This is a genomic window from Brachybacterium muris (genome assembly GCF_016907455.1).
Taxonomy (GTDB): Bacteria; Actinomycetota; Actinomycetes; order Actinomycetales; family Dermabacteraceae; genus Brachybacterium; species Brachybacterium muris.
Genome location: NZ_JAFBCB010000001.1, coordinates 1,545,716 through 1,599,634 on the forward strand (window position 1 = coordinate 1,545,716; position 53,919 = coordinate 1,599,634).

Consider the following 53,919-nt stretch of genomic DNA (forward strand, 5'->3'; position numbering starts at 1 on the left):
GACATCGGCGTGAACCTCGAGGACCTGCGGCTGGAGCACACCCTCGGCCAGAAGGTGGGCCTGGCCCACATCGCCGTGATGGCCACCCGTGAGGACCTGCTCACCCGGGAGCTCGCCGAGCGCGGCTGGACGGTGGCCGAGGGCTGAGCGCCCCGTATCCTGGACGGATGCAGACGAGCACTTCTTCCGGCGTGACCATCGCCATCGACGGCCCGGCCGGATCCGGCAAGTCCACGGTGTCGCGGCGCGTGGCCGAGGCCCTCGAGGGCGGCATCCTGGACACCGGCGCGATGTACCGGGCCGTCGCCTGGAGCTGCCTGGAGACCGGCGTGGACCTCGAGGACCGGGAAGCGGTGGCCGCTGTCGCCGAGGAGCTGGACCTCGACCTGGGCACCGACCCCGAGGGCGCCACCGTGGTGGTGGCGGGCACCGACATCACCGGCGAGATCCGCACCGAGCGAATCTCCACGCAGGTCAGCGCGGTCGCCACCAACACCCTGGTACGGGCGATCCTGCAGCGCCGCCAGCGCGAGGTGCTGTTCGCGACCGCCGCCGAGCGCGGCAGCTGCGTAGCCGAGGGCCGGGACATCACCACCGTGGTGGCCCCCGACGCCGATGTGCGGGTGCTGCTCACCGCCAGTGAGGACGAGCGGATGCGCCGCCGCGCCGCGGAGCTTGACCTCGAGCAGACCGAGGAGACCCGCCGGCGCATGGCCGACCAAGTGCTGCGCCGCGACCGCGACGACGCCACCGTCTCGGAGTTCTTCACCGCTGCCGACGGCGTCACCACCATCGACACCACCGGCCTGGGCATCGACGACGTGGTGGTGCGGATCCTGGCCCTGGTGGACCGGGTCGAGGCCGAGCAGTCCGAGCGTGCCGCTGCGGCCTCCGTCTCCGCGGCCGACCACCGTCCGGCCTCCGAGCAGGGTGTGGACGCCCAGCGCGGTGACCGCGCCGGGGCTGTCCGGGGTGAGGGGCCCTCCGACGAGGACGTGGCCACGGCCCTGCGTGCGGGCCTCGCAGACTTCGACCTGGACGACGAGGACCTGGCGCTGCTGGAGGGGGAAGACGACGAGCTGCCCACCGGCTCGCCCAGCCCCAACCTGCCGGTGGTGGCCGTGGTCGGCCGCCCGAACGTCGGCAAGTCCACGCTGGTCAACCGCATCCTGGGCCGCCGCGAGGCCGTGGTGGAGGACGTGCCCGGCGTGACCCGCGACCGCGTGTTCTACGAGGCCGAGTGGGCCGGGCGCGACTTCTGGCTGGTGGACACCGGCGGCTGGGAGGAGAAGGTGGAGGGCATCGCCTACTCCGTCGCCCAGCAGGCCGAGGTCGCCGTGGAACTGGCGGACGTGGTCATGTTCGTGGTCGACGCCAACGTGGGCATCACCACCACCGACGAGCAGATGCTGAAGGTGCTGCGCCGCACCGACCACCCCGTGGTGCTGGTGGCCAACAAGGTGGACGATGCGCGCGGTGAGCTCGAGGCGGCCGCCCTGTGGAACCTGGGCATGGGGGAGCCGTACCCCGTCTCGGCACTGCACGGCCGCGGCTCCGGCGACCTGCTGGACGCGGTGCTGAGGGTGCTTCCGAAGGAGGGACGCGGCCAGCCCGTGGACCACGGCCCGCGCCGTGTGGCCCTGGTGGGCCGCCCCAACGTGGGCAAGTCCTCCCTGCTGAACCGCCTGGCAGGGGAGACCCGCGTGGTGGTCGACGACCTGGCCGGCACCACCCGCGACCCGGTTGACGAGAAGATCGTGCTGGGCGGGCGCGAGTGGACCTTCGTGGACACCGCCGGGATCCGCCGCCGCGTCCTGCAGTCCCAGGGCGCTGACTACTACGCCTCCCTGCGCACCCGGGCCGCCCTGGACCGCGCCGAGGTGGCGGTGGTGCTGCTGGAGGCCAACGAGCCGATCTCCACCCAGGACCTCAAGATCATCGACATGGTGCTGGAGTCCGGGCGTGCCCTGGTCCTCGCCTTCAACAAGTGGGACCTGTTGGACGAGGAGCGCCGCAAGCAGCTGGAGCGGGAGATCGAGAAGGACCTCCACCACGTGGCCTGGGCGCCGCGGGTGAACCTCTCGGCCCGCACCGGTCGCCACGCGGACCGCCTGGTCCCGGCGCTGGAGACGGCACTGGAGTCGTGGGACACGCGTATCCCCACCGGTCGCCTCAACGCGTTCCTGGGCACCCTGGTGGCGGCCCACCCGCACCCTCTGCGCGGCGGCAAGCAGTCCAGGATCCTGTTCGCTACGCAGGCCCGTTCCAGGCCGCCACGGTTTGTCATCTTCGCCTCCGGGTTCCTGGAGCACGGCTACCGTCGCTTCATCGAGCGCCGCCTGCGGGAGGACTTCGAGTTCACCGGTTCACCGATCGTGATCGGCGTGCGGATCCGTGAAAAGCGCAAGCGCTGAGCTCAGGCGCGTCCACCCGCGTCCTGTTCGGCACGCACAGTAGGCTGGGAGCATGAGCCGCCCTTCCGACAACGGTTCGTGGAACCAGCCCTCCGATGATCCCTACGGTCCGTCCTCGTCGTCGGACCCGTACTCCTCGCCGTCCGCCTCCGATCCCTACGGCCAGCCCGCGCAGGGGCAGTCCTCCGCTTCGGAGCCGTGGGGCCCGCCTCAGCAGGCCGCAGGCGGCGGCTACCAGCAGCCATACGGTGCTCCCGGCGCTGCTCCCGGCGGGGCACCTGTGCCTGCCGGCGCTGCTCCCGGCGGGGCACCTGTGCCTGCCGGCGCCCCGGCCGGGCAGAGCCGCCTGGTGGTGGGCCTGCTGGGGATCTTCCTGGGCGGCTGGGGTGTGCACCGCTTCCTCATGGGCTACACCACTATCGGCATCATCCAGATCGCGGTCACCCTGGTCACCTGCGGCATCGGCTCGATCTGGGGACTGATCGAAGGCATCATGGTGCTCGCCAAGGCAGGGTCCTTCACCCACGACGCCCACGGTCGCCCGCTGACCGACTGACCGTCCGGCGCACAGTCCCACACCCCATGGCCACCCCGCAGTTCGTCCTGAACCTCCGCCGCCACATCGGCCACGCACTGCTGTGGATGAGCGGGGTGACAGCCGTCGTCCTGGACCGTTCGCACACCCACGTGCTGCTGGTGCGCCGCGCCGACAACGGGGCCTGGACCCACATCACCGGGATCATCGACCCGGGTGAGCAGCCCGCCGTGGCCGCCGCGCGCGAAGTCCGCGAGGAAGCCGGCATCGAGACCCGCATGGTGCGCCTGATCGACGTGTGCACCCTGCCGGAGATGACCTACGACAACGGCGATCGTGCCCAGTACCTGGACCTGTGCTTCCTCGCCGAGCACCTGAGCGGGGAGCCGCACCCCGCCGACGGCGAGAACACCGAGGCCCGCTGGTTCGCCCTCGACGAGCTGCCTCAGCTCAGCGAGCGCTTCGCCGAGCAGCTGCAGATCGCCCTGTCGGGACGCCTCCAGGCCGGGTTCAGGCAGTGACCGGGAGGAACCTGGCCGGAAGCTCGAACGCCGGGCCGGCGCCGGGCACCACCGTCGCGCTGCCTCTGGACCCCCAGGGCGATGACCTCGAGGACCTGGCACTGGTGCGGCTGCTGGCCGTGCCCCGCCGGGACCTGACCCGGGCCGGGGCCCTTGCCGCACACCTGTTGCCCTTCGCCGATGCCCTGCTGGTGGAGGTGTCCGTGGCAGGGAGGGTGGTGATCCCCGGCGCCTGGGTCGAACCGTCGATACTGCAGCAGGGCCGGCCAGCGCCACGCACTCAAGTGGTGCCCGACGACCTCCGGCTGCCCGCCGTGGTGGCGGGGGAGGGCTCCGCGGCCCAGCTGCACTGGGGGGAGACGGTGTGGACGCTGCCCTTCGACGATACCGTCGCCATCCCCACCGTGTGCCGGGCGAGCATCCACTCCACCGCACGGCTGCGCAGGTTGGCGCTGGTGGCCGCCGGTCGCCGGCAGGACGTGGCCCTCACCCTGTGGCGCGATCCCGGCTTCGAGGTGCCGTGGCACGACGTGCGCCTCGTGCCGCATGCCCGTTGGTGGTTCGAGATGGCCGATGTACCGCCCACCGCGACCTACCGCGACGCGCTGCGCCTGCACGGGATCGGGTGAGACGCCCACCACATTTTGCGTGTACCCTGGGCCGCCCCGCCGTTGGCTCCGCGTGAGCCCGGCGGATCACGTCAACGTCGACCTGAGGAGGAGCCCGTGCCTGCCACGCAGCCCCCACCATCACCGGGGACCGATCGCCGCACGTTCCTGCGGTACACCGCCGGGGTGGCCGCCGTGCTCCCCCTGGCCGCCCTCGCAGGATGCGGAGGCACCAACCGCGACCCCAACCTGATCCGCATCGCCTTCCAGCAGTTCGGCTCCGGCACCATCAAGGAGTGGTGGATCACCACCGCCGCACAGGAGTTCTCCGCCGAGAACCCCGACCTGGTGGTCGAACTGGTGCCGATCGTCGCCTCGGAGAACGACTACTTCACCAAGAACGAGCTGTTGATGAGCTCGCCCCGCACCAGCCCCGACCTGGTGTACGAGGACTCCTTCATCCTGCTGTCGGACGTGGGTGCCGGCTACCTGCAGCCCATCACCGATCTGGTGGAGGGCTTCGAGAACTGGGACGACATCGCCGATGCTTCCAAGGAAGCCGTCACCGGCGAGGACGGTGAGATCTACGGCGTCCCCATCACCACCGACACCCGCGCCCTGTGGTTCCACAAGGAGGTGTTCGCCGAGGCCGGCCTGCCGGAGGACTGGCAGCCCACCAGCTGGGAGGAGATCCTCGAGGCCGCCCGCACCATCCGCGACTCCGGCAGCGAGGCCACCCCGTTCTTCATGTTCGCCGGCACCCCCCAGGGGGAGAAGGCCTCCATGCAGGGCTTCGAGATGCTGCTGTACGGCACCGGGGACGGCACGGGCCTGTACGACAAGGACACCGAGAAGTGGATCCTGGGCAGCCCGGGCTTCGTGGACACCCTCACCTTCCTGCGCACGATCTTCGACGAGGAGCTCACCCTCTCCCTCAGCCAGCACCTGGACCCGAACATCGGCGAGTCGATCTACACCTCCCTGCTGCCGGACAAGAAGCTGGGGATCCTCATCGACGGCTCCTGGATCTCCCAGAACTGGACCGAGACCGGCACCCGGCCCTGGCCGGAGTGGCCCGATCAGATCGGCCTGGCGGACATGCCCACCCAGGACGGCGGCGGAACCGGCACCGTCACCCTGGCCGGCGGATGGGGCCTGTCGATCCCGCAGCACGTCACCGACCGCGACGTGGCCTTCGAGTTCCTCAAGAAGCTGGTCTCCACCGAGACGCTGGTCGACTACGCGATCCGCGACAACCACATCACGGTGCGGGCAGACGTCGCCGAGAGTGAGGAGTACCGCACGTACTCCCCGGCGGTCGAGTACTTCACGAACCTGCTGGAGACGGCCTACTACCGGCCCGCACTGCCGTCCTATCCGGAGGTGTCCTCGGCCATCCAGGAGGCCATGGAAGCGGTGATGACCGACACCAGCCCGGAGGACGCCGCCGCCGAGTACGACCGGACCGTCACCGAGATCGTGGGTGCGGAGAACGTGCAGGAGGCCAACGCATGAGCACCGCCACCACCGACCGCACCGAGGCGCAGCCCGCGCCGCAGAAGCGCAAGAGTCACGCCAGCCTGGGGGATCGCCTGACCTTCCCCCGCGCGGTGCCCATGCTGCCGGCGGGCCTGCTGCTGATCGGCTTCATGCTGGGCCCGATCCTGTACTCGCTGTACCTCGCCTTCACGGACAACGCGATCCGAGGCCGAGGCGCGGAGGAGACCTCGTTCGTCGGCTTCGACAACTTCGTCAAGGCCTTCACTGACGGCGACTTCTGGAACTCGGTGGCCCTGACCCTGGTGTTCACCATCATCTCCGCGGTGATCGGGCAGAACCTGCTGGGCCTCGCGCTCGCGCTGCTGATGGAGCGCGCGAACCGGATCATCACCTTCGCCGTCACCTCGGTGGTGATCGCTGCCTGGATCCTGCCCGAGGTGGTGGCCGGCTACCTGCTGTACACCTTCTTTGCCAATGAGGGCAGCCTGAACGCGATCATCACCGCGATCGGACTGCCCCCGCAGGACCTGCTGTTCAGCCTGCCGATCATCGCGGTGGCCTTCGCCAACGTGTGGCGCGGCACCGCGTTCTCGATGCTCGTGTACTCGGCGGCGCTCAGCTCCGTGCCCAGTGACATCTACGAGTCCGCCGCGATCGACGGTGCCGGGCCCGTGCGGCGCTTCTGGTCGGTGACGGTGCCGATGCTCCGACCGGCGATCGCCACCAACCTGATGCTGATCACCCTGCAGACCCTCTCGGTGTTCGGCCTGATCTTCATCATGACCGGCGGTGGCCCGGCCCGTCAGAGCCAGACCCTGCCGCTGTACATGTACGAGCAGGCCTTCTCCTACGGCCAGCTCGGCTACGGCACGGCAGTGGCCCTCCTGCTGCTGCTGATCGGTGCCGCCGCCTCCCTGGTGTACCTGCGTCTGCTCCCCGAGGAGGACAAGCGATGAGTGCCCCGAACACCGCCACCGCCGTCGAGGATCGTTCTGGCAACGACGAGGCCGGCTCGCCCTCCCCGGTCCGCTCCAGCACCGGCACCCGCTCCCGCGGCGCCTCGATCGCCAGCAGCATCGCGATGCTGGTGATCGGCCTGTCCTTCCTGGTGCCCCTGCTGTGGGTGGTCCTGGCCTCCTTCGACACCGAGGCGAGCCTCGCCGTGAAGTGGCCCTCGAGGTGGAGCCTGGACAACTACGGGGCCATCTGGAACACGGAGACCACCTTCCGGCCGCTGTGGAACTCGCTGCTGCTGTGCGGCGGTGCCACCTTGGTGACGATGACCGCTGCGGTCCTGTGCGCCTACCCCATGAGCCGGTTCCGGTTCCGCGCCAAGCGGCCGCTGCTGCTGACGATCATCTTCTCCACCGGTCTGCCGATCACCGCGATCATGATCCCGGTGTACTCGCTGTTCGTGCAGGTGAACCTGATCGACTCGATGTTCGGGGCGATCCTGTTCCTGGGTGCCAGTTCCCTGCCGTACGCCATCTTCCTGACCAAGGGGTTCATGGACGGCGTGCCGGTGGAGATCGAGGAGAGCGCCTGGACGGAGGGCGCCGGGGTGTACCGGGCGCTGTGGTCGGTGGTGATGCCGCTGATGAAGTCCGGCCTGGCCGTGGCCACGATCTTCACCTTCGTGTCCATGTGGGGCAACTTCTTCGTGCCGTTCATGCTGCTGCTGAGCCCGGAGAACCTGCCGGCGGCGGTCACCCTGTACACCTTCTCCTCCCAGTACGGGCAGGTGGCGTACGGGCAGCTGGCGGCGTTCTCGATCTTCTACTCCATCCCGGTGGTGGTGCTGTACCTGTTCCTGGGCCGCACCCTGGGTCAGGGCTTCGCCGCCGCAGGCGGTGTGAAGGGCTGAGCCGACCACTCGTTCGATCCTCATCCGTGCCCTCGGGCCCGGGCCTTACTAGCGTCGGTGTCGTACCGCCCTCGACGAAGGAGCAGCCATGAACCAGGACGAGAACCAGAAGAGCAGCACCCAGATCGCCGCGGACCCGGCGCGCTCCACCCTGCAGCCGCAGGTGGCAGAGCACGCCCTCGGGCTCGGCACCAAGGACGGGGAGCCCCACTTCCCGTCCCAGGACCAGCAGCCCCCGGGGCTCACCGCCCCGATGCAGCCGGTGCCCGATCACGGTGAGGAGTCCTACGTGGGACACGGCCGCCTGGAGGGCCTCGCCGCGCTGATCACCGGCGGTGACTCCGGCATCGGCCGCGCCGTCGCGATCGCTTACGCCCGCGAGGGCGCCGACGTCGCGATCTCCTACCTGCCCGAGGAGCAGGAGGACGCCGAGGAGACCGGTCGCTGGATCGAGAAGGCCGGCCGGCGTGCCCTGCTGCTGCCCGGTGACATCCAGGACGAACAGCTGGCCCGCTCCCTGGTCACCGACACCGTGGAGGGGTTCGGCCGGCTGGACGTGCTGGTCAACAACGCCGCCTTCCAGTGGGGCCGGGCCGAGCCCAAGGGCATCGAGGGCATGGACTCCGCGCGCCTGCACCGCACGCTGACCACGAACCTCGAGGCACTGTTCTGGATCACGCAGGAGGCCGCGAAGCACCTTAAGCCCGGCGGCTCGGTCATCAACTGCACCTCGATCCAGTCCTACGACCCCTCGGTGCCGCTGATGGACTACGCCGCCACCAAGGCCGCGATCAACAACGTCACCGTGAACCTCGCTGCGGACCTCGGCGAGAAGGGAGTGCGCGTGAACGCGGTCGCTCCCGGACCGATCTGGACCCCGCTGAACGTCGCCACCCGCACCCCGGACGACTACACCGAGTTCGGCGGCAACACCCCACTGGGCCGTGCCGGTCAGCCCTCCGAGGTGGCCGGGGCATTCGTGTTCCTCGCGAGCCCCGCCGAGGCCAGCTACGTCTCCGGCACCGTCCTCGGTGTCACCGGCGGCCGGCCCGTCTTCTGATCAGCGGAAGATGACGGTGCGGGCACCGTCCAGCAGCACGCGGGACTGGGCGTACCAGCCGACGGCCTGGCGCAGGGTGCGGCACTCGGTGTCCTGCCCTATGGCCATCAGCTCGGCGGGGGAGCGGGTGTGGTCCACCCGGGTCACGTTCTGCTCGATGATCGGGCCCTCGTCCAGGTCGCTGGTGACGAAGTGGGCGGTGGCACCGATCTGCTTCACGCCGCGGGCGTGGGCCTGCCGGTAGGGGTTGGCGCCCTTGAAGCCCGGCAGGAACGAGTGGTGGATGTTGATGCAGCGCCCGGCGAGCGCATCGCACAGCTCGGGGGAGAGGATCTGCATGTAGCGCGCCAGCACCACCAGCTCCACGTCGTGCTCATCGACGGCCTGCAGCACCCGGGCTTCGAAGGCTGCCTTCTGCTCGGGCCCCTTGACGGGCAGGTGCTCGAACGGCACCTCGTAGAACCCGGCCAGAGGGGCCAGCGTGTCGTGGTTGGCGAGGATCAGCGGCACCTCGAGCGGGAGGTTCCCGGCGTCCGTCTGGAACAGCAGATCGTTGACGCAGTGCTTCGCGGTGGAGGCCAGGATCAGGGTGCGCAGCGGCCTGCCTGCGACGTCGAGGGTGTGCTCGATGTCGTAACGATCGATGACAGGCTGCAGCTCCTGCTCGAACTGCTCCTGGGCGGCCGGGGTGTCCACCTGGATCCGCATGTAGAAGCGGTCGGTGGAGGCGCTGGCGAACTGCTGGGACTCGGTGATGTTGCCGCCGGTGGCGACCACCGCGCCGGTGACGGCGTGGACGATGCCGGGGCGGTCCTCGCACACGAGGGTCAGCACGAGATGATGGTTCTGGGTGGTCATCCGGGCAGTGTAGGTATCCACCAATGCGGATGCCGGAGTGTCCGCACTGAGGACGGGCACTGCACTAGGCGCCTGGCGTACACCGGGCGCCCCTGGCTCAGAAGAGGATCTCGCGGGTGGCCGGCTCGCCCCGGGCGATCACGCGGCCGTCACGGTAGGAGGCGATGAGTCCCGCGTTCCAGGCCAGGGCCTCCTGCCAGCTCGAGGCATCCAGGATCACGAAGCTCGCGGCCTTGCCCACCTCGATGCCGTAGTCATCGCCCAGGTGCAGGGTGCGGGCGGCGTTGTGGGTGATGAAGCGGTAGGACTGCTGGATCTGCTCGCGGCCCATCATCTGGGTGACGTACAGGCCGTTGAGCACGACGTCGCGCAGGTTCCCGGTGCCCAGCGGGTTCCAGGGGTCCACGATGTCGTCCTGCCCGAAGCTGACGTTGATGCCGGCCTCGGTGAGCTCCTTGACCCGGGTGACGCCGCGGCGCTTGGGGTAGGTGTCGGTGCGGCCCTGCAGGTGGGTGTTCACCAGGGGGTTGGAGACGAAGTTGATCCCGCTCATGGTGAGCAGGCGCATCAGGCGCACCACGTAGGCGTTGTTGTAGGAGTGCATGGCAGTGGTGTGGCTGGCCGTGACCCGGTCCCGGAGCCCCAGCTCCAGTGCGCGGGTGGCGAGGGTCTCCAGGCCCCGGGAGGCCTCGTCGTCGATCTCGTCGCAGTGCACGTCCACCAGCAGGTCGAACTCGGCAGCGAGTTCGCACACCAGGTTCAACGAGTCCACGGCGTACTCGCGGGTGAACTCGAAGTGGGGGATCGCCCCGAGCGCGTCGACGCCCATCTCGGCGGCCTTGCGCATGAGGGCGGGGCCGTCGGGGAAGGACAGGATGCCCTCCTGGGGGAACGCGACCAGCTGGAGGGTGATGGTGTCCTTCAGCTCCTCACGCAGTTCCAGCAGGGCCCGCAGTGCGGTCAGCTCGGGATCGGTGACGTCCACGTGGCTGCGCACGTACTGGATGCCGAAGCCGGCCTGCTGGCGGATCGCCCGGCCGGCGCGGTCCTTGACGTCCTCGACGGTGAGGTCGCGCTTGCGCTCGCTCCATACCTCGATGCCCTCGAAGAGGGTGCCGGACTCGTTGTACCGGGGCTGGCCGGCGGTGAGTGCCGAGTCCAGGTGGACGTGGGACTCGATGATCGGCGGCAGCGCGAGCCGTCCGTGGCCCTCCACGATCTCCTCGCCCTCCAGCGGATCGAGGCTCGGGGCGATCGCGGTGATTCGGCCGTCCTGGATGCGCAGGTCGCTGGGCTGTTCTGCGTCCTCGATGCGGAGTGAACGGATCAGGGTGCTGGAGGCGCTCATGAGGCCAGTCTCTCAGGGGCACGACGGTCCAGCAGCAGATCGCCCAGCAGGTAGCAGACCACCGCGACCACCATCGCGTTGATCGAGGCGATGCCCACGGGCACGGTCCAGCCCACCAGGCCGCCGGCGACCACACCGAGTACGGATCCCCAGGCCACCACCGAGTGGGGAGCCTGGCCGTCGGCATAGTCGCGGCGCTTGCGCAGGAAGTCGGCGATGAGGATCGCACCGATCGGGGGGAGGGTGGCGTTCAAGACGTTCAGCCACAGGATGAAGTTGTCGTAGAGCCACAGGGCGCCCAGGGTGCCGAGCACACCGGCCACCAGCACCAGGGGCCGCTTGTCGATCTTGGTCACGTTCGCGAAGCCGAGGCCCGTGGTGTACAGGGCGTTGTTGTTGGTGGTCCAGATGTTCGCGCCCAGCACGATCAGTGCGGGGATCGCCAGTCCCTGGGCGATCATCACGTAGAAGATGTCCTGCTGGCCGGTGAAGGCGCCGCCGACGGCTCCGAAGCTGAACATCAGGGCGTTGCCCAGCAGGAACGCGACCACGGTGGTGATCACGGCGATGCGGGGGCTGGAGGCGAAGCGGGTGAAGTTGGGGGTGGCGGTGCCGCCGGAGACGAAGGAGCCCACCACCAGACCGATGCCCACCACCAGCGGCATCCCGGAGGACTGAGCGAACACCTGGGCAAGGCCCCCTCCCTCGGCGGTGGCGGTGATCATCGAATAGGTGCCGAGCACGGCGATCAGCGGCACGGAGATGAAGCTGACGATCTCGATGGCGCGGATGCCGTAGTACGCCGAGGCGGTCATCAGAGCCCCGGCGATCAGCACGATGGGCCAGGGGCCGATGCCCAGCAGTTCCCCGGTGGGAAGGGCGAACATCGCCACGCCCACCCCGAACCAGCCCATCTGGGTCAGGGAGATCAGGGCCGAGGGCAGGTAGGAGCCGGCCCTGCCGAAGGCGCGCTGTGCCAGCAGGTCCATGCTCATGCCGGTGCGGGCGCCGATGTAGCCCAGGGCCCCGGTGTAGGCGGCGAGGATCAGGCCGCCGATGATGATCGCGGCGAGGAAACCGGTGAGGTCCAGGCCGTTGCCGAGGCGGGCGCCCACGCTCATGGAGGCCGAGAAGAAGGTGAAGCCCAGCATCACGAAGCCCACCGACCAGAAGCCGCGCCGTGCGCCGAGCGGCACCGGCTCCAGCGAGTAGTCGTGGTCCCCGCGGGGCGGGGTGTCGGTGCTGGGGGCGGTGGTAGCGCTCTTCGTCACGGTGGCACTGTACGACTCGCGAGGACCTTCCGGTACGACGTTCCGGGATGGGAGCGAGAGGATGACCATTCGGACTCCCGTGATCTCACCTCATCGATGCGGCGCATCGTCGCGATCGTGGCCGCGCTGAACCTGATCGCCTGCGTGGTGGAGGGGGTGATCGCCTGGCGGATCGGCTCGGTGGCACTGTTCGCCGACGCGGCCGACTTCCTCGAGGACTTCCTGATCAACACCTTGGTACTGGTGGCGGCGGGCTGGCCGCTGGCCTCGCGTCGAAAGGCCTCGTACGCGCTGGCCGGGCTGATCCTGCTGCCGGCGTTCGCGGCCCTGTGGACGGCGATCCATCGGATCCTGGAGGGCGGCACCCCGCAGCCGCTGGTGCTCGGCGCCACCGGGGCCGGTGCCCTGGTGGTCAATCTGGTGTGCGCGGTGCTGCTGATGCGGCTTCGGTCCGGCCACGGCTCGTTGGGGCGCGGCGCGTGGCTGGCCGCCCGCAACGACGCGCTGGCCAATGTGCTGATCATCGCGGCAGGTGCCGTGATGCTGGTCTGGGCGTCACCTGTGCCGGACATCGTGGTGGGTCTGGTGATCGCGGCGGTCAACGCCGGGGCCCCGGTGGAGGTGTTCCGGGAAACCCGCGAGGAGCATCCCGAGCTGGAGCTCGACGACGACTGAGAGCGATTCGGACGGTCCCGTGACGATGCGGGGCGGTGCTCACCCTGCCCTGAGGACCCTGAGGACCCTGAGGACCCTGAGGTGCTCGTCCAGCACCCCTGCCGCACCGGGATTCGCCCGGCAGGTGGACATCGGCACCTGACCGAACTCGCGGCGGGGGAGCGGTTGCCTGCAGAGGTGGGCGGTGAGGTCCTCGTCCCAGGCGATCTGGACGTACCACCGGTCGGCTTCCCGGGTGATGCGGCGCACCGAGCCCGTAGCGCACAGCTCCTGCCGCCGGGACAGGTAGGCCCAGATCCTGTCCCCCTCCCGCATGATGCGGAATCCGCTGCGCAGGCACCAGCGGTCGATCCTCTGCGACCGGGCGATCGCCTCCCACACGGAGGTGGCGTCCGGCCGGGTGGCCCAGTCGTGCGGTTGGTGCTCGGCGTGGGCCGCGGGGTCGATGGGCAGCAGCCAGTGCGTCATCGACCCAGACTAGGCGGGCGGGGGATGGCCCCTCGGGGACGACAGGAGCCGGAGCGGTCCCGCGGGAACGCCCCGGCTCCTGTCGTGCGGAGATGAAGGGTCAGCGCAGCTTCACGATCGACCAGCCCAGCACGGACCCGTCGGCCGCATGCACCGCGAAGGTGTCGGCCCCACCGCGGGTGTCCGGCAGGGAGACGGTGATCGTGCCCTGGTCATCCGCCAGCTGCCAGTCACCCAGCTGGGTGCCGTCGAAGGTGACGCCGTAGGTCTCCGCACGAAGCCTGCAGCGCCGGCTCGCCCAGAGCGGGACGGACTTCGGGACCATCCGCGATGCCACCGTGAACGCCATTGCCGTCGAGCTGCTCCAGCAGACGGACAGATCGATCGCCTCCATCGTCCGCACGCTCGGCTACGCCGATCCAGCGGCCTTCTCAATCGCTTTCAAGAGATGGAACGGAGTACCGCCCTCGGCCTTTCGTGCGGCAAGTCCGTCCGCGGACCTCGGGTGCAGGGAGGGTCAGGACGTCCAGCTTCGCCGATAGCATGTGCAGAGGGCCAGGAGAGGACATCATGGAGAAGTTCCAGGTGGATGAGCGAGCACGCGTCACGCGGGCCAAGGATTTTGCGCAGAAGTGGGCTGGCCGTGGTTACGAGAAGGGCGACACCCACTCGTTCTGGCTCGAACTGCTGCGGGACGTGGTCGGCATGGAGGATGTCACGACCAATGTCCGCTTCGAGCGCTCCACCTCTGAACGCGGGTACATCGACGTCGTGATCCCCGGTGCGAAGACCGTCATCGAGCAGAAGTCCCTCGGTATCGACCTTGATAGGCCGGAAATGCGCCAGGGAATGTCAGTGACTCCGTTCGCCCAGGCCAAGCGCTACGCCGACTCGCTCCCGAACTCACAGCGGCCCGACACGATCATCGTGTCGGACTTCGACCACTTCCGTATCCACGATCTCGACACCGAGCAGCCAGCGAAGAACTACGTCTCGTTCCGGCTGGATGAGCTTCCCCAGCAGCTCCACCTGCTCGATTTCCTGATCGACCCTCAGCGGGCCCGCGCCGCCCGCGAGGAACAGGTCTCCCTCGACGCCGGTGCTCTGATCGGCAAGGTCTACCGGCTTCTGCGCGCTCAGTACGTCGATCCCGACTCTCCCGAGAGCCGCCACGCCCTGAACGTGCTCTGCGTAAGGCTGGTGTTCTGCCTGTTCGCTGAGGACGCCGGTCTGTTCCCGAAGGATGCCTTCTACAACTACCTCAAGGGGATGCCAACCAGGCAGGTCCGTGTGGCGATGAAGGAGCTGTTCGCCTACCTTCGGGCAAAGCCTGAAGAGCGCGATCCCTATGCCTCCGATGAGCTTCGCGCGTTCCCCTACGTCAATGGCGGCCTGTTCGAGGCCGAGGTGGAGGTCCCGAGCTTCACCGACGAGATCGTCGAGGTACTGCTCGAGGAGGTCAGCCATGGAACCAACTGGTCCGAGATCTCGCCGACGGTCTTCGGCGGGGTGTTCGAGTCGACGCTCAACCCTGAGACGCGCCGCTCCGGTGGCATGCACTACACGTCACCGGAGAACATCCACCGGCTGATAGACCCGCTATTCCTCGACGGCTTGAAGTCCGAGCTCGACGCGATCTTGATGAATACGGACCTGGGCGATCGGGCCAGGCGCTTCGCCCTGGAGAAGTACCACGACAGGCTAGCGGGCCTGACGTTCTTCGACCCGGCCTGCGGTTCAGGGAACTTCTTGACCGAGACCTACATCAGCCTGCGCCGGCTGGAGAACAAGGTCCTCTCGGAGCTGCTCAACAATCAGGGAGTGTTCGGGCTGACGCCTGAGGACACCCCGCTCAAGGTCTCGCTCGAGCAGTTCCATGGGATCGAGATCAACGACTTCGCTGTCAACGTCGCCTCGACAGCGATGTGGATCGCCGAGCTCCAGGCCAACGCTGAGGCGCAGACCATCGTGTTCCAAGCAATCCAGGACCTGCCACTCAAAGACGCGGCCCACATCGTGCTCGGTAACGCTTTGGAAGTCGACTGGCAGGAAGTTCTGTCCGCTGATCAGTGTGACTACATCATCGGCAACCCGCCGTTCCGCGGTGCTCGATACCAAACTGCTGAACAGAAGGCCGAACTGGCGGAGGTATTCGGTGGCGCCCGCAACGCCGGGAACGTTGACTACGTTTCCGGTTGGTTCATGAAGGCCGCGCAGTACATGGGCGACCGCCCGATCCGGGCCGCATTTGTCGCAACCAATTCGATCTGCCAGGGCGAGCAGGTGGCGAACGTGTGGGCGCCGATCTACGAGCTGGGCTTCCGGATCGACTTCGCACACGACACCTTCCGCTGGACGAACGAGGCCGCCGATGCCGCAGCAGTGTTCGTTGTCATCGTCGGCTTCTCGAAGCAGGGCGGGCCGAAGCGGCTCTACCACTACGCAACGGTTGATTCCGAGCCAGTACTGGAGCACCCGGAGCAGCTGAACGCCTACTTGAAGGATGCTCCTGACGTCCTGGTGTGGAACCGCTCCAGACCATTGTGCTACGTCCCTCGTATCGGCATCGGGAACAAGCCGATCGACGGCGGCAACTACCTGTTCACCCCGGAAGAGAAGGCCGCTTTCCTTGCGTTGGAGCCAGCAGCGGAGCAGTTCTTCCATCGCTGGTTCGGATCGGTGGAGTTCATTCGCGGTGTAGAGCGTTGGGTTCTCTGGCTGGGAGAGGCGACCCCGGCCGAGCTCGCCAAGCTCCCGGAGTCGGTCAAGCGCGTACAGGCGGTGCGGGACTTCCGAGCTGCAAGCAAGAGCGCTCCAACACGGGCGATCGCAGCTACGCCAACCCGCTTCCACGTGGAGAACATGCCCGAGGGCGAGTCGATCCTGGTGCCCAAGGTTTCCTCAGAGCGTCGTCGTTACATCCCGCTCGGGCACCTCGGCGAGGGCGCGATGGCCAGCGACCTCGTGTTCCTGATCGCCAACGCCTCGCTCTACCACTTTGGTGTTCTGCATTCACGTGCGCACAACGCCTGGATGCGCACGGTCGCCGGGCGGCTGAAGTCGGACTACCGGTATTCCGGCGGGGTCGTCTACAACAACTTCGTGTGGCCAGAGGCCACCGAGACCCAACAGGCGAAGATCGCCGAGCTCGCCCAAGCGGTCTTGGATGCGCGTCAGCAGTATCCCGACTCGACCATTTCGCAGATGTACGACCCGAATCTCGACTTCATGTTCCCGGCTCTCACAGCTGCGCATTCCGCTCTTGACGCTGCTGTCGAGCGCGCCTATGGCCTCGAGCCGGGTCTTGATGAGAAGGATGTGGTGGCACACCTGTTCGAGCTGTACAGCGCGGCCGTGGGGCACTAGTTGCCGAAGGCTGGAGCTGGAACGGATTCACGATCTTGCACATTGCCGTCCTCCGGCCCGAATACTGGGACGAAGTCGTCTGCGCAATGAGTTCGGCCAGGGCCCGGGAGCAGTCCATATGCGTCAGCGGCCACATCCCATGACCGCCAGCCCCCAAGCTGCCAGCAACGAAGAAGGCCGCCGACCAGTGTTATCACTGATCAGCGGCCTGTCTCGGTCGGGCTGACAGGATTTGAACCTGCGACCCCTTGACCCCCAGCCTCAGGCGTGACGTGGCACGACGTCCCCCGACGTGTCAACTCCGCTGGTCAACTCGAGGTTGATACGCCGAGAGAAGCCCAGAGACACCCCGGAACTAGACCCCGTTGCTACACGCGTTGCTACACGAAAGGCCCATCATGAACAGCCAGAACACCACCACGGTCGTCACCGACACCGACCAGGTCCGCACCGACCGCGCCGTGCTCAGCGTCCGCACCGTGCACGACGGCCACGACTACCAGCGCCACGTGATCCTCGAGGTCGACGACGAGCCGATGACTGCCCGGCAGGCCCGCGAGACCGCCGCCGCCCTACTCGAGGCAGCCGACCGCATCGATGGCCGCGAATCCCAGGTGCTCAGCATCTGCGGCAAGTAAGCACCCCACCGGCAACGCTCCCGCGAACGGCCCCGGTACTCGGGGCCGTGGCATGCTCACCTCACCTTGCCGCTCAGCCCCTTGACGAAGCGGTCCCGCTCGCCACCCCACGAGTCTTGGCGCGCGCTGACGACGAGAGCCTGCGCCAACTTGCCGAGCTCTGTATCCCGCGCCCGAATCCGAACTGCCAGCGCCCTAAGTCGGGCTCTCTCGTCATCGTGTTCGCGGCGCACTGGAGAGCGCCCCGAGGTGAGTCCAGGGATCTCAAGAGAAGTCAGCTCGGTGAGCACGGCGACGTCCTGCGCCGCTGCTCGGTACCGTTCGCACCCCTCCAGCAGTTCGCCGGCCAGATCAGCGATCGTCTCGAGCCGCGCCGCCCTCCGTGCGCGCGCATCCGAGTAGAGCCCGAGCAACCCGGGCACTAGCCTCGGGCTTTCATCGTTGAGGTGTCCGAGGGGCGGGTCGTGATGGGTGAGTATTCGTAGTCGTGGGAGCCACCGAATCTTGCTCTTGGGGACCGCCGATCGTGCCGACGGGGGCCAGTAGCCGCCGCGGTGGGGACCACTGGCTCCCGCCGGCATCGGGTCACTGGGGCAGTGCGGTGTGTTCTCGCATGTTCCTGTCGCCGGTGTCGATCCAGATTGTGTTGTGCACGATGCGGTCCATGATCGCATCGGCGTGGACTGCTCCACCGAGCCGGGCGTGCCAGTCCTTCTTCGGGTACTGGGTGCAGAACACGGTCGAGCCGGTGTCATAGCGGCGCTCGAGCAGTTCCAGCAGCATCGAACGCATTCCCTCGTCAGGATGGTCCAGCAGCCACTCGTCGATCACCAGCAGCGAGAACGTGGAGTACTTCCGCAGGAACTTCGTCTGGCCCTGCGGCTTGTCCTTTGCCAGGGCCCAGGCCTCTTCGAGGTCGGGCATTCGGATGTAGTGGGCTCGGAGCCGGTGCTGGCAGGCCTGCTTCGCCAGCGCGCAGCCGAGGTAGGACTTCCCTGAGCCGGTGAAGCCCTGGAAGACCACGTTCTGTTGCCGCTGGATGAAGGAGCAGGTTGCCAGTTGCGCGATCACGTTCCGGTTCAGTCCCCGTTCCTCGACCAGATCCAGCCGCCGCAGGTCCGCTCCGGGATAACGCAGCCCCGCCCGGCGGATCAGACCCTCGACCTTTCCATGATTGAAGATGGAATGCGCCTCGTCCACGATCAGCTGGAGCCGTTCCTGGAACGACATCCCCAGCACGTGAGCCTCATCCTGGGCATCGATCGCGTCCAGCAGCGCGGTCGCGCCCATCTCGCGCAGCTTCCGCTTCGTGTCGTTATCGATCACGCTCACCGGACACCTCCGGCGTAGTAGTCGGCGCCACGGACGTATCCGCCGTCTTCCGCGGGTTCCTCGCGGGGTGGACGCAGGGCGGCGACCTTGTCCTGCCCGGTGGCCAAGATCGGGTGCAGATGCGCATAGCGCGGTGAACGGACCCGTCCCGTCAGCGCGAGTGCGCAGGCCGCCTCGACCCGATCTACGGAGAAGCGGCGAGAGAGCCGTAGCACCGCCAACGCGGGATCCAGGCCCTGTTCCACGATCGGCACGGACTCGAAGATCCGCTGGATCACGATCACCGTGGCCGGCCCGACCCGATCTGCCCACGCCCGCACCCTCTGCGCGTCCCAGGCCTGGAAACGCTCGCCCGCAGGTAGGTCCGCGTCGTTGGTGCGGTACTCATTGCTCGCGGTCTCCGGGAGCAGCAGGTGACTGGTCAGTCGCTGGCTGCCCTGATAGATCTCCAGCGTCCGGGCCGTGATGCGCAGATCGACCTTCGCGCCGATGTGCGCGAACGGCGCGGAGTAGAAGTTCCGCGCGAACGTGACGTGCCCGTTCCTGCCCACTCGTCGTCCGTAGTGCCATGTCGAGATCTCGTAGGGCACCGCCGGCAGCGGCGTCAGCAGCGGCCGCTCCTCCGCGTCGAACACGCTGGCGCGGGATCCGGGCCGCTTCTGGAACGGCTCCGCGTTATAGGCCTCCATCCGCTGCCCGATGGCGGCTGCAAGTTCGGGCAGGGACGTGAATCGCTGATCCCGCAGCCCGGCGATGACCCAGGTCGCGACGTGCGCGACGGTGTTCTCCACGCTCGCCTTGTCTTTCGGTTTCCGCACCCTCCCCGGGAGCACCGCCGCCGAGTAATGCGCTGCCATCTCGCGATACGCATCGTTCAGGACGATCTCGCCCTCGCGGGGGTGCTTCACCACACCGGTCTTGAGGTTGTCCGGAACGATCCTCGGGACCGTCCCGCCCAGCGCCTCGAACATCGCTACGTGCGCTCGCAGCCAGGACTCCTGGCGCATATCCAGCGCCGGGAAGCAGAACGCGTAACGAGAAAAAGGCAGGCAGGCAACGAACAAGAACACCTTCGAGACCTCGCCGGTGACCGGATCGGCCAGCTCCATCGTGGGGCCGGACCAGTCGACCTCCACGCTCTGGCCGGCCTTGTGACCGACTCTCGAAGCGGCACCGGTGACCATGACGTGGTGCTGGTAGGTGCGGCAAAACCGGTCATACCCCATCGCCGGATCCCCAGCCGCCGTGGTCGCGTCGAAGTACTCGCCGTGCAACAGCTTCAGCGTCACGCCGACCCTGGCCATCTCTCGATGGACCTGTTCCCAGTCCGGCTGTGCGAACACGCTCTCGTGCTCGCCCCGGCCCGGGAACAACCGGGCATACACCTGCTCATCGGCGACGTCCGCGATATCGCCCCACCCGATCCCTGCAGCGTCAGCGGCCTCGAACACCGCCCTCACGGACTTGCGGGACATGCCCTGCGAGGACGAAATCGCTCGCCCCGACAGACCTTCTGCGCGCAGCTGGAGCACCAGCTTCGCCCTGATCTTCCGTACCATTCCAGATTGCTCCTTCCGCCGCGTGCCCTATACACACGGCGGAAGGAGCGTAGACAGAGCGGCCCCAACGACACCACTGGTGGTCCCGAACGACGCCACCGCTACGGCAGCGACGTGGCACCCGAACCCTCGATCAGCGGACCCCAGCGAGGCGAATATTCAATGGGTGAAGGTGCTCCTGAACTGGAAGAATAGGGCTTGTCAAGAGTCCAGTTCTTCGCAGTCCAAGGAGCACCTTCAGGGTGAATACTACCGGGTTGTATCCACGTCCTCAGGTTGATGTCGCATCGGTGCCCGCCGTCGGTCAAGCAGGCGGGATCCTGCTGACCCAGACGCTGCGGGCGACGGGCCTGGCCAACGAGCTGTCTAGAGCGCTGGCCCCGTGGAGGAAGCAGTTCTCGCGGCATGATCCGGGGAAGATCCTCACCGATCTTGCGCTGATGCTCGCGGTCGGTGGGGACTGCCTGGCCGACGTCGCGACGCTGCGGGCGGAACCGGAGGTGTATGGGCCTGTGGCCTCGGATCCGACGATCTCCCGCCTGCTGACCGCCCTGGCGGCTGACGTCGACAAGGCCGAGAACGCGATCAGCACGGCCCGCCGGAATGCTCGCAAGAACGCCTGGGCTCAGGCCGGGCATCACGCCCCCAATGCGAACGCAACGGTGAAGAATCCGCTGGTCATCGACCTGGATGCATCACTGGTGACGTCCCATAGCGAGAAGGAGTTCGCCAGGCCGACGTTCAAGAAGGGTTTCGGATTCCATCCGTTGCTGGCGTTCGTCGACCACGGCACCGGAGGAAGCGGAGAGATGCTGACCTGTCTCCTGCGCCCCGGTAACGCCGGTTCGAACACCGCCGCCGATCACAAGAGCGTGATCGCCGATGCGCTGGCTCAGGTGGGGATGGGGTCCCGGCCCGGGAAGAAAGTGCTGGTCCGGATTGACGGGGCCGGTGGCACGAAGAAGACGCTGCAGGAGCTCGTGAAGCGGCGGGTCTCGTACTCGGTCGGATTCACCCTGCCTGCGAACACGCCGGAACTGTTTCGCTTGATCCCGAAGGACGTGTGGGAGCCGGCCTACAACCCAGGCGGCGACGTCCGGGACGGCGCGGACGTCGCCGAACTGACCGGGCTGCTCGACCTCGACGAGGACTGGCCGACCGGGATGCGAGTCATCGTCCGGCGTGAGCGCCCTCATCCCGGGGCGCAGCTGCGGTTCGATGACGTCGATGGCTACCGGCTCACTGCGTTCGCGACCAACACCTCCACGGGCCAGCTCGCCGATCTCGAGGTGCGTCACCGTCGGCGTGCTCGTTGCGAGGACCGGATCCGGGCCGCGAAAGACATGGGCCTGCGGAACCTGCCCCTGACCTCGTTCGCGCAGAACCGGATCTGGTGCCAGATCGTGGCTCTGGCCAGTGAGATCACTGCCTGGATGGGGCTGCTCGGCTACGCCGACCAGCCCGCTCGGCGGTGGGAACCCAAACGCGTGCGCCACCGCCTGTTCCAGATCCCCGCGACCATCGCACGGCATGCTCGTCAGCAGGTCCTACACCTCTCGGACCAGTCACTCTGGGCCCGGATCGTCCTGGCAGGCCACGCCCGCCTCACCCAACTCCCCGCCCCCGCCGGATAGCCTCACAAACTCGTCGTTGACCGCACTCCCCAAGGACCCTGGCTCTGGACGCCCGACCACCGCGACCGACACGCGGCGGACCGTCACACCCTGATGCCAGAATCGGCTACGGACATCGGCCTCGACGCCCGACACTGCCGCTCAGCAGCACCGTGAAAGATCGAGGCTAGGGCACCGACGAGCGCAGAGAGAATCGCGACGGCCCCTGTCGCGAGGATCGTGTTCGTATCCATAGCCGAAGTATGCCTAGCCGGGTACCCGCGCGACCGCCGAGCGGATTCCTGGCCGAAAAGTAATCATCCGCGGTAGATCCAACCGTCACGGGTCTGCCTCGCTCCGGGGGCTACGTACACCGCTCCAAACTCTTCGAGGATCGCCTCATCACTGGTCTTGGTCTCCGGCTCGACCCAGCCCATTGGGACCGAGCGCCCATCTTGAAGCCCACATTTCGCACAGAAGTAGTCCGAGACGGGCGCGTCAGTTCGATCGCGCTCGATTGTTCCCTGCTGGAACCTGTGCTGCACCTTGTAGTGCCTCGCGGGCGTGAATTGGAGGTAGCGGAGGTAGGCGTCGGTTCGGCAGTTCCGGCATGAAGGAGTGTTCATCGCCTCATTCTGCCCGATCGTCTACCTCGAGTAGCCGCCCGGCCATGCGCGCGCCCGCGCGCGCGACCCCCCGGAGACCCGTCGGAGAGAGAGAACGCTAACCGGAACCCCACTCGGGTGCCCCGGCCCGCCAAGATGACGACGCCCCTCCCCCTGAGCGGGGAGAGAGCGCCGACCGCGACGCGAGGCGGGGCCGGGAACGACCCGGCAGCACCGCAGTGGACCCGGGACACCTCGTACCCGTCCTCACACGTCTACGGGCCGCACAGGGACTAGCGCTCGAGGACCCAGCGTCCGCCGCCTCCGGGGAACATGTCGAGCCGGTACCGAACCCGCCGCCCATCCTGGAGGCCGACGGTCACAGAATCGCCGCCGTCCGCGAGCTCGTTGATCCACGAGCCGGCGAACTCGTCGCCACCGTCGAGGGGGAAAGAGAGGCTCGAGCCCGTGGCGGGCAGGCTGTTCGGCATGTCGCTCATGCGGTCAGCGTAGCCGGGCATGAGCACGGCCCCCGGACGGAACATCCCGGGGGCCGTGCAGGGCTCCGCACCCGGAAGGGAGTGGCGGGGCCGAGGGCGGGCGCGAGAGCCCGCCCGGTCTGGTCACCGACGATCAGCCGGCGGTGAGGCTCAGGACGTTGATCCCCGCCGGGCGGTAGACGTCGAGCGCGAACCGGCCCTCGCCGCGCAGCCGCACCTGGTTGCGCGCGGCGTCGTCGTTGATCGTGATCGCCCGGACCTCGAGACCCTCAGCCCCGAGACGGATCGCGGCGGAGCCCTCGCTCAGCGCGACCGCGGTCCCCGAGGGGATGCCACCCGAGACGACGACCTGGTGACCCCACACGGTGCGGGCCGCCGCGTCGACGGCCCCGCCGAGGTCGAAGCCGCCGCCGGCGTGCCGGGTCGTGGTCATGGTGTGCCAGTCGTCCGGATGCACGGCGACGCCGGCGACGTTGAAGCCGGTCGCCTCGAGCCTGTTCGCGCCGGCCGCGATGGTCGTCACCGCGTCCGTGGTGAACGGCTGATCCAGGACACCGCTCGTGTTCAGCAGCCCCGCGAAGTGCTTGCCGACGACGCTCGTGCCGTCCTCGCCGATGATGTCTGAGCCGTCGCCGGTGAACACCTCGTCCTCGACCGCGAGCCGCAGCCCGTAGATCAGCTCCGACTGGAGGAACTCACCGAGCGCGGCCGAGTCCCGCAGGGTGTGCTCCGGGATCGGTCCGGCGATGTGCGCGAACACGGCGAGCCGGTTCTCGATATCGCGGAACGTGATCTCGCTGTCCGGCTTGACCTGACCGGTCCCGACGATGCCGGCGTTGAACGTCCGACCGACCTGCTGTCGGAAGTACCAACCCGGCGTCTGCGAGACGAGCGCCGGCAGCAGGTCGAACACGGTCACCGGTCGACCCTCACGCGCGATCGGCAGCGCGTCCTCCCTCAGCGGGACCGTCTGGGGCACGCTCGTCGGCATGACCTTCGAGCCCATCGGCCCGGTGGTCGCGCTCATCAGCGCCTCCGCGGCACGCCGCCCGGCACCTTTCCGCCCGAAAATCAGCCGCGACGCCGTGCCCGTGTCGTCCTCGTCGTCACCGTTGCCGGCGAACCGCTCGAGCCACTCCCGGTGCTCAGCAGCCTTCGCGAGCTGCTTGTCGAGGTCCTCGACCTCGCTGATCTTCTGGTCGACCAGCGCGGCCTCACCGTCGGTCAGGTCCCGGCCCGCAGCCGTCGCCCGCTCAGCGATCGCCTTCGCTTCTGCGAGCGCGTCAGCCCGCTTGTCCTTGAGATTCATCGTGTGCACCCTCCGTGCTGTGAGGGCCGCGCCGTCGCGTGTCACGTGCGCGGCCGGAAAGAGTCGAGCGCCACCGACGACCGATGTCGTCGTGCGCTCAGGCACGGCCGCCCCCGTGGCGGTCGTCCTCGTGTTCCGTGTCCCGCGCATCGCCTCCGACTTACGCCCAGCCCGGGTCGCCTCGTCGTTACGTGCACCGACAGGATCACCCTACCGTCATTCGAACGGCTGTTCGAGCAGGTTCGGCCCCGCGCGCCGCGTGTCCCAGTGATCCCGCGCACCGTCGGCCGGTACCGCCCACGCGACCGGGACACGCCGGCCCAGCATGTCGACCTCGAACCGGATCGGCACCGCACCCGGGGTGCCCTCCGGCACCTCACCCGGTCCCAGCCCGTCCCCGGTGTTCTCGGGGGGCACCTCCGCCCAGCCGAACACCGGTCAGCCTTCCCCGGCGGCGAGGCGCACCAGGTCGCCATGCACCGCAGCCAGGAAGGCGCGCGGGTCCGTGCCCGGGTTCGCCATGAGTGCGAACTTCACCAGCCACGGCATCACGCCGATCACGGACCTCGCCTCACCCGCGTCCATGGCCGTGAGCGCAGCCGCCAGCCCGTCGTCATCCTCCGACCACGACGCCGACAGCACCGCCACCGCGTCGAACATCGCACCGATGACCGGCCCCGGCACCGCCCCGCCGATCTTCTCGTCGTCCTCGTTCATGCCGTCGTGCTCGTTCATGCCGTTGCCCTCCGTGCCTCTCGTCCTGCTCGTCGTTCCTTGTCGGTCGTGCCGCCCCACACGCCCCAGCGCTCACCGGCCGCGGTGGCGTAGTCGCCGCACCGGTCCAACAGCGGGCACTCGAGGCACGCCCGCGCCGCCACGGCCTGTTCCGCGACGTCCGTGCTGTGCCAGAACGGCCGCTCCGGCCCGGCGCACGGCACCGCCACCGGCAGCGCCGCGATCCCGTCCCTGAGCCGCGCCCATTCCGCCTCAGCCCCCGCCGGGACCGTCAGCGTCGCGATGTTCTTCCGGCTCATCGCCGCGCCCGCCCGTACCCGGCCCGCGGCCGCGGCGACCCCGCAGGGTCACCCGGCCGCCAGATCAGCCCGCAGCCCCAGCACCGGTGCACCCGGATCGCGGCCGCACCCCGGCGCAGCTCCGCGATGCCCCACCGCGGCCCCGTGCAGTCCGCCCGATGCTCGAGCCCGAACCCGTCCACCTTGACCGTCATCCCGTCCTCCTGTTTCGGCCCCGGCCCGGTGCCGGCAGCCTCATCCTGTCGAGTTCCCACCGGCCGCGGCCCGTCCTCGAGTCCACGACCCAGCGAAGATGCGGCTTGCATACCGGGCACGGCCGGGGACCGCCCGCTCCCACGACGGGGAGCCAGCCGCCCGTGCACTCGTGCACGTCGTCCGCCAGCACCGGCACCAGCACGCCCCGCGAGGTCCGGTCGTCGTCCGGCGGCGGCAACGCACGGCCCGTCATCGAATCTCGTCCAGACACTCACCGGCGCAGTCCTCAGAACCACACTCGGGGCACTCCTCGGCGGCGTCCGCTACCGCCTCAGCCCGAGACGGAGACCCTGGCTTCCGGACCTCAGGCCACTGCACAGAATCGACTTCGTTCTGCGCGCTCTTGTCCTCGCCTGTCCTGGCCTGTCCTGGCCTGTCCTGTCCTGAGTCGGTCGCGTGGACGTCACGCGTGACATCACGCGAACCATCACGGGACGCTTCCGCCTCACGCTCACGCTCACGCTTGCGACGCTGCCGTTCACGGTCCCCGCGCTTCTTCCGCTCGAGCGCCTCGAGCTGCTCTCGCGAGGACTGCACGCCCTCCCAGTCGCAGAGACACCACGCGTGACCGTCACGCGTGACAAGGTCGACCCCCTCGAGGTGTTCGAGCATTGCCGGCGTGAGCCCAGGGACCAGGTCGACGTCGCCGTCCTCAATCCGTCCTTCGGTCCGGTTCGCGACCGTCCAGACCGTCGCGAGCCACCACCCGCGGAACACCTCAGCGGGGAGACGCATGATCCGGCGGTCGTTCAGCCACCGCTCCGGGAACCGTGCGTCCGTCATGAGGGCTCACCCCCGACGAGCGAACGACCCGCCCCGGCGACAGCCTCGAGCAGCGACACGTCGACCGGCGAGGGCACGGCGAGAACGGGCACGCAGCGGGTACTCTCGGGGGCAGCAGTCGAGTCCTGCACCTCGAGTGCCGTCCCGTTCACCGCGGGGCGGCCTTCATTCTGCGCGATGCTCATCGGTCCGACGAGACCAGTCCGTCGACGTACGCCCGCACGGACTCCGTCGTCACCAGGGCACGGCGTCCGATCTTGACCCGCTCGAGGTCACCCGACTCGATCAGCCGGTAGACCGTCGACCGGCTCCCACCGATCGCGCGCGCCGCTTCCTCAATCGGCACCAACAGCGTCTCCATCATTACCTCCACGGTCTGGTGTATCTGGTGGTGTCATCGTGTGCCGTGATGTAATGTCGGTTCCACAGCACAGCCCGACGACTTGATGAGGTAATGACGTGCCCCGCATCCCACTACCGCTCCACACCACTACGGGGGGAGGTGTCGAGCTCGCTTTCTTCATCGATGCAGCCGATTACAGGGACCTTGACCCCCAGACGTGGCCGACCACTGCGGGAATCCGAGCGCCCGCAGAGTTCGACGCTGTGGCGTGGCATGAGGATGGACTCATCGTCGAATACGTCATCCGAAAGGACCCCGGACGTGATGCATTCCAGGTGTACGGCGTCCGCATCGACCGTGCCGTCGAGGAGGATCACGCACCGCTGCCGATCACCGGCGAGGACGCCAAGCGAGTCGGTGTGGACGATGTGCTCCGGGAAGCGCTCGCCTTCTTCGAGCGCGTTAGCCGCTTCGACCGCCTCGCAGTCGTTCCGAGTTCGGCCGCGCACGCACCCGCCCCGCAATCCCGCGCCGCACTCCGAAAGCGCAAGAGCGCGACCCATGACGAGCTCGAGCTCGTCGCTCAGGCCTACAACTCGAACCTCGAGGGCGCGCCGGCACTGGCCGCCAAGGCGGCGCTCGAGGAAGCCCGCGGCAGGGAGGTCAGCCGCTCCACAGTTGACCGCCTCATCCGCGACGCCCGCGACGCCAAGCGCATCACCGCCACCGCAGTCCGAGGAAGGAAGCCAAAGCCATGACCCGCACCCGCACCAACGCCAACGGCGAGGGGTCGATCTACAAGCGCGCCGACGGCAAGTGGGTCGCCGCGCTCGTCGTCGAGGACCCCGAGACCGGCGACCGCAAGCGCCGAGTGCTCTACGGCCGCACCCGCACCGAGGCCCGCCAGAAGCTCCGCGCCGCCCAGGACCGCGCCGAGCAAGACCTCCCCATCACCGACACCCGCGCCACTCTCGGGGAATGGATCGAGAAGTGGATCACCACCACCCTCGAGGCAAGCGACCGCAAGCAGTCCACCCGCGACCTCTACGCCACCATCGCCCGCCGCTACATCAGCGAGGATCCCATCGCCCGCCGGACACTCGACAAACTCAAGCCGTCCGACATCGAGGCCTTCCTCCTGCGGATGCGGAACACACCGAAGGACCCCGAGAGCGAGGACCCCGACTCTGCGCCGAAGTACAGCGGCTCCACGATCCGCACGACGTACACCGTCCTCCGCGCGATCCTCGACGGCGCGAAGCGCGACGGGCTCATCGCCCGCAACCCCTCCGAGGCCGTGAAGCGGCCCGCCGTCGAGCGCACCGAGGCCCGCTACCTCACGATCCCCGAGGCCCGGGCGCTCATGCACGCGTCCAAGGGGTCCCGATACCACCACGCCGTCGTGCTCATCGCCCACACCGGCCTGCGCCGCGGCGAGGCGCTCGCCCTACGGTGGGACGACGTCGACCTCGACACCGACAACCCCGCGATCCGAGTCCGTGGCACACTCGCCCGATCCCGCGGCCGCCTCACCGTCACGACACCGAAGACCTCGCAGTCGATCCGGACCGTGCCCCTGGCCCCCGACGCGGTCGACGCGCTGCGAGCCCAGCGCACCGCCCAGAAGCGCGACCGGCTCAAGGCCGCGAACGTCTGGACCGACACCGACTTCGTCTTCACCACCGCCACCGGCGAGCCCGTCGACCCCCGCAACCTCTACCGCGTCGTCCAAGTCGCCGCGAGGGCCGCCGGCCTCGAGCACGTCGGCGTCCATGCCCTACGCCACACCGCCGCCACGCTCATGCTCGAGGGAGGCGTGAACATCAAGGCCGTCTCGTCCCTGCTCGGGCACTCGTCCGTCGCGATCACCGGCGACGTTTACGCCCACGTCACAGACGACACCGCCCGCGCCGCCATGGCCACGCTCAGCGGCGCACTGGGGGAGCGGACCGCGTGACCGTTCGCGTACTCGTTGCTACACGCGTTGCTACACGGGCACCCCCGAACAGCAGAACAGGCACCTCCCAGAATCTGGAAGATGCCTGTCACCTGCGGTTCTCTCGGTCGGGCTGACAGGATTTGAACCTGCGACCCCTTGACCCCCAGTCAAGTGCGCTACCAAGCTGCGCCACAGCCCGAAACCCTCCGCGGCGGGAGGGCCGACGTCGATAGTACCCTGCAGGAACGGCAGGGAGCGAATCGAGAGCACCGTGACCTGCGGCACCCTATGGGAAGGACGAACATGGTCGATCAGGATCGTCTGCAGCAGTGGCGCCAGGTGGTGGCCCAGGAGGCCCAGGCCGGAAACGGATCCGATACGGAGACCGCAGACCGTCAGGAGATACCGGGCTTCGCTGAGCAGGATGCACCGTGGCGCTTCGAGACCCTGGTGGCGAACCTGTCCCAGACCGCAGATCGCGTGCTGGACCTGGGGGAGGAGCTGCCCGAGGCGGCAGACGGCACCTACGACCTGGTGGTGTGCCGCTTCGGCGCTTTCGATGCCCACGATGTTGCCGGCCTGCTCCAGCCCGACGGCACATTCCTCACCGAGCAGGCGGGCAGCGACGACCTGGCCGAGGTGCTGGACGACCTCGGCGGCGCATCGAGTGAGCCCAGCGTGCCGCGCGCCTCGCTGATGGACATGGAGAACTCCCTCGTGCGCGCAGGCCTCACCATCGAGCGCGCCGACGCATTCCGCGGCAAGTACACCTTCGATGATCCCGGGGCGCTGCTGCGGTACACCGCCCGTATGCCGTGGCTGCCCAGCGTGCAGCCGGATGCCCCCGGCCTGGACGCGACGCTCACCGAGCTGGCCTCCCACTTCGAGGAGGGGCCGCTGGAGGCCACCGCCAGTCGCTTCGTGCTGCTGGCCCGCGCCCCGGGCATCCCCGACTCCGGCCGCTTGGACCTGAGCTCCCTGCCCGATGACGACCTCGAGGTCCCGCGCGTCTGAGGGGCCGTGCGCTCGTGGGCCCTGCTGTTCCTGCGTCGCAGCCCTGATGCGTCGGCCCCGAGGGCTACTGTGCTGGTATGCACGCCGAGCAGTCCGACACGCCCGAGGGGGGAGTGCCGCCGCAGCCCGAGCAACCGGAGAGCACCCCGCCTCCGGCCAGGCGGGAGCGGCCCACCACCCCACACGGTGAGACCCCGTACTCACCGATGTCTCTGCTGCGCGCCCTCACCTCGAACCCGCTGGACGTGGAGGCCCTGCGCGGCACCGAGGACGGCCATGAGGACGAGGCCCCGGCCGACACCCGCCTCACCCGCACCCTGACGGTCGCGGCAGCAGTGGTGCTCGGTTTCGGTGTGGCGATCTCGGTGACCAACCTGCGTGAGGCCGCCGCTCCGGAGAACAGTCCCCGTGCTCAGTTGCAGCAGCGGGTGCTGGAGTCCCGCACCCATGCTGATGAGCTCGAGACCCACCGCGAGGAGACCACGGAGAAGATCGCCGCTCTGCAGGAGCAGGTGCTGGAGAACGGTGACACCGGCGCTGCCGAGCGCGTGGCCGCGTACGAGCAGGCCACCGGCGCGGTCCCCATGAGCGGTCCGGGTGTGGTGCTCTCTCTCACCGACTCCGCCCCACTGCCTGCGGATCCGGGTACCACCGGCGGTGCAGTGAACCGGGTGACCGATGGGGATCTCCAGATCGCGGTCAACGGCCTGTGGGCCGCCGGTGCCGAGGCCGTGTCGATCAACGGCCAGCGCATAACCTCCACCAGCGCCATCCGCCGCGCCGGGGATGCGGTACTGGTGGACTTCCGGCCGCTGTCCCCGCCCTACCGGATCACCGCCCTGGGGGACAGCGAGGCCCTGCGCGCCGCCGTCGACGACAGCGAGACCGGTACCTATCTGAACCAGTTGGCCAGCCGCTTCGGAATCCGGCAGTCCTGGGAGGCGGGGGAGGAGCTCACCGTTCCTGCCCGCACCACCGCCACCCTGCGCGAGGCCTCCGGGGTGCAGGCCGAGCGCGGAGCCGTCCCCACGGATGAGCCCACCGCCGAAGGCTCCGGCACCGACGAACCGCCCACGAACGATCCCGAGGGGGACAACTCATGATCGCCATCATCGGATTGCTGCTCGGCGTGATCATCGGTGTGGTGGTCCAGCCCGATGTCCCGGTGTTCCTGCAGCCGTATCTGCCCATTGCCGTGGTGGCCGCACTGGACACCCTCGCCGGGGGCCTGCGGGCGGCCCTGGACGGCGCCTTCGACTCGCACGTGTTCATCACCTCGTTCCTGTTCAACGTGGTGATCGCCGCGTTCCTGGTGTTCCTCGGGGACCAGCTCGGGGTGGGAGCACAGCTGTCCACCGCGGTGATCGTGGTGCTCGGCATCCGCATCTTCTCCAATGCCGCCGCGATCAGGCGACGGCTGTTCCGCTCATGACCGGCACCCGCACCCCCGAATCGCCCCGCGAGCAGCGACGGGCGTGGCGCAACCTGCGCGGAACACTGATGCCGCGCGCCAACTGGTCGCAAGTGATCGTGGGGCTGCTGTGCTTCCTGCTGGGCCTGTCGATCGTGGCGCAGGTGGGCCAGCGGGAGGAGGACTCCCTGCAGGGCGCCTCCCAGCAGGAGCTGCTGCGGCTGCTGGACGAGTCCGGTCGCCACGTGGACTCCCTGGAGGACGAGAACGCCGAGCTCGACCGCACCCTGTCGACCCTGGAGGCCGGTCAGGAGGATGACGCCGCCGCGCAGAGTGCTGCGGCCGAGCGTCTCGAGGACCTCGAGATCCTTGCCGGCACCATCCCCGCCCACGGACGAGGCGTCCGGGTCACGATCGCGGACCCCACAGGGACTGTCTCCACCGGCACTGTGCTGGGAGTGGTGCAGGAACTGCGCAATGCCGGAGCCGAGGTCCTCCAGATCGGCCCGGTGCGGGTGGTGGCCTCGACCGCTATCACCACCTCGGCCGACGGCGGCATCGTGGTGGACGGCACCGTAGTGCCCTCGCCGTACGTGATCCGCGCCATCGGTGACCCCACCGTGATGGAGCCGGCGCTGAAGATCCCCGGCGGCGCAGCGGACACCGTCGCCTCCGCCGGTGGCACCTTCACCGTCCGGGTCGAGGACGAGGTGCAGATCGACGCGGTGAGGGAGTTGGCAGATCCCCAGCACGCGCGGGTGGTCAAGTGATCGTCAAATCCTGACGGGGAGAGCTTGATTCGGCTCGCGATACCCCTCTCGACGTGCGAAGATGAGCGGGCGGCACCCGGTGCCAGAACCGTCCTCGGGCTGACCGCTGATCAGGGAAGGGGTGCACGGTGTCCGACAACACCGAGTGGAACGACAGGAACTTGGATCACACGTCGCAGTTGAGTGCGATCTCGCCCGTCGATCCGACCGATGACGTCGATCCGGGCATCTCCTCGCAGGATCGCGCCGCGATCGACAATCTCCCCCCGGACAGCGCCCTGCTGATCGTCCGCAAGGGCCCGAACATGGGTGCGCGCTTCCTATTGGACTCGGACACCACCGTGGCCGGTCGGCACCCCAACAGCGAGATCTTCCTGGACGATGTCACCGTCTCCCGCAAGCACGCAGCCTTCGTGCGCGACGGCAGCGGCTTCCTGGTGCGCGACCTGGGGTCCCTCAACGGCACCTACGTGAACCGTGAGCGGGTGGACGAAGTCCACCTCCAGCCCGGCCAGGACGTCCAGATCGGCAAGTACCGCCTCACGTACCACCCGTTCCACGGGAAGGCCTGACCCTGTGGCGGCCTCCGCATCGCGCAGGCCGAGCTCGAGTGCCGCACGGCTGAGCATCGGCCAGGTGCTCGAACTGCTGCGTGACGAGTTCCCGGATCTCGCGCACTCCAAGCTGCACTACCTCGAGGCCGAGGGGCTGATAGCTCCAGAGCGCACAGGTTCCGGCTACCGCAAGTACTCACGGGACGATGTGGACCGGCTGCTGTTCGTCCTTCGTGCTCAGCGGGACCGGTTTTGGCCACTCAAGGTGATCAAGGAGCACCTGCTCGAGCACGGGGTGGACGCTGCGGCCAGTTCCACGGTGACCTCGATCGCCTCGAGGCCCGGCCCCTCCGCACAGATCCAGGCGGTGCGCCTGGACCGCCGGGGCCTCGCCCTGCAGGCGAAGGTGGACGAGGACTTCATCACCGAGCTGGAGCAGTACGGACTGCTGGCCGACGGCCTGCTGTTCTACGGTGCCGCAGAGCTGGAGATCACCAACGCTGCACGTCAGCTGGCCGAGGTGGGCCTGCATCCGCGGCACCTGGTGATGCTGCGCACCTCCGCCGAGCGTGAGGCGCACATGATCAACTCCATCGCCCGGCCGCTGTCCCGGCCCCGGGACGCCGCAGCCCGCGGGGGAGCGGAGGATCTTGCACGGGACCTGGGGGAGTCGATGATCGGCCTGCACAGCGCCCTGCTGCGCTCGAAGCTGCGCGAGCGCTGAGTCCCCGCCCCCACCACCGGACCGTCACCGAGCCGTGACCTGGATCCGGCGCGTTGCTATCGGCGAACACTCAGGACGCGCTACCCTGGCGGGGTGCTCCTCTCCTTCCCCGACAGGAGCCTGATCCGGAGGTCAATGTGAACGCCAGCCGAGGCGATGATCGCACCGCACAATCCACGGTGCCCGCCGAACCCGCTCAGGGAGTGCTGTTCGACGAGGTCGTCGACGTGCCCGGCGAGCTCGGGTACCGCGGTCCCGCCGCCTGCAAGGCCGCCGGCATCACCTACCGCCAGCTGGACTACTGGGCCCGCACCGGCCTGGTCGAGCCCTCCGTGCGCGCCGCCTCCGGCTCCGGCAGCCAGCGCCTGTACGGCTTCCGTGACGTGCTGGTGCTCAAGGTCGTCAAGCGCCTGCTCGACACCGGCGTCTCCCTCCAGCAGATCCGGGTGGCCGTCGCGGCCCTGCGTGAGCGCGGCATCGACGACCTCGCCGAGATCACCCTGATGAGCGATGGCGCCTCGGTGTACGAGTGCACCTCCGCCGAGGACGTCTTTGACCTGGTCCAGGGTGGCCAGGGCGTGTTCGGCATCGCCGTGGGCCGCGTATGGCGCGAGGTCGAGACCGAACTGGCCGTGCTTCCCAGCGTCGATCCGGCCGACGACGCCACCCTTGCCCTGCAGGACGAGCTGGCGGCCCGCCGCCGCTCCCGCCAGGCCGGTTGAGGAACCCCCACCGCATCATCGGCCGCGCCACCGCGCCGAGTCACCACACGAGAACGGCGAGCCCGGGGGAAGGGGACTCGCCGTTTCTTGCTGTCAGCGGGGAATCGAGATCAGGAGAGCTGACGTGAGTCCAGCACGGTGCGCAGCAGGGCATCGAAGTCCTCGGTGAGGCGCTTGCCGGAGGCACCCTCGTAGCGGTGCAGCGGCACCGCGCCACCCTGGGCCTGCTGCAGCCCCACGCGCTCCTCGATCACCGGCTCGAGCACGATGTCGCCGAACAGGTCCCGCAGCTCGGCGAGCCGGTACTGGTGCTCCACCGAACGAGGCCGGTAGCGATTGACCACCAGGCCCAGCGGGATCAGACGGGGCGCGAGGTCCTCCTCGCGCATCTCGGCCGCGAGCTTCAGCGCACGGTCCGCGGCGGTCACGGCGAAGAAGCCGGGCTCGGCCACCACCAGGGACCTGTCCGAAGCGGCCAGCGCCGTCTGGGTGAGCCCGTTCAGCGAGGGCGGGCAGTCGATCAGCACCAGGTCGTACTGGTGGGTCCGCTTGTCCAGTGCATCCCGCAGGCGCCGCAGCTCGCGCGGGGAGGGGGAGGGGGAGTCCATCATCGAGGAGCGGGCAGAGCCCGGGATCACGTCCAGATGGGAGCTCTCGCCCTTCGACCACGGGGTGGGGCGGATCGCGCGGTCCACCGTCTCGGTGCGCGGGGAGGTGAGCACCTCGGCCACGTCGGGGCCGGTGGCGGGCTCGCCCAGCAGCCCCAGGGTGGTGTCACCCTGGGGGTCCAGGTCGATCACCAGCGTGTTGACGCCCTGGTGGAGGGCAGCGGACGCCAGGCCGAGCGTCACGGAGGTCTTGCCGACGCCGCCCTTGAGGGAACACACACTCACGATGAACACGCCCCGCAGTCTACCGACCGCCCGGGCCCGATCCTGTGCACCCGGGGCGATAGCCTGCTACGACCGCGTCACCCCGGCGCCGCACCCGTACGAATCGCCTGCCCCGAGGAGTCCTGCATGTCCGAGATCGAGCATCAGCTGGTCCTGGAGGTGCTCGAGGGCTGCGCCGGCAGCGCCCGCACCGAGGCGGCCCGCCTGGGTCCCGTCGGCACCGTCTCGCCCACCGAGCTGCTGCTTTCCACCTGCGATCTCGACGCGGTGCGGAACCTGCGCCGTGTGGTCTCCGCATACACGACGGTGACGGTGCCTGCCCGCAGGCCACGGGAGCTGTTGGAGACCTCCGTGATGCAGCAGGTGGGCTCCCTCATCGAGGATCTCGGCAGGCAGCGGCCCCGCCAGCGTTTCCACGGACTGCGCCTGGCCGCCGCCGGCTCCGACACGGCCGATATGCAGCGCATCGCCGAGTCCGTCGCCGAGCTGGCCCAGGTCCCTGTCGACGAGGAGGGTGACCTGCTGCTGCGGGTGCGGCGTGGTGCAGCCGGTGCGGGGGAGAGCTGGCAGCTGATGCTGCGCACCACCCCGAGACCGCTGGCAACCCGCGCCTGGCGCACCGTGAACTATCCCGGCGCGGTCAACGGCACCATCGCCGCCACGGTGCTGGACCTGATGGAGATCAGCGCCGAGGACGAACTGCTGGACATGACCTGCGGCTCGGGTACCTTCCTGGTCGAACAGCTGCACGAGGTGGCCCCTGCCCGCGCCGTCGGCATCGACGCGGATCCGACCGCGATCGAAGCAGCCCAGGCCCATCAGCGCGGCGCCCGCCGCAAGGGAAGGATCGACTGGGTGGTGGGGGACGTGCTCACCGAGCCGCTCGAGCCCGGTTTCACCCGGATCCTCACCAACCCGCCGTGGGGAACGCTGCACGGCGAGCACGGCACCAACGAGCAGCTGCACACCGACCTGCTGCGACGGGCCTCCCAGCTCGCTGCGCCGGGTGCCCGGTTGGGGGTCCTCACCCACGAGATCCGCCGCATGCACCAGGTGCTCGAGGCGCAGACCGGCGCTGATGGCGCATGGAAGCTCGAGAAGGAGCACCGCTTCTTCCAGAAGGGCCACCACCCCCGGCTGTTCCTGCTGCGGCGGTGAGCCGAGGGCTGTCCGGGCCCCGAGCTCCGGGCTCCGGCGTTCGGGTGGGGGTCGGGCTCAGACGCCGCGCTTGGCGTTCTCCAGTGCCCGGATGGCGGAGTCCTCGCCCTGCACGCTCACCTGAGCGTCGTCCCGACCGAACGTCCACAGCACCAGCTCCGAAGGGTTGCCCTGCACGGAGACCGCACCGCGAGAGCTCTTCTTCGCGGGGATCCGGATGGATCCCTGCGGGGACATCAGGGTGATCTCCACATCGGCGCGCACCAGCATCCTGCCCATCCGCTTCAGGGCCGCGAACAGCTCGGCCTGATCCTCGGCGGAGAGCGTGCGCGGCTCCCAGTCGGGCTGGGCTCGGCGCACGTCCTCGTGGTGGATGTAGTACTCGATAGTGTTCATCAGCCCGTCCAGCACCCGCACCGGGGACAGCTTCTGCGGCCCGGAGCGGAACTTCTCCACCCGATCGGCCCAGGGGAGCGCCCGCAGCCCCTCCAGCCCTTCCTGCGCCTTGCGTGCCAGCGGCGGCACCGGGAGCTTCGGCCCGATCATGAGGTCGGGTCGCTGCTCGCGCAGAAGCAGGTGCTCGAGCAGGTCGGCGGCCTCCCATCCGGGCAGGACGGTGGGGGCGGTAGGACCACCGGCCTCGAGTGCGTCGGCCAGGGCCGCCCGCTCGCGCTGGACCAGGGAGACTGCTCGTGTGTCGCTCATGTCACCCATCCTAGGGACCGCACCCTGTGCCCACCCCGACATCGCATGACCACACGACCTCGCCCAGCACCTGGGGATCCGGGTGCTGGGCGAGGGGAGCGGTGCGGGGAACTGACCCGCGCCCTCAGCTCTGGTTGCTGAAGGCGTCGTCGAAGGAGGTCTCCGAGACGGGGTAGTCCAGGGTGCGCAGGTGCTCCAGCGCCTCCTTGGCGCCGTGCAGGCGATCCATGCCGGCGTCCTCCCATTCGATGGAGATGGGGCCGTCGTAGCCGATGGACCGCAGCGCCCGGAAGCAGGCGTCCCACGGCACGTCGCCCCGTCCGAAGGAGACGAAGTCCCAGCCGCGCCGGGGGTCGCCCCACGGCAGGTGGGACCCCAGTCGGGTGTTGCGGCCAGTGGTGCGCACCCGGATGTCCTTGCAGTCCACGTGGTAGATGCGGTCGGCGAAGTCGGTGATGAAGGAGACCGGGTCGATCTCCTGCCACATGAAGTGGGAGGGATCCCAGTTCAGGCCGAACGCCTCGCGGTGACCGATGGCCTCCAGTGTGCGCTTGGTGGTCCAGTAGTCGTAGGCGATCTCGGAGGGGTGCACCTCGTGGGCGAACCGCACGCCGCACTCGTCGAACACATCCAGGATCGGGTTCCAGCGGTCGGCGAAGTCCTGGTAACCGGCGTCGATCACGTCCTGCCCCACCGGCGGGAACATCGCCACGTACTGCCAGATCTTGGAGCCGGTGAAGCCGATGACGGTCTTCACGCCCATCTTCTGCGCCAGGCGGGCGGCGTCCTTCATGTCCTCGGCGGCGCGCCGGCGCACACCCTCAGGTTCACCGTCGCCCCAGATGCGCTTGGGGAGGATCGCCTCATGGCGGAAGTCGATCGGGTCGTCGCAGATCGCCTGACCGCCCAGGTGGTGGGAGATCGCCCAGCACTTCAGTCTGTGCTTCTCCAGGATCCCCAGGCGCTCGGCGACGTACTCCTCGTCGTCCCAGCGGGAGGCGTCCAGGTGTTCGCCGGAGATCGCGATCTCCAGGCCGTCGTAGCCCCAGCCGGCTGCGAGCTCGGCGACCTCGTCGAGGGTGAGATCGGCCCACTGGCCGGTGAACAGGGTGTGCTGTGCCATGGTGCTGCTCCTTCAGGAAGGGTGTCGAGGGGTTCGAGGGGTCGTCGTGCGGTCGCTCAGAGGGTGACGGTGGTGCCGTCTGCAGCGTCGGAGGCGATGATCGCGTCCAGCACGCGCTGCAGGGCCAGGCCGTCGGCGAAGTCGGGGGAGAAGCCCGTGCCGTCGCCGGCTGCGCCACCGCTGTCGCGGATGGCGAGCAGCAGGTCGCGGGCCTGGTTGGTGAAGGCGTTCTCCCAGCCCAGCACGTGGCCCTGCGGCCACCACGCCTCGAGGTAGGGGTGCTCGGGCTCGGTGACCAGGATCCGGGTGAAGCCCTGCTCGGCGATGGGGGCGGTGGCGTCCAGGAACCACAGCTCGTTGGGGCTCTCCAGGTCGAACTTCAGGGCACCGGCGGTGCCGTACAGCTCGATCTGCAGGCGGTTCTTGGCGCCGGTGGCCATGCGGGAGACCTCCACGGAACCGACCGCACCGCCGTCGAGCTCGAGCGTGGCCCAGGCGGCGTCGTCCACGGTGACCTGCTCGGTGCCGTCCTCCCCAGCACGCTCCGGGACCATGGTGGCCAGGCGTCCCCGCACAGCGGCGGTGCGCTGCCCTGTGAGCTCCTGGATCTGGTCGATGGCGTGGGAGCCGATGTCGCCCAGCGCCCCGGAGCCGGCGGTCTCCTTGCGCAGCCGCCAGGTCATGGGGGCGCCCTCGTCCACGAGCCAGTCCTGCAGGTAGCTGGCGCGGGCCTGACGGATGGAGCCCAGGCGCCCGTCGGCCACCAGCTGCTTGGCCAGAACCAGAGCCGGCACCCGCCGATAGGTGAAGCCCAGCGCCGCTACCTGCCCGCGGGCCTGGGCAGCCTTCGCCGCCTCCACCATGGCCTCCGCCTCGGCGGTGTCGTTGGCCAAAGGCTTCTCGCACAGCACGTGCTTGCCGGCCTCCAGCGCCGCGATCGCGATCTCGGCGTGGAGGAAGCCGGGGGTGCAGATGTCCACGATGTCCACGTCGTCGCGGGCAATCACCTCGCGCCAGTCGGTGGCGTGCTCCTCCCAGCCCAGGCGATCAGCTGCCTCGGAGACGGCCTGCTCGTCCCGACCCACGATGACCTTGCGGGCCACGTCCGGCACCTCGAAGGCCGCACCGACGGTGCGCCAGGCCTGGGAGTGGGCCCGACCCATGAAGGCATAGCCGATCAGGGCAACGCCGAGCGGGCGATCTGTCGGAGCTGCGGGGGCGGAAGGACTGGTCACAGGGTTCTCCTCGAAGTAGGCGGGCTGGGTAGCGGCGTGGGTGGGCCGCGCGTCGGTCAGAGCGTTGCGGCGTGAGGATCGAAGTCCTCGTCCAGCAGTGCGGGGGCAGCGACGGTGGAGGCCACCGTCACGCTCTCCGGGGTGCGGGTGGCCTCGTCCAAACTGATCATGATGTCCAGGACGTGATCGGCGAGCTCCCCGGTGAGGCGGTGCGGGCGGCCGGCGCGGATGGCGCGGGCCATCTCCAGCACGCCGAGGCCGCGTCCCACCTGGAGGTCGTGAGGAGGAAGAGCCCGGTTGGAGCGGCTGTCGCTGCTCCCGGCACCGACGGCCTTGTGCTCGCTCCAGTCCTTGTCACCGCGCTGGGCGACCTGGGTGGGACCGTCGAACACGTTGGGGTCGGGCAGCCCGATGGTGCCGGTGGAGCCGGTCAGCTCCAGCACGTGGGGCCGTCCGATCGGGTCGTCGAAGGAGAACTCAACGGCGCCAGTGGCGCCACTGGCGAAGCGCAGCAGCCCGTTGACGTGTGTGGGGACCTCCACCTCGAAGGTCTCCCCGGCTCGGGGCCCGGAGCCGATGGTGCGGGTCGCGGAGGCGCGGGAGCCCACGGCGCTGACCGAGGTGACCGGCCCGTAGGCCATGACCAGGGCGGTCAGGTAGTAGGGGCCGATGTCGTACAGCGGCCCGGCACCCACCTGGAAGAGGAAGTCGGGATTGGGGTGCCAGGACTCGGGGCCGGGGGAGCGGAAGCGCGCCACGGCGGAGCGCGGTTCGCCGATCGCGCCCGAGGCCAGGGTGCGCAGTGAGGTCTGCACACCGGCGCCCAGCACGGTGTCGGGGGCGCAGCCGATCCGCAGGTCCTTCTCCTCGGCCACACGCAGCAGGTCGGCGGCGTCCTCCCGGGTGGTGGTCAGCGGCTTCTCGCTCCACACGTGCTTGCCTGCCGCGAGGATCGCGCTGGAGACGGCGTGGTGGGCGGCGGGGATCGTCAGGTTCACGACGATCTCCACCTCCGGGTTCTCCAGCACCGTCTCCACCCCACCGTGGTGGGGCACGCCGTACTCCTCGGCGCGGGCCTTCGCGGCCTCGGGGCGCAGGTCACCGATGGCGTGCACCGTCACATCGGGGAAGGTGGTGAGCTGGCCGAGGTACTGGGCGGCGATGACGCCGGCGCCGATAATGCCGACGCCGACCCTTCCGGTGCGGGTGTTCATGCGCGTGCCCCCTGCTGGTACTCGCCCAGCTGGGCGTAGGACTGGGCGATCGCCTCGAGGATGTCGCCGGTGTAGTCGTCGAACTCGATCACTCCGGTCTCGATCCAGTCGGCGGCTGCGAGCACGGAGGGCACGTCCATGTCGCCCTTGCCCAGCGGCTGCTGCTCAGCGGTACTGCCGGCGAACGGTCCGTCCTTCAGGTGCAGCAGCTGCACGCGCTGGCCCAGGCGACCCAGCAGCTCCGCCGGGTCGGTGCCGCCCACGGCGCTCCAGAAGGTGTCGAGCTCCAGGACCACGCGCGGATCCAGATGATCGGAGAGGATGTCCAGGCCGCAGCGTCCGTCGAAGATCGGGCGGGTCTCGAAGTCGTGGTTGTGGTAGCCCACGCGCACGCCGTTCTCCCCGGCGATGCCGGCCAGCTCGTTGAGACGATCAGCTGTGGCTTTGATGTCGTCCTCGCTGTCCCACTTCTTGCGGTCCACGTAGGGATCGATCACGGTGCGCACGCCGATGGAGGCGGCGGTGGCGAACACGCTGGCCGGGTCCTCGTGCTGCACCAGGGAGGCGTGGCTGGAGGGGGCGGTGAGGCCGTGGGCAGGCAACTGCTCGCGCAGCATCTCGGCGTGGTCCATCAGGCCGTAGGGCTCCACCTGGGTGAAGCCGATCTCGGCGAGGCGGGCGAAGGTGGCGGAAGGGTCGTCGGCCAGGTGCTGACGGACGCTGTACAGCTGGACAGAGATGTCCACGGGGTGACTCCTGGAAAATAGGGCTGTCGATTGGGTCACACCACCCTATGGCCCGTTCCTGGGGTCCGGCAAAGACTGTCAGGACTCGTCACATGCGATGGGCCAGCGCCAGCCAGGATCGGCTCTCCTCGGTATACCCGAGGCGGCCCAGATGCACCCCGGTGGTGACGCGCTCCAGGAACGCCCATGCGGCGGCCCGGTCGGCATCAAGGTCCAGTCGTCGTGCGACACGGGCGACGAGCTCGGCGTGCCAGCGGCGCCCTGCGCCCACGCCCTCGGTGCGCTCCAGGTGCGTGAGGGGACCGGCGAGGTCGCGCAGCACCACGCCGGCGTCGTACTCCCGTTCGCAGCGGAACCCGTCGGGGTCGATGAACGCGAACTGCTCGCTGCCCGCTCTGCCGTCCGGTCGGCGCAGCGCGTTCAAGGTGTGCGGATCGCCGTGGACCACCACCTGCTGGGCCTGCGGGGAAAGTGCCAGTTCCTGCGCGATCCCGGCTGCCCGAGCCAGGACCGCGCCATGCGCGTCGGCGGTGGGAGGGTCTGCGAGACCGGCCTCGACGATGCCGAGCAGCCCGAGGGCCTTGTGGTCCGGTGCCGTGGCAACGCCCACCTCGAGCGGCAGCTGCCAGGCCTGCTCCAGCAGGGTGCACAGCTGGTCCGTCTGCGCGACGGGGTCGCCGACCTCGTGGGCCAGGGGAGCGCCGGGACGTTCCAGGAGTGCGGCCCCGAGCTCGGGGGCGTGATCGAGCAGTCGCACGAAGCCGTGACCATCAGCCACTCCAAGGATCCTCGCCTGCTGCGCCTGATCACGACCGACACCGTCGAAGGTGAGGACGGCGGGGAGGCCACCGGTGCGCACGGCGAGCACGGGCAGTCCTGCCCCGTCGGGGTAGGCATCCTCGATGGTGAGGTCCCACCGCTGGACGGCGCCGGCGAGCTGCTGGGGCAGGCGCTCCAGCAGGTCCTTCGCCCATGCCTGCCGACCCCACGGTCGGGAGCGGGCGAGGTGGATCACCTGGGCGGGCTGCATGCCGGTCATCGTGGCACAGACGATGGCGCACACTGGGAGGGTGAAACGAGACGTGAGTGCATCGCTGACCTTCGACGTGATCGACGGGACGGAGGTGGCCCTGCTGTTCGCGGTCTCCGCCGCTCCGATCGAGCAGGAGACGCTGCAGGTGACCGTCGGCGACCAGGAGGTTCCGGTGGAGGAGACGCGTGACCGCTTCGGCAACCGCATGCATCTGCTGAAGGATCTCCCGCAGGGCACCGTGCGCCTGCAGTACGAGGCGACCGGTGTGGGCCGGGCCGAGCCGCCGACGGTGGAGCCCACCGATGCGGCGTCACACCTGCGCCCCTCCCGGTACTGCGAGGTGGACGAGTTCACCAAGGTGGCCGCCGAGGTGGTGGGGGACCGCACCGGCATCGACGCGGTGCAGGCCGTGGTGGCCTGGGTGCACCAGCACCTGGACTACGTTCCCGGTTCCAGCACCATCACCGACTCGGCTCGCACCACCTATGTGGCCCGCCAGGGGGTGTGCCGCGACTATGCGCACCTGACCTCGACGCTGCTGCGCGCCGCCGGCGTGCCTTCCCGCTGTGTGGCCGCCTACGCGCCGGGGCTCTCGCCGATGGACTTCCACCTCGCGGTGGAGGCGCTGGTGGATGAGGAATGGGTCGTGGTGGACGCGACGCACCTGGCGCCGCGCGAGTCGATGGCGCGCATTGCCACTGGACAGGACGCTGCCGATACCGCGTTCATGACGACGCTGGCCGGGAGCGTGAAGCTGACCGGGATCCGCGTGAACGCCGTGGCGCACCCGGAGCTGCCGGCGGAGGACTGGGAGCAGACGGTCCAGCTGCGCTGAGGGGTAGCAACCGCGGGGTTCGATTGACTCCCGGCCGGTCACTCACCAGCCCGGGTGCCGACACTCACGCGTCGCGCTGGTCGGCCTGGCCGTCGATGTCCTCGGGGCCGGCGTCGTCGGACCCGCCCCGGTCCTCCGGTCCGCCAAGGTGGTGCCGCTCATCACGATCATCACCGGACTCGTCGAGCCCTGCGAGGTACTGCTCGAACTCGGCGGCCAGGTCGTCCCCGGTGGGGACCTCCTCGCCGGCACCGGCGGTGATCGCGCGGTCGAACTGCTTCTCCAGGCCCGCCACCATCTCCTGCAGTTGCGGGGTGGCCTCCACCTGTGCGGCGATCGATTCCCGCACCGGCTCGGCCTGTGCCTCGAGTGCCCCGTAGGGCACGGTGGGGCCGGCCTCCTCGCCCGCGGCGCGCAGCAGAGCCATCGCGGCGTCGGGGTAGGGGATCTCGTGGAGGTACTGCGGCACGTGCGCCACCAGGCCCACCACGTCGTGGCCTGCATCGGCCAGGCGCATGGTCAGCAAGGCCGTGAACGGCGCCCGCAGGCGGAAGGTGCCCGGCATGGTGCGGCGCACGTTGATGGAGTCGGGGTTCCCGGCGAAGCGGGTCACCGGCAGTTCGCGGGTGTGGGGGACCGGTGCGGGAAAACTCTGCAGCATCAGGATGCGCTCGATGCCCAGCTGGTCCGCCACGATGCGCAGCGCGCTGGCCACGCGCTCCCACTGGAAGGACGGCTCCGGCCCGGTGAGAAGGAAGAACGGTTCACCATCGGTATCGGTGACCTCGTGCAGCAGGATCTCGGGACGCTCGTAGTCCTCGAAGTGGTCCAGCTCCAGGGTGACCTCGGGGCGCCGCCCCGCGTAGTCGAATACCTGATCCATGTCCAGGCGCCCCACGACCCGGCTGGGCAGGGAGTTCAACAGATGATCATCGATGACTGCCTGGGCGTTGCCGGCGTCGGTGAAGGCACCGAGGGTGATCAGCAGGGTGCGGCCGCGCAGGCCGCGAGAGTCGACATGGCGCTCGTAGCTGAACAGGCTCGTGGGGTCCATCGGGGCCTCCTTGGTGCGTGCGCCGGGGGGCGCGGGGATGACCTGCGTTCCAACCGGGCCCGTGTGCACGTTATTCCCGCAGCTGCCCAGGTGCCCTGTTCGCCGTGGGCGATCAGTCGAGGCATGGCCAGCCCAGCCGTGCCGACGCTGTCAGCCCAGCAGCGCCAGGGAGTCGACGGCGAGACGTGCGGCGAGCGCACCGAGGACCACGAGGAACACGATCCTCACGAAGCCGGAGCCGAGCTTGAGCGCCAGACGCGCCCCGAGGTAGCCGCCGGCCACGTTGGCTACGGCCATGACGCCGCCCAGCAGCCACCACACCTCGCCCTGGCTGCCGAACACCAGCAGGGCACCGATGTTGGTGGTGAGGTTGGCGAGCTTGGCGTGGACACTGGCCTCGAGGAACCCGTAGCCCAGCACCACGACCATGGCGATGATGAAGAAGCTGCCGGTGCCGGGGCCGAGGATGCCGTCGTAGAAGCCCACCCCGCCGCCGATCGCGCCCGTGCGCAGCACATGGGAACGACCTTGGTGGCGCGGCTGGTGCACCAGTCCCATCGCGGGTCGCAGCAGTGTGTAGGTACCCACCCCGATCAGGGCGATGAGCACGATGGGGGACATCCAGGCGCGGGGGATGAAGATGGCCAGGGCCGCCCCGGCGGCGCTCCCTGCCAGGGCGCAGATCACCAGCGGGATCACGGTGGCGGCTATTGGGGTCACGCGCCGCACGTAGGTGGCGGCCGAGACGGTGGTCCCTGCGGCGCTGGCGAACTTGTTGGTGCCCAACACGGTGCCGGTGGAGGTCTCGGCCGGGAGCCCGGTGAGCAGGGCGGGCAGCTGGATCAGGCCGCCTCCGCCGACCACGGCATCGACCCAGCCGGCGAGGAATGCGGCACCGATCAGCAGTACCAGCGTGAGCGTGGAGAGCTGCATGAGCGGTTCGAGCAGGGGCACCGGACAAGTGAACACCTGGCGCGGGCGGCGCGGCGAATCGGGTCAGAGGATGGGCTGGACCCGTTCCCCGGGTGCGCCTGCGAGACTGGTGCCATGACCTCGATGATCTGGGACCTGGGCGGCACGCTGATGGACACCTACCCCGACGTAGACCGCACTTTGGCGGGTGTGGTCCATGACGAGGTGACCGATGCGGCGATCATGGAAGTCGCCCGCCTCACCAGGATTTCCAGCTCCCATGCGATCTCGACTCTCGCAGAGCGCTACGGGAAACCCGAGGCCGAGCTGCGCGATGCCTATGAGGCGCTCGAGGACCAGTGGGAGCAGCAGGCTCCGCCGCTGGTGGACGGTGCACTCCAGGTGATGGAGGCGATCCGCGAGTCCGGGGGCCTGAACCTGGTGGCCACGCATCGTGACCGCGCCAGTGCCACCGTGCTGGTGGACTCGCTGGGGCTGCCGGTGGATGACATGGTGTGCGCGCCCGATGGGTTCCCGCGTAAGCCGGATCCGGCGATGAATCTGGAGCTGCTGCGCCGTCACTCGCTGGATCCCGCGGACTGCTGCGCAGTGGGGGACCGGCCGGGCGACGTCGCGGCCGCGGAGGCCGCCGGCATTCGGGGCTATCTGCTGGTCACCCCCGGCATCCCACTGGGGGAGCCGGGGGTGAAGCGCATTGAGTCGCTCAGGGAGCTGCTCGAGAGCTGAGCCTCTCGCGACCGGATACGGTGGTCAGATGCCGCGTCGCGCTGCGAACACGCCGCCGTGGTTGATCACGGCCCACACATCCTTGGTACGCGGATCCACGCCGTAGGTGCCCAGCTCGTATCCCGGCTTGTAGGCGCCGCGCACGAAGCGGGCAGTGCCACCGAAGTTGGTCTGGACGGCGTTGACCCAGGTGCCGTCGGCGTCCAGGGTCGCCAGGCCGTAGGAGCCGCTGGCGTTGAAGCCCTTGGCCGGTCCACCGGACAGGCGCAGCACGAACGGGTCCGACTCGTCGGTCTCGTTGTTGCGGGGCCAGGTGCCCTCCAGGGCCGGGTCGTTCAGCTGGAGGTTGGTGGCGGTGCCCCACAGGAACAGGCGCGCGGTGTTGTCACCCTTGCCCGCGCTCTGCCAGCCGGTGTTGATCTCCTTGCTCATGGGGCGGCCCGCGTAGTCGACCTTCGTCGAGGTGTTCACCCCGGCGATGATCGACGCGGTGGTGCCTTCGAACTCGTCCACGACCTCGGTGTACGCCTCGCCCTGGTCCACCAGGAAGGCCTCGCCGTTCAGGGAGTAGCCCCACTGCTCGCGCCAGTACCAGTCACTCTCGGGCGGGGTGACGGCCAGGGAGGAGTTGTCGTAGTCCTGCCCGGTGCTCATGGAGTAGAAGTCGATGTACAGGCGCGGGCCGTCCACGGTGACCACGTAGTGGGTGATGGTCCACAGCTCCTGGGCCAGCACCACCTCGCTGGGACCGCCGTAGCGCTGGTCGTTGCTGGGGTTCTTCGGCACGTAGAACTTGTGGCTGTTGGAGCCTGCGATCAGCTGCTCCACCTGGGAGGAGCCGTCGGGGCTGGTGATGATGGAGCGGTGGTGGACGTGGTCGTGGCCGCCGATCACGTAGGGCACCTGGCCCTCGTCCATGATGCGAATGAAGCGGTCGTAGGCCTCGGGGTTCTCGCCGGGGTTGGAGCCGAACAGGGTGTCCACGTGGTTCTGGCCGATGAGGTTCTTGTGCGCGAACACCAGGCAGTGCATGTCCTCGGGGCGGCCCATCACGCGCTCCTCGATCCAGTCCAGCTGATCGACGATGTTGGTGTTGGTGCTGCCGGAGCCGTCGGGGCGGCGGAACTGGTCCAGCATGATGATCCGCAGGTTCTTCACGTCGAAGGAGTACGACAGCCCCGCCAGCAGATCCGAGGGGGAGGAGAAGTTGGTGGCGCCGGCCAGGGGGTTCGGGCCCTGCCCGAGGTTCTGCGGGAAGACGACCGGGAACTCCTGGGCAGCGCGCTGGGAGCTCTCGTGATTGCCGCGCAGGGTGTAGAAGCCGATGCCGGCGTCATACAGAGGCTGCACGGCCTGGGCCTTGATTGGCAGGGTGCGCACGTCGGGGTTGCCGTTCTTGGTGTCGTGCTCGACGTCGACGTTGTCGCCCACTTGCACCACGAAGTCCACGCCCTTGGTGATGAACTGCTCGTTGACCATCTGCTGGATGCCGAACGCTGTGGTCCCGGGGTTCTCGCCGTCGCGGTCCTCGCGCCACTGGGTGTCGGCCTGCAGTCCGAAGGTCCAGGCGTCCTCGCTGAGCGGGCGGGTGGGAAGGGCCGACGCCTGCTGGCCGTTGATGGTGGCGGCTGCGGCGGTGACCCCGAGGCCGGCTGAGAGGGCGACGAATCCGCGGCGGGAAAGGGCATGGTTATGCACAGTTATGCTCCTGAGCTGGGGTGATCTGTCCGCCTGTGGTGCGAGTGCAGCAGCGGCGGCCGTCAGGATCGACCGTAGGGGCCGGGGGAGAAGCGCCGACCACTGCCAGATCAACACCGGGTGTCATCGACATGACCAGTGGTGCCGATCCGCCCAGATCTCGAGGAGCTGCATCGAAACGGGCCCGACCCCACCGCGAGGTGGAGCCGGGCCCGTCGAACAGAGGACGAGGTCAGTCGGCCTGCATGCCGCCGTCGACGTTGTAGATCGACCCGGTCACGAAGGATGCCTCGGGGGAGGCGAGGAAGACGACCACGTTGGCCACCTCGTCGGCACGGCCGTAGCGGCCCACCGGGATGCCTGCGTGCAGGGCGGCCTTGAACGCCTCCTCGTCATCACCGGTGGCGTTCTGCTGGATCTCCGAGAGCATGGTGGTGTCGATCGCAGCCGGGGCCACGGCGTTCACGCGCACACCGGCGGCCGCGAGCTCCAGCGCGCCCGTCTTGGTGAGTCCGGCGACCGCGTGCTTGGAGGCGATGTAGCCGGCCATCCCGGCAGAGCCGATGTAGGCGGCGTTGGAGGCGGTGTTGATGATGACGCCCTCGCCCTGCTCGGTCATCTGGCGGCCCACGTGCTTCATCCCCAGGAACACGCCGGTGGTGTTGATCTCCAGGATGGTGCGGAACATGGACGCGTCCAGCTCGGTCATGGGGGAGTTGGGGCCGGCGATGCCGGCGTTGTTGTGGAACACGTCGATACGACCGTGCTTCTGGACAGTGGTGCGGACGTAGTTCTCGACATCCTCCTCCTTGGTCACGTCGGCCACCAGGGTGTCGAGACGGTCGGAGGCGCCGCCAAGGGTCTGGACGGCCTTCTCGAGCGCCTCCTCCTTGAGGTCGACAAGGATCACTTGGTCACCGCGGTCCAGGAACGTCTGGGCGGTCGCGATGCCGATGCCACCGGCACCTCCGGTGATGAGCACGATGCGGGGATCTGCCATGGGGTATCTCCTTCGATAGCCGGTCACTCGACCATGTCATCCCTGCCTGTGTACTCCTGAGAACAGTCTCCCGCGGGATGGGGGAGCGGCGGAACGCACGGTCGGAGGCCTTCCGTCTGTGATGTGTCAGTGGCACCGTGGCCCCATGAACACCATGCGCGGACAGGAACTGCTGGACACTCTGAACGGGAAGGCCCTCACCGATTGGCAGGGGTTCCCGGACGGCCTGCGGGCACGCTTCCTCACCAAGGATTTCGCCGGCGGACTGACGCTGGTGAACGCCATAGGCGAGGCAGCCGAGGAGGCGAACCACCACCCGGATCTCACCCTCACGTATCCGCACCTGGACGTGAAGCTGATCAGTCACGATGCCGGGGGAGTGACGGGCCGGGACCTGAGGATGGCCGGCCGTATCAGCGAGTTGGCAGCTGAGGCCGGAGTGAAGGTCGATTCAGCAGCGCCGACCGTACTGGAGCTGGGACTGGATACGGCGAACCGTGATGTGATCGGCCCGTTCTGGGCGGCTCTGCTGACCGGGGATGCGAGCAATGTCGACGGTGACGACGTGGTCGATCCCAGCAACCGGGTACCGCTGCTGTGGTTCCAGGGCACCGAGCAGCACGATGTGCCGAAGCAGCGCATGCACGTGGATCTGTGGGTGGGTGCCGATCAGGGCGAGGCGCGGATCGCTGCAGCCGTCGCGGCGGGAGGAACCGTGGTCGACGATTCCCAGGCGCCGTCGTTCACGGTACTGGCTGATGCCGACGGCAACCGGGCGTGCGTGTGCACGATCGCGGATCGGCGTTGAGCGATGTGGTGATGGGCGAGGACCTCGGGAAGCGGCGACCCCAGCCTGGGGGGGGGCTGCCTGACCTTCCGCAGTTGACATGAGACACGTAACTAGGGGTTATCTCAGAATGACTGCGCAAGTCGGATTGCTTCTCTCGCACTCTAGATGAGACTTCCGTAGCGCATCGAACCCCCACGTGACGGGCCGCTACCGCTAGTCCAGCACCCACAGTACGCCGAGCACCAGCCCGACCGACTACGAACTCCTGTCGAATGTCGGTCCACCTGGCTACATTCCAGGCGCATGAGAGCGACCAATCAGCAGGCCCTGATCACCGCAGTCTTCGAGGCAGCCGAGCGCGCCACGGACAGCATCACCCACCTCGTGCCCGACCTCGACCGTGACCGCGCTGAGTACGCCGTCGTGAGCGTGCTCCTGGAGGAGGCGTGGGTCAGCAGTCGCTGAGTCAGACCTCAGTCTCGGGGAGCCGCTCCACCATCCGCGAAGCCGGGGTATGCCCGGATGTCTCGCTTGGGCTCGGGAAGGCCGTCACGGCGACGTTGGGCCTCCTTGCGGCGGTCTTCTCGGTCCTCAGCCTCGAAAACCTCAGCAAGCGCTTCGAGGTCGGCCTGGAGGGTGTCTTGGGGGTTGTGCTTGGTCATGACGGTCCCTCCTGATGTGGGTTTGTGTGACTGGGTGCTATCGAGCGTAGACACACAGGCGTACGAGCAGGTTCTCACCGGCCCGTGAAGCGGTCATAAAGCCGACGCAGCGCGGACCGCTCCGCAGGCAAAGGTTCCGGCACTGTTGAACGAGGCTTTGTCCTGGGCCCGCGCTGGTCGAGGATGTCACGAACCTCGGAAGCAGGACGGCCCGCCGTGTTTCCGAGCCGTTGGATGTAGGTGAATATTCGCCTCGCTGGGGTCCGCTGATCGAGGGTTCGGGTGCCACGTCGCTGCCGTAGCGGTGGCGTCGTTCGGGACCACCAGTGGTGTCGTTGGGGCCGCTCTGTCTACGCTCCTTCCGCCGTGTGTATAGGGCACGCGGCGGAAGGAGCAATCTGGAATGGTACGGAAGATCAGGGCGAAGCTGGTGCTCCAGCTGCGCGCAGAAGGTCTGTCGGGGCGAGCGATTTCGTCCTCGCAGGGCATGTCCCGCAAGTCCGTGAGGGCGGTGTTCGAGGCCGCTGACGCTGCAGGGATCGGGTGGGGCGATATCGCGGACGTCGCCGATGAGCAGGTGTATGCCCGGTTGTTCCCGGGCCGGGGCGAGCACGAGAGCGTGTTCGCACAGCCGGACTGGGAACAGGTCCATCGAGAGATGGCCAGGGTCGGCGTGACGCTGAAGCTGTTGCACGGCGAGTACTTCGACGCGACCACGGCGGCTGGGGATCCGGCGATGGGGTATGACCGGTTTTGCCGCACCTACCAGCACCACGTCATGGTCACCGGTGCCGCTTCGAGAGTCGGTCACAAGGCCGGCCAGAGCGTGGAGGTCGACTGGTCCGGCCCCACGATGGAGCTGGCCGATCCGGTCACCGGCGAGGTCTCGAAGGTGTTCTTGTTCGTTGCCTGCCTGCCTTTTTCTCGTTACGCGTTCTGCTTCCCGGCGCTGGATATGCGCCAGGAGTCCTGGCTGCGAGCGCACGTAGCGATGTTCGAGGCGCTGGGCGGGACGGTCCCGAGGATCGTTCCGGACAACCTCAAGACCGGTGTGGTGAAGCACCCCCGCGAGGGCGAGATCGTCCTGAACGATGCGTATCGCGAGATGGCAGCGCATTACTCGGCGGCGGTGCTCCCGGGGAGGGTGCGGAAACCGAAAGACAAGGCGAGCGTGGAGAACACCGTCGCGCACGTCGCGACCTGGGTCATCGCCGGGCTGCGGGATCAGCGATTCACGTCCCTGCCCGAACTTGCAGCCGCCATCGGGCAGCGGATGGAGGCCTATAACGCGGAGCCGTTCCAGAAGCGGCCCGGATCCCGCGCCAGCGTGTTCGACGCGGAGGAGCGGCCGCTGCTGACGCCGCTGCCGGCGGTGCCCTACGAGATCTCGACATGGCACTACGGACGACGAGTGGGCAGGAACGGGCACGTCACGTTCGCGCGGAACTTCTACTCCGCGCCGTTCGCGCACATCGGCGCGAAGGTCGATCTGCGCATCACGGCCCGGACGCTGGAGATCTATCAGGGCAGCCAGCGACTGACCAGTCACCTGCTGCTCCCGGAGACCGCGAGCAATGAGTACCGCACCAACGACGCGGACCTACCTGCGGGCGAGCGTTTCCAGGCCTGGGACGCGCAGAGGGTGCGGGCGTGGGCAGATCGGGTCGGGCCGGCCACGGTGATCGTGATCCAGCGGATCTTCGAGTCCGTGCCGATCGTGGAACAGGGCCTGGATCCCGCGTTGGCGGTGCTACGGCTCTCTCGCCGCTTCTCCGTAGATCGGGTCGAGGCGGCCTGCGCACTCGCGCTGACGGGACGGGTCCGTTCACCGCGCTATGCGCATCTGCACCCGATCTTGGCCACCGGGCAGGACAAGGTCGCCGCCCTGCGTCCACCCCGCGAGGAACCCGCGGAAGACGGCGGATACGTCCGTGGCGCCGACTACTACGCCGGAGGTGTCCGGTGAGCGTGATCGATAACGACACGAAGCGGAAGCTGCGCGAGATGGGCGCGACCGCGCTGCTGGACGCGATCGATGCCCAGGATGAGGCTCACGTGCTGGGGATGTCGTTCCAGGAACGGCTCCAGCTGATCGTGGACGAGGCGCATTCCATCTTCAATCATGGAAAGGTCGAGGGTCTGATCCGCCGGGCGGGGCTGCGTTATCCCGGAGCGGACCTGCGGCGGCTGGATCTGGTCGAGGAACGGGGACTGAACCGGAACGTGATCGCGCAACTGGCAACCTGCTCCTTCATCCAGCGGCAACAGAACGTGGTCTTCCAGGGCTTCACCGGCTCAGGGAAGTCCTACCTCGGCTGCGCGCTGGCGAAGCAGGCCTGCCAGCACCGGCTCCGAGCCCACTACATCCGAATGCCCGACCTCGAAGAGGCCTGGGCCCTGGCAAAGGACAAGCCGCAGGGCCAGACGAAGTTCCTGCGGAAGTACTCCACGTTCTCGCTGCTGGTGATCGACGAGTGGCTGCTGGACCATCCTGACGAGGGAATGCGTTCGATGCTGCTGGAACTGCTCGAGCGCCGCTATGACACCGGCTCGACCGTGTTCTGCACCCAGTACCCGAAGAAGGACTGGCACGCCCGGCTCGGTGGAGCAGTCCACGCCGATGCGATCATGGACCGCATCGTGCACAACACAATCTGGATCGACACCGGCGACAGGAACATGCGAGAACACACCGCACTGCCCCAGTGACCCGATGCCGGCGGGAGCCAGTGGTCCCCACCGCGGCGGCTACTGGCCCCCGTCGGCACGATCGGCGGTCCCCAAGAGCAAGATTCGGTGGCTCCCACGACTACGAATACTCAGCTCCCACGACTACGAATACTCAGTAGGTCCCGGACCTATTCATCTTGGCGACTTCCTTCTTGATGTCACGAAGCGCGGAAGCGACATGGTGGATGTTGTACACGTCGGGCTGCATGGCCCCCGCCATCGCGTTGAGGTCCACTACTCCTGAGTCCCGGTGATCAGGCTTGCCCTTCTTCGCGGCGACGGTGCCTTCGTCGTACTCAACCGAGTAATCGTGACTGGTCGGCAGGTCCGACCTCCCTGAGTTCAGGCGTTCGTCCATGGCGTCGTAGAACGTGCGCAACTCCTGACCTGGAGCAAGCATCGGAATGGGTTCTCTTAACCACCGCACTTCGCTGATGGGGGCTCCAGGCGTTTCGTTGGCCCGGACAGGCTCTGGGGTCAAACTGACCTTGACGTTGTACGCAGGGCGTTGCCCGATGTTTCGGATTACCAGGTCCATGACCCGCCAGCCGATTGGCGACGGTTCCGCAGTCACGATGATGTACGGGCGAGTTGCTTCTCGCTGGGCGGCCCGGGCGATCTGCACCTGGTTCCGGGCGTATAAGGCAGCGGCGATGGCGACCAGAAGGAGTCCAGCGGTCAGCAGGGTGTAGTAGGCAGTCCAGCCCGTGGCCGACAGGCCCCAGAAAGTGTCATCCATCGTGTGACCCCTTCATGGAGACGCCCCGGCCACTCTCGCCACGATGCCCACACCCAGGAGGACCAGGGTGAGGTAGACGGGGGCGATTGACCAAGACCTCCATACGGACGGTCCGGGCAGCAACCTTTCCAGCCACTCGGGCGCATCCTTCCAGCCCCCTGTCTCGTCACGGGTGAACCTGGCTGGCAACGCCTTGGTGCTGAGAGTGAATGCCTGAATATCGGGGTCTCCCTCGGCAACTGCCCTATACAGGCAGCGATAGCGCTTCTCCTGCCTGAGGTAGTTGGCGTCCAGATAGGCGAACAGCAGCGTCGCTCCGACCCCCAGCAAGGCCACGGATTCGGCGTTCTGCGTCAGCGCATAGCCGTAAGCAGCAGTCACCACCGGCAAGAGCCACGCCTTGGCCGTGGAAGACGCGGCGGACATGCGGGTGACGATGGCTTGGATGAAGTCGAGGTGCTTGCGAGTGTCCTCAGGGTCACGCTGCGGCGGCTTCGGTTCACACATCGTCGCGGAGTCTTCTGCACGCCTCACGCACGGCCCCAAGCGCATGGTCCTTTTCTGCCTCGCTGTAGTCCGTATCCTCCGGCCAGATCGGTCCCATCGCATCGCCGTCCCAGCGAGGCACGAGGTGCACGTGGAGGTGAAACACGGTCTGGGTCGCCGCTTCTCCGCTGGACTGGATGACGTTGAGCCCCTCGGGGTGGAGCGCCTCGCGGATCGCCCCGGCGAGCCGAACTGTTGCGCGGGCGAGATGAGCCGCCGTCTCCTCGGAGAGTGACCAGATGTCCGGAACGTGCTTTCGTGGCACGACCATGGTGTGGCCGAGAACGGCGGGCTCGGTCGGGAAGAAGGCGACGACGTGCTCGTCCCGGTAGACCTCGCGGGCGTCTGGGTCATCCCGCTGGACGATCTCGCAGAATGGGCAGTCAGGCTCGTACGTAGGCATTCTGAACCAGTTTCGGAAGGGCGGCCTTGATGTCCGCATATACGGACTGGCTGTCCCAGCCGCTTGGGTTGTACGGCTGGATGAAGTCTGCGATGGTTCCTCC

At 68.4% G+C, this 53,919-nt stretch carries 63 protein-coding genes and 1 tRNA gene (2 of these 64 only partly in view); 30 read left to right on the forward strand and 34 right to left on the reverse strand.

From position 1 onward, the window contains the following. The 9 genes from JOD52_RS07105 to JOD52_RS07145 all read left to right on the forward strand — a co-directional run. Positions 1-147: the 3' portion of a prephenate dehydrogenase gene (locus JOD52_RS07105; protein WP_204409187.1), read on the forward strand. 960 nt of this gene lie to the left of the window's left edge; the window shows 147 of its 1,107 coding nt (coding positions 961-1,107); its start codon lies beyond the left edge, outside the window; it ends in the stop codon at positions 145-147. A gap of 20 nt (positions 148-167) precedes the next feature. After that, positions 168-2,414 carry a bifunctional cytidylate kinase/GTPase Der gene (der, locus tag JOD52_RS07110; RefSeq protein WP_204409188.1) on the forward strand — a complete coding sequence of 749 codons (2,247 nt, stop codon included), beginning with the start codon at positions 168-170 and terminating at the stop codon, positions 2,412-2,414. Between the two features lie 52 nt (positions 2,415-2,466). Then, positions 2,467-2,970: a TM2 domain-containing protein gene (locus tag JOD52_RS07115; RefSeq protein ID WP_204409189.1), complete on the forward strand. Its 504-nt coding sequence runs from the start codon at positions 2,467-2,469 to the stop codon at positions 2,968-2,970. A 26-nt stretch (positions 2,971-2,996) separates the two neighbouring features. After that, complete coding sequence (locus JOD52_RS07120; protein WP_204409190.1) at positions 2,997-3,470, forward strand: NUDIX hydrolase; 474 nt, start codon at positions 2,997-2,999, stop codon at positions 3,468-3,470. Further along, on the forward strand, positions 3,467-4,099 hold the full coding sequence (locus JOD52_RS07125; RefSeq protein WP_204409191.1) for a hypothetical protein: 633 nt from the start codon (positions 3,467-3,469) through the stop codon (positions 4,097-4,099). The genes JOD52_RS07120 and JOD52_RS07125 overlap by 4 nt, the downstream gene beginning before the upstream one ends. A 96-nt stretch (positions 4,100-4,195) precedes the next feature. Beyond that, on the forward strand, positions 4,196-5,593 hold the full coding sequence (locus JOD52_RS07130) for an extracellular solute-binding protein (RefSeq protein ID WP_204409192.1): 1,398 nt from the start codon (positions 4,196-4,198) through the stop codon (positions 5,591-5,593). Next, positions 5,590-6,534, forward strand: a complete 945-nt coding sequence (locus tag JOD52_RS07135; protein ID WP_204409193.1) for a carbohydrate ABC transporter permease — start codon at positions 5,590-5,592, stop codon at positions 6,532-6,534. Before JOD52_RS07130 ends, JOD52_RS07135 begins: the two co-directional genes overlap by 4 nt. 125 nt (positions 6,535-6,659) lie before the next feature. After that, complete coding sequence (locus tag JOD52_RS07140) at positions 6,660-7,442, forward strand: carbohydrate ABC transporter permease (RefSeq protein WP_237738638.1); 783 nt, start codon at positions 6,660-6,662, stop codon at positions 7,440-7,442. 88 nt (positions 7,443-7,530) lie between these two features. Beyond that, complete coding sequence (locus JOD52_RS07145) at positions 7,531-8,502, forward strand: SDR family oxidoreductase (RefSeq protein ID WP_239551823.1); 972 nt, start codon at positions 7,531-7,533, stop codon at positions 8,500-8,502. Here JOD52_RS07145 and purU read toward each other — a convergent pair whose 3' ends face one another. From purU to codB, 3 genes are all read right to left on the reverse strand, one after another. Further along, the gene (purU, locus tag JOD52_RS07150; protein WP_204409195.1) at positions 8,503-9,360 is read right to left on the reverse strand and encodes a formyltetrahydrofolate deformylase; all 858 of its coding nucleotides are present in this window, start codon (positions 9,358-9,360) and stop codon (positions 8,503-8,505) included. It abuts the gene before it with no gap. Between the two features lie 97 nt (positions 9,361-9,457). Next, positions 9,458-10,708: a cytosine deaminase gene (gene codA / locus JOD52_RS07155; RefSeq protein ID WP_204409196.1), complete on the reverse strand. Its 1,251-nt coding sequence runs from the start codon at positions 10,706-10,708 to the stop codon at positions 9,458-9,460. Then, positions 10,705-11,979 (reverse strand): cytosine permease, encoded by a 1,275-nt coding sequence (codB, locus tag JOD52_RS07160; RefSeq protein WP_204409197.1) that lies wholly within the window; start codon positions 11,977-11,979, stop codon positions 10,705-10,707. Before codB ends, codA begins: the two co-directional genes overlap by 4 nt. A 96-nt stretch (positions 11,980-12,075) precedes the next feature. Between codB and JOD52_RS07165 the strand changes: the two genes are divergently transcribed. Beyond that, positions 12,076-12,654, forward strand: a complete 579-nt coding sequence (locus JOD52_RS07165; RefSeq protein WP_204409198.1) for a cation efflux transmembrane domain-containing protein — start codon at positions 12,076-12,078, stop codon at positions 12,652-12,654. A gap of 39 nt (positions 12,655-12,693) precedes the next feature. On the opposite strand, the gene JOD52_RS07170 is transcribed toward JOD52_RS07165, so the two are convergent. Beyond that, on the reverse strand, positions 12,694-13,122 hold the full coding sequence (locus tag JOD52_RS07170; protein WP_204409199.1) for a hypothetical protein: 429 nt from the start codon (positions 13,120-13,122) through the stop codon (positions 12,694-12,696). Between the two features lie 100 nt (positions 13,123-13,222). Next, positions 13,223-13,447 carry a hypothetical protein gene (locus tag JOD52_RS07175; protein ID WP_204409200.1) on the reverse strand — a complete coding sequence of 75 codons (225 nt, stop codon included), beginning with the start codon at positions 13,445-13,447 and terminating at the stop codon, positions 13,223-13,225. On the opposite strand from JOD52_RS07175, the gene JOD52_RS17860 reads away from it, so the two are divergent. The 3 genes from JOD52_RS17860 to JOD52_RS07190 all read left to right on the forward strand — a co-directional run bounded on the left by JOD52_RS17860 (position 13,446) and on the right by JOD52_RS07190 (position 17,126). Further along, positions 13,446-13,664 (forward strand): helix-turn-helix domain-containing protein, encoded by a 219-nt coding sequence (locus JOD52_RS17860; RefSeq protein WP_376983397.1) that lies wholly within the window; start codon positions 13,446-13,448, stop codon positions 13,662-13,664. The genes JOD52_RS07175 and JOD52_RS17860 overlap by 2 nt on opposite strands. 28 nt (positions 13,665-13,692) lie before the next feature. After that, the gene (locus JOD52_RS07185; protein WP_204409201.1) at positions 13,693-16,488 is read left to right on the forward strand and encodes a class I SAM-dependent DNA methyltransferase; all 2,796 of its coding nucleotides are present in this window, start codon (positions 13,693-13,695) and stop codon (positions 16,486-16,488) included. 398 nt (positions 16,489-16,886) lie between these two features. Further along, complete coding sequence (locus JOD52_RS07190) at positions 16,887-17,126, forward strand: hypothetical protein (protein WP_204409202.1); 240 nt, start codon at positions 16,887-16,889, stop codon at positions 17,124-17,126. A gap of 56 nt (positions 17,127-17,182) precedes the next feature. Here the strand turns inward: JOD52_RS07190 and JOD52_RS07195 are convergent, their stop codons facing one another. The 3 genes from JOD52_RS07195 to istA (JOD52_RS07205) are packed head-to-tail and all read right to left on the reverse strand — an operon-like array spanning position 17,183 to position 20,017. Further along, positions 17,183-17,707, reverse strand: coding sequence for a hypothetical protein (locus JOD52_RS07195; RefSeq protein WP_204409203.1), 525 nt, complete (start codon positions 17,705-17,707; stop codon positions 17,183-17,185). A gap of 4 nt (positions 17,708-17,711) precedes the next feature. Further along, on the reverse strand, positions 17,712-18,458 hold the full coding sequence (locus JOD52_RS07200; protein WP_338124028.1) for an ATP-binding protein: 747 nt from the start codon (positions 18,456-18,458) through the stop codon (positions 17,712-17,714). Then, a complete protein-coding gene (istA, locus tag JOD52_RS07205) occupies positions 18,455-20,017 on the reverse strand; it encodes an IS21 family transposase (protein WP_204408388.1) in 1,563 nt (520 codons plus the stop codon). The genes JOD52_RS07200 and istA (JOD52_RS07205) overlap by 4 nt, the downstream gene beginning before the upstream one ends. 242 nt (positions 20,018-20,259) lie before the next feature. Here istA (JOD52_RS07205) and JOD52_RS07210 point away from each other — a divergent pair, with 242 nt between their 5' ends. Next, positions 20,260-21,651: an IS1380 family transposase gene (locus JOD52_RS07210; RefSeq protein WP_204408535.1), complete on the forward strand. Its 1,392-nt coding sequence runs from the start codon at positions 20,260-20,262 to the stop codon at positions 21,649-21,651. Between the two features lie 296 nt (positions 21,652-21,947). Here the strand turns inward: JOD52_RS07210 and JOD52_RS07215 are convergent, their stop codons facing one another. From JOD52_RS07215 to JOD52_RS07255, 9 genes are all read right to left on the reverse strand, one after another. Then, complete coding sequence (locus tag JOD52_RS07215; protein WP_204409204.1) at positions 21,948-22,256, reverse strand: hypothetical protein; 309 nt, start codon at positions 22,254-22,256, stop codon at positions 21,948-21,950. A gap of 272 nt (positions 22,257-22,528) precedes the next feature. Then, entirely contained in the window at positions 22,529-22,735 is a 207-nt protein-coding gene (locus tag JOD52_RS07220) for a hypothetical protein (protein ID WP_204409205.1), read from the reverse strand. A gap of 133 nt (positions 22,736-22,868) precedes the next feature. After that, positions 22,869-24,044, reverse strand: coding sequence for a phage major capsid protein (locus tag JOD52_RS07225; protein WP_204409206.1), 1,176 nt, complete (start codon positions 24,042-24,044; stop codon positions 22,869-22,871). A gap of 216 nt (positions 24,045-24,260) precedes the next feature. Continuing rightward, positions 24,261-24,479: a hypothetical protein gene (locus tag JOD52_RS07230; protein WP_204409207.1), complete on the reverse strand. Its 219-nt coding sequence runs from the start codon at positions 24,477-24,479 to the stop codon at positions 24,261-24,263. A gap of 3 nt (positions 24,480-24,482) precedes the next feature. Then, a complete protein-coding gene (locus JOD52_RS07235) occupies positions 24,483-24,779 on the reverse strand; it encodes a hypothetical protein (protein ID WP_204409208.1) in 297 nt (98 codons plus the stop codon). Further along, positions 24,776-25,078, reverse strand: a complete 303-nt coding sequence (locus tag JOD52_RS07240) for a WhiB family transcriptional regulator (RefSeq protein WP_204409209.1) — start codon at positions 25,076-25,078, stop codon at positions 24,776-24,778. Before JOD52_RS07240 ends, JOD52_RS07235 begins: the two co-directional genes overlap by 4 nt. A gap of 444 nt (positions 25,079-25,522) precedes the next feature. Further along, on the reverse strand, positions 25,523-26,116 hold the full coding sequence (locus tag JOD52_RS07245) for a hypothetical protein (RefSeq protein WP_204409210.1): 594 nt from the start codon (positions 26,114-26,116) through the stop codon (positions 25,523-25,525). Further along, on the reverse strand, positions 26,113-26,301 hold the full coding sequence (locus JOD52_RS07250) for a hypothetical protein (protein ID WP_204409211.1): 189 nt from the start codon (positions 26,299-26,301) through the stop codon (positions 26,113-26,115). The genes JOD52_RS07245 and JOD52_RS07250 overlap by 4 nt, the downstream gene beginning before the upstream one ends. Beyond that, positions 26,298-26,477: a helix-turn-helix domain-containing protein gene (locus tag JOD52_RS07255; RefSeq protein WP_239551825.1), complete on the reverse strand. Its 180-nt coding sequence runs from the start codon at positions 26,475-26,477 to the stop codon at positions 26,298-26,300. The genes JOD52_RS07250 and JOD52_RS07255 overlap by 4 nt, the downstream gene beginning before the upstream one ends. Positions 26,478-26,575: 98 nt before the next feature. Between JOD52_RS07255 and JOD52_RS07260 the strand changes: the two genes are divergently transcribed. Together JOD52_RS07260 and JOD52_RS07265 are read left to right on the forward strand one after the other, a co-directional pair. After that, positions 26,576-27,217, forward strand: a complete 642-nt coding sequence (locus tag JOD52_RS07260) for a hypothetical protein (protein WP_204409213.1) — start codon at positions 26,576-26,578, stop codon at positions 27,215-27,217. After that, entirely contained in the window at positions 27,214-28,416 is a 1,203-nt protein-coding gene (locus JOD52_RS07265; RefSeq protein ID WP_204409214.1) for a tyrosine-type recombinase/integrase, read from the forward strand. The genes JOD52_RS07260 and JOD52_RS07265 overlap by 4 nt, the downstream gene beginning before the upstream one ends. Positions 28,417-28,523: 107 nt before the next feature. On the opposite strand, the gene JOD52_RS07270 is transcribed toward JOD52_RS07265, so the two are convergent. Beyond that, positions 28,524-28,597 (reverse strand) — tRNA-Pro (locus tag JOD52_RS07270). 104 nt (positions 28,598-28,701) lie between these two features. On the opposite strand from JOD52_RS07270, the gene JOD52_RS07275 reads away from it, so the two are divergent. The 7 genes from JOD52_RS07275 to JOD52_RS07305 all read left to right on the forward strand — a co-directional run bounded on the left by JOD52_RS07275 (position 28,702) and on the right by JOD52_RS07305 (position 33,593). After that, positions 28,702-29,412, forward strand: coding sequence for a hypothetical protein (locus tag JOD52_RS07275; protein WP_204409215.1), 711 nt, complete (start codon positions 28,702-28,704; stop codon positions 29,410-29,412). A 206-nt stretch (positions 29,413-29,618) separates the two neighbouring features. Beyond that, a complete protein-coding gene (locus JOD52_RS07280) occupies positions 29,619-30,515 on the forward strand; it encodes a DUF881 domain-containing protein (protein WP_239551826.1) in 897 nt (298 codons plus the stop codon). Further along, positions 30,512-30,844: a small basic family protein gene (locus JOD52_RS07285; protein ID WP_017822593.1), complete on the forward strand. Its 333-nt coding sequence runs from the start codon at positions 30,512-30,514 to the stop codon at positions 30,842-30,844. Before JOD52_RS07280 ends, JOD52_RS07285 begins: the two co-directional genes overlap by 4 nt. Next, entirely contained in the window at positions 30,841-31,593 is a 753-nt protein-coding gene (locus JOD52_RS07290) for a DUF881 domain-containing protein (RefSeq protein WP_204409217.1), read from the forward strand. Before JOD52_RS07285 ends, JOD52_RS07290 begins: the two co-directional genes overlap by 4 nt. Positions 31,594-31,721: 128 nt before the next feature. Next, a complete protein-coding gene (locus JOD52_RS07295) occupies positions 31,722-32,165 on the forward strand; it encodes an FHA domain-containing protein (RefSeq protein ID WP_204409218.1) in 444 nt (147 codons plus the stop codon). A 4-nt stretch (positions 32,166-32,169) separates the two neighbouring features. Beyond that, the gene (ftsR, locus tag JOD52_RS07300; protein WP_204409219.1) at positions 32,170-32,871 is read left to right on the forward strand and encodes a transcriptional regulator FtsR; all 702 of its coding nucleotides are present in this window, start codon (positions 32,170-32,172) and stop codon (positions 32,869-32,871) included. Positions 32,872-33,008: 137 nt separating this feature from the next. Continuing rightward, entirely contained in the window at positions 33,009-33,593 is a 585-nt protein-coding gene (locus JOD52_RS07305) for a MerR family transcriptional regulator (protein WP_204409220.1), read from the forward strand. 110 nt (positions 33,594-33,703) lie between these two features. On the opposite strand, the gene JOD52_RS07310 is transcribed toward JOD52_RS07305, so the two are convergent. Next, a complete protein-coding gene (locus JOD52_RS07310) occupies positions 33,704-34,495 on the reverse strand; it encodes an AAA family ATPase (RefSeq protein ID WP_204409221.1) in 792 nt (263 codons plus the stop codon). A 117-nt stretch (positions 34,496-34,612) separates the two neighbouring features. Here JOD52_RS07310 and JOD52_RS07315 point away from each other — a divergent pair, with 117 nt between their 5' ends. Then, positions 34,613-35,644, forward strand: a complete 1,032-nt coding sequence (locus tag JOD52_RS07315) for a methyltransferase (protein ID WP_204409222.1) — start codon at positions 34,613-34,615, stop codon at positions 35,642-35,644. A 57-nt stretch (positions 35,645-35,701) separates the two neighbouring features. Here the strand turns inward: JOD52_RS07315 and JOD52_RS07320 are convergent, their stop codons facing one another. The 6 genes from JOD52_RS07320 to JOD52_RS07345 all read right to left on the reverse strand — a co-directional run bounded on the left by JOD52_RS07320 (position 35,702) and on the right by JOD52_RS07345 (position 41,697). Next, positions 35,702-36,349 (reverse strand): TIGR03085 family metal-binding protein, encoded by a 648-nt coding sequence (locus JOD52_RS07320; protein ID WP_204409223.1) that lies wholly within the window; start codon positions 36,347-36,349, stop codon positions 35,702-35,704. A gap of 124 nt (positions 36,350-36,473) precedes the next feature. Continuing rightward, positions 36,474-37,472 carry a sugar phosphate isomerase/epimerase family protein gene (locus JOD52_RS07325; protein ID WP_204409224.1) on the reverse strand — a complete coding sequence of 333 codons (999 nt, stop codon included), beginning with the start codon at positions 37,470-37,472 and terminating at the stop codon, positions 36,474-36,476. 56 nt (positions 37,473-37,528) lie between these two features. Continuing rightward, entirely contained in the window at positions 37,529-38,707 is a 1,179-nt protein-coding gene (locus tag JOD52_RS07330) for a Gfo/Idh/MocA family protein (RefSeq protein WP_204409225.1), read from the reverse strand. Positions 38,708-38,763: 56 nt separating this feature from the next. Further along, positions 38,764-39,921, reverse strand: coding sequence for a Gfo/Idh/MocA family protein (locus tag JOD52_RS07335; RefSeq protein WP_204409226.1), 1,158 nt, complete (start codon positions 39,919-39,921; stop codon positions 38,764-38,766). Then, positions 39,918-40,667, reverse strand: a complete 750-nt coding sequence (locus tag JOD52_RS07340) for a TIM barrel protein (protein WP_204409227.1) — start codon at positions 40,665-40,667, stop codon at positions 39,918-39,920. The genes JOD52_RS07335 and JOD52_RS07340 overlap by 4 nt, the downstream gene beginning before the upstream one ends. 88 nt (positions 40,668-40,755) lie before the next feature. After that, positions 40,756-41,697: a protein kinase family protein gene (locus tag JOD52_RS07345; protein ID WP_204409228.1), complete on the reverse strand. Its 942-nt coding sequence runs from the start codon at positions 41,695-41,697 to the stop codon at positions 40,756-40,758. Between the two features lie 52 nt (positions 41,698-41,749). Between JOD52_RS07345 and JOD52_RS07350 the strand changes: the two genes are divergently transcribed. After that, complete coding sequence (locus JOD52_RS07350; RefSeq protein WP_338124061.1) at positions 41,750-42,535, forward strand: transglutaminase-like domain-containing protein; 786 nt, start codon at positions 41,750-41,752, stop codon at positions 42,533-42,535. A gap of 64 nt (positions 42,536-42,599) precedes the next feature. On the opposite strand, the gene JOD52_RS07355 is transcribed toward JOD52_RS07350, so the two are convergent. After that, complete coding sequence (locus JOD52_RS07355) at positions 42,600-43,589, reverse strand: PAC2 family protein (RefSeq protein ID WP_204409229.1); 990 nt, start codon at positions 43,587-43,589, stop codon at positions 42,600-42,602. 150 nt (positions 43,590-43,739) lie between these two features. Continuing rightward, a complete protein-coding gene (locus tag JOD52_RS07360; RefSeq protein ID WP_204409230.1) occupies positions 43,740-44,543 on the reverse strand; it encodes a TSUP family transporter in 804 nt (267 codons plus the stop codon). 93 nt (positions 44,544-44,636) lie between these two features. Between JOD52_RS07360 and JOD52_RS07365 the strand changes: the two genes are divergently transcribed. Then, positions 44,637-45,248, forward strand: coding sequence for an HAD-IA family hydrolase (locus tag JOD52_RS07365; RefSeq protein WP_204409231.1), 612 nt, complete (start codon positions 44,637-44,639; stop codon positions 45,246-45,248). A 24-nt stretch (positions 45,249-45,272) separates the two neighbouring features. On the opposite strand, the gene JOD52_RS07370 is transcribed toward JOD52_RS07365, so the two are convergent. Both JOD52_RS07370 and JOD52_RS07375 read right to left on the reverse strand, forming a co-directional pair. Further along, entirely contained in the window at positions 45,273-46,946 is a 1,674-nt protein-coding gene (locus tag JOD52_RS07370; RefSeq protein ID WP_204409232.1) for a metallophosphoesterase, read from the reverse strand. A 232-nt stretch (positions 46,947-47,178) separates the two neighbouring features. Beyond that, on the reverse strand, positions 47,179-47,946 hold the full coding sequence (locus JOD52_RS07375) for an SDR family NAD(P)-dependent oxidoreductase (RefSeq protein ID WP_204409233.1): 768 nt from the start codon (positions 47,944-47,946) through the stop codon (positions 47,179-47,181). A gap of 145 nt (positions 47,947-48,091) precedes the next feature. On the opposite strand from JOD52_RS07375, the gene JOD52_RS07380 reads away from it, so the two are divergent. Next, positions 48,092-48,754, forward strand: a complete 663-nt coding sequence (locus JOD52_RS07380) for a 4a-hydroxytetrahydrobiopterin dehydratase (RefSeq protein ID WP_239551827.1) — start codon at positions 48,092-48,094, stop codon at positions 48,752-48,754. A 285-nt stretch (positions 48,755-49,039) separates the two neighbouring features. Beyond that, a complete protein-coding gene (locus JOD52_RS07385; RefSeq protein WP_204409234.1) occupies positions 49,040-49,201 on the forward strand; it encodes a hypothetical protein in 162 nt (53 codons plus the stop codon). An 8-nt stretch (positions 49,202-49,209) separates the two neighbouring features. Here the strand turns inward: JOD52_RS07385 and JOD52_RS07390 are convergent, their stop codons facing one another. Beyond that, complete coding sequence (locus JOD52_RS07390; RefSeq protein WP_204409235.1) at positions 49,210-49,398, reverse strand: hypothetical protein; 189 nt, start codon at positions 49,396-49,398, stop codon at positions 49,210-49,212. Positions 49,399-49,801: 403 nt separating this feature from the next. Here JOD52_RS07390 and istA (JOD52_RS07395) point away from each other — a divergent pair, with 403 nt between their 5' ends. After that, a complete protein-coding gene (gene istA, locus JOD52_RS07395) occupies positions 49,802-51,364 on the forward strand; it encodes an IS21 family transposase (protein ID WP_204408388.1) in 1,563 nt (520 codons plus the stop codon). Continuing rightward, positions 51,361-52,107 (forward strand): ATP-binding protein, encoded by a 747-nt coding sequence (locus tag JOD52_RS07400; protein WP_338124028.1) that lies wholly within the window; start codon positions 51,361-51,363, stop codon positions 52,105-52,107. Before istA (JOD52_RS07395) ends, JOD52_RS07400 begins: the two co-directional genes overlap by 4 nt. A 133-nt stretch (positions 52,108-52,240) precedes the next feature. On the opposite strand, the gene JOD52_RS07405 is transcribed toward JOD52_RS07400, so the two are convergent. The 4 genes in view from JOD52_RS07405 to JOD52_RS07420 are tightly spaced (at most 12 nt apart) and all read right to left on the reverse strand, a layout consistent with a single transcriptional unit that may run on beyond the window. Further along, complete coding sequence (locus JOD52_RS07405) at positions 52,241-52,867, reverse strand: hypothetical protein (protein WP_204409236.1); 627 nt, start codon at positions 52,865-52,867, stop codon at positions 52,241-52,243. Between the two features lie 12 nt (positions 52,868-52,879). Next, positions 52,880-53,374 carry a hypothetical protein gene (locus JOD52_RS07410; RefSeq protein ID WP_052946980.1) on the reverse strand — a complete coding sequence of 165 codons (495 nt, stop codon included), beginning with the start codon at positions 53,372-53,374 and terminating at the stop codon, positions 52,880-52,882. After that, on the reverse strand, positions 53,367-53,816 hold the full coding sequence (locus JOD52_RS07415) for an HIT family protein (protein ID WP_204409237.1): 450 nt from the start codon (positions 53,814-53,816) through the stop codon (positions 53,367-53,369). Before JOD52_RS07415 ends, JOD52_RS07410 begins: the two co-directional genes overlap by 8 nt. Continuing rightward, on the reverse strand, positions 53,797-53,919 hold the end of the coding sequence (locus JOD52_RS07420) for a TIR domain-containing protein (RefSeq protein WP_204409238.1). 363 nt of this gene lie beyond the right edge of the window; only the last 123 of its 486 coding nucleotides appear in the window; its start codon lies off the right edge, out of view — the gene reads right to left on this strand; the stop codon is at positions 53,797-53,799. Before JOD52_RS07420 ends, JOD52_RS07415 begins: the two co-directional genes overlap by 20 nt.

What these genes read in the sequence shown, in the direction of transcription:
- JOD52_RS07315 (WP_204409222.1), top strand. Translation starts at nt 34,613, where the DNA reads ATGTCCGAGATCGAGCATCAGCTGGTCCTGGAGGTGCTCGAGGGCTGC.
- JOD52_RS07345 (WP_204409228.1), bottom strand. Translation starts at nt 41,697, where the DNA reads ATGCAGCCCGCCCAGGTGATCCACCTCGCCCGCTCCCGACCGTGGGGT.
- JOD52_RS07220 (WP_204409205.1), bottom strand. Translation starts at nt 22,735, where the DNA reads ATGAGCGACATGCCGAACAGCCTGCCCGCCACGGGCTCGAGCCTCTCT.
- JOD52_RS07245 (WP_204409210.1), bottom strand. Translation starts at nt 26,116, where the DNA reads ATGACGGACGCACGGTTCCCGGAGCGGTGGCTGAACGACCGCCGGATC.
- JOD52_RS07170 (WP_204409199.1), bottom strand. Translation starts at nt 13,122, where the DNA reads ATGACGCACTGGCTGCTGCCCATCGACCCCGCGGCCCACGCCGAGCAC.
- JOD52_RS07275 (WP_204409215.1), top strand. Translation starts at nt 28,702, where the DNA reads ATGGTCGATCAGGATCGTCTGCAGCAGTGGCGCCAGGTGGTGGCCCAG.
- codA (WP_204409196.1), bottom strand. Translation starts at nt 10,708, where the DNA reads ATGAGCGCCTCCAGCACCCTGATCCGTTCACTCCGCATCGAGGACGCA.
- JOD52_RS07185 (WP_204409201.1), top strand. Translation starts at nt 13,693, where the DNA reads ATGGAGAAGTTCCAGGTGGATGAGCGAGCACGCGTCACGCGGGCCAAG.
- JOD52_RS07175 (WP_204409200.1), bottom strand. Translation starts at nt 13,447, where the DNA reads ATGGTCCCGAAGTCCGTCCCGCTCTGGGCGAGCCGGCGCTGCAGGCTT.
- JOD52_RS07380 (WP_239551827.1), top strand. Translation starts at nt 48,092, where the DNA reads ATGAACACCATGCGCGGACAGGAACTGCTGGACACTCTGAACGGGAAG.
- JOD52_RS07290 (WP_204409217.1), top strand. Translation starts at nt 30,841, where the DNA reads ATGACCGGCACCCGCACCCCCGAATCGCCCCGCGAGCAGCGACGGGCG.
- JOD52_RS07195 (WP_204409203.1), bottom strand. Translation starts at nt 17,707, where the DNA reads ATGCCGGCGGGAGCCAGTGGTCCCCACCGCGGCGGCTACTGGCCCCCG.
- istA (WP_204408388.1), bottom strand. Translation starts at nt 20,017, where the DNA reads ATGGTACGGAAGATCAGGGCGAAGCTGGTGCTCCAGCTGCGCGCAGAA.
- JOD52_RS07240 (WP_204409209.1), bottom strand. Translation starts at nt 25,078, where the DNA reads ATGAGCCGGAAGAACATCGCGACGCTGACGGTCCCGGCGGGGGCTGAG.
- JOD52_RS07365 (WP_204409231.1), top strand. Translation starts at nt 44,637, where the DNA reads ATGACCTCGATGATCTGGGACCTGGGCGGCACGCTGATGGACACCTAC.
- JOD52_RS07415 (WP_204409237.1), bottom strand. Translation starts at nt 53,816, where the DNA reads ATGCCTACGTACGAGCCTGACTGCCCATTCTGCGAGATCGTCCAGCGG.
- JOD52_RS07215 (WP_204409204.1), bottom strand. Translation starts at nt 22,256, where the DNA reads ATGAACACTCCTTCATGCCGGAACTGCCGAACCGACGCCTACCTCCGC.
- JOD52_RS07320 (WP_204409223.1), bottom strand. Translation starts at nt 36,349, where the DNA reads ATGAGCGACACACGAGCAGTCTCCCTGGTCCAGCGCGAGCGGGCGGCC.
- der (WP_204409188.1), top strand. Translation starts at nt 168, where the DNA reads ATGCAGACGAGCACTTCTTCCGGCGTGACCATCGCCATCGACGGCCCG.
- JOD52_RS07165 (WP_204409198.1), top strand. Translation starts at nt 12,076, where the DNA reads ATGCGGCGCATCGTCGCGATCGTGGCCGCGCTGAACCTGATCGCCTGC.
- JOD52_RS07375 (WP_204409233.1), bottom strand. Translation starts at nt 47,946, where the DNA reads ATGGCAGATCCCCGCATCGTGCTCATCACCGGAGGTGCCGGTGGCATC.
- JOD52_RS07410 (WP_052946980.1), bottom strand. Translation starts at nt 53,374, where the DNA reads ATGTGTGAACCGAAGCCGCCGCAGCGTGACCCTGAGGACACTCGCAAG.
- JOD52_RS07135 (WP_204409193.1), top strand. Translation starts at nt 5,590, where the DNA reads ATGAGCACCGCCACCACCGACCGCACCGAGGCGCAGCCCGCGCCGCAG.
- JOD52_RS07140 (WP_237738638.1), top strand. Translation starts at nt 6,660, where the DNA reads ATGCTGGTGATCGGCCTGTCCTTCCTGGTGCCCCTGCTGTGGGTGGTC.
- JOD52_RS07355 (WP_204409229.1), bottom strand. Translation starts at nt 43,589, where the DNA reads ATGGACCCCACGAGCCTGTTCAGCTACGAGCGCCATGTCGACTCTCGC.
- JOD52_RS07250 (WP_204409211.1), bottom strand. Translation starts at nt 26,301, where the DNA reads ATGAGCATCGCGCAGAATGAAGGCCGCCCCGCGGTGAACGGGACGGCA.
- JOD52_RS07255 (WP_239551825.1), bottom strand. Translation starts at nt 26,477, where the DNA reads ATGGAGACGCTGTTGGTGCCGATTGAGGAAGCGGCGCGCGCGATCGGT.
- purU (WP_204409195.1), bottom strand. Translation starts at nt 9,360, where the DNA reads ATGACCACCCAGAACCATCATCTCGTGCTGACCCTCGTGTGCGAGGAC.
- JOD52_RS07190 (WP_204409202.1), top strand. Translation starts at nt 16,887, where the DNA reads ATGAACAGCCAGAACACCACCACGGTCGTCACCGACACCGACCAGGTC.
- JOD52_RS07235 (WP_204409208.1), bottom strand. Translation starts at nt 24,779, where the DNA reads ATGAACGAGCACGACGGCATGAACGAGGACGACGAGAAGATCGGCGGG.
- JOD52_RS07225 (WP_204409206.1), bottom strand. Translation starts at nt 24,044, where the DNA reads ATGAATCTCAAGGACAAGCGGGCTGACGCGCTCGCAGAAGCGAAGGCG.
- istA (WP_204408388.1), top strand. Translation starts at nt 49,802, where the DNA reads ATGGTACGGAAGATCAGGGCGAAGCTGGTGCTCCAGCTGCGCGCAGAA.
- JOD52_RS07405 (WP_204409236.1), bottom strand. Translation starts at nt 52,867, where the DNA reads ATGGATGACACTTTCTGGGGCCTGTCGGCCACGGGCTGGACTGCCTAC.
- JOD52_RS07120 (WP_204409190.1), top strand. Translation starts at nt 2,997, where the DNA reads ATGGCCACCCCGCAGTTCGTCCTGAACCTCCGCCGCCACATCGGCCAC.
- JOD52_RS07325 (WP_204409224.1), bottom strand. Translation starts at nt 37,472, where the DNA reads ATGGCACAGCACACCCTGTTCACCGGCCAGTGGGCCGATCTCACCCTC.
- JOD52_RS07390 (WP_204409235.1), bottom strand. Translation starts at nt 49,398, where the DNA reads ATGACCAAGCACAACCCCCAAGACACCCTCCAGGCCGACCTCGAAGCG.
- JOD52_RS07145 (WP_239551823.1), top strand. Translation starts at nt 7,531, where the DNA reads ATGAACCAGGACGAGAACCAGAAGAGCAGCACCCAGATCGCCGCGGAC.
- JOD52_RS07280 (WP_239551826.1), top strand. Translation starts at nt 29,619, where the DNA reads ATGTCTCTGCTGCGCGCCCTCACCTCGAACCCGCTGGACGTGGAGGCC.
- JOD52_RS07385 (WP_204409234.1), top strand. Translation starts at nt 49,040, where the DNA reads ATGAGAGCGACCAATCAGCAGGCCCTGATCACCGCAGTCTTCGAGGCA.
- JOD52_RS07335 (WP_204409226.1), bottom strand. Translation starts at nt 39,921, where the DNA reads ATGAACACCCGCACCGGAAGGGTCGGCGTCGGCATTATCGGCGCCGGC.
- JOD52_RS07285 (WP_017822593.1), top strand. Translation starts at nt 30,512, where the DNA reads ATGATCGCCATCATCGGATTGCTGCTCGGCGTGATCATCGGTGTGGTG.
- JOD52_RS07265 (WP_204409214.1), top strand. Translation starts at nt 27,214, where the DNA reads ATGACCCGCACCCGCACCAACGCCAACGGCGAGGGGTCGATCTACAAG.
- JOD52_RS07115 (WP_204409189.1), top strand. Translation starts at nt 2,467, where the DNA reads ATGAGCCGCCCTTCCGACAACGGTTCGTGGAACCAGCCCTCCGATGAT.